The organism is Paraburkholderia nemoris, assembly GCF_905221015.1.
Lineage (GTDB): Bacteria > Pseudomonadota > Gammaproteobacteria > Burkholderiales > Burkholderiaceae > Paraburkholderia > Paraburkholderia nemoris.
Genome location: NZ_CAJNBO010000012.1, coordinates 1 through 56,809 on the forward strand (window position 1 = coordinate 1; position 56,809 = coordinate 56,809).

At 62.2% G+C, this 56,809-nt stretch carries 53 protein-coding genes (1 of these 53 cut by a window edge); 20 read left to right on the forward strand and 33 right to left on the reverse strand.

Features of this window, described 5'->3' with window-relative positions:
- From KHO33_RS19375 to vapB, 3 genes are all read right to left on the reverse strand, one after another.
- Positions 1 to 500: IS5 family transposase (locus KHO33_RS19375; RefSeq protein WP_234480570.1), on the reverse strand; the 500-nt coding region annotated here is incomplete at its 3' end.
- Positions 501 to 673: 173 nt separating this feature from the next.
- A complete protein-coding gene (locus KHO33_RS19380) occupies positions 674 to 1,075 on the reverse strand; it encodes a type II toxin-antitoxin system VapC family toxin (RefSeq protein WP_200565131.1) in 402 nt (133 codons plus the stop codon).
- A complete protein-coding gene (gene vapB / locus KHO33_RS19385) occupies positions 1,075 to 1,308 on the reverse strand; it encodes a type II toxin-antitoxin system VapB family antitoxin (RefSeq protein WP_054034329.1) in 234 nt (77 codons plus the stop codon). The genes KHO33_RS19380 and vapB overlap by 1 nt, the downstream gene beginning before the upstream one ends.
- A 175-nt stretch (positions 1,309 to 1,483) precedes the next feature.
- On the opposite strand from vapB, the gene KHO33_RS19390 reads away from it, so the two are divergent.
- Complete coding sequence (locus KHO33_RS19390; protein ID WP_200565132.1) at positions 1,484 to 2,359, forward strand: pirin family protein; 876 nt, start codon at positions 1,484 to 1,486, stop codon at positions 2,357 to 2,359.
- A gap of 156 nt (positions 2,360 to 2,515) precedes the next feature.
- A complete protein-coding gene (gene trxA, locus KHO33_RS19395) occupies positions 2,516 to 3,364 on the forward strand; it encodes a thioredoxin (protein WP_200565133.1) in 849 nt (282 codons plus the stop codon).
- 12 nt (positions 3,365 to 3,376) lie between these two features.
- Here the strand turns inward: trxA and tcdA are convergent, their stop codons facing one another.
- A complete protein-coding gene (tcdA, locus tag KHO33_RS19400) occupies positions 3,377 to 4,246 on the reverse strand; it encodes a tRNA cyclic N6-threonylcarbamoyladenosine(37) synthase TcdA (RefSeq protein ID WP_200565134.1) in 870 nt (289 codons plus the stop codon).
- A gap of 246 nt (positions 4,247 to 4,492) precedes the next feature.
- Between tcdA and pdxH the strand changes: the two genes are divergently transcribed.
- The 3 genes from pdxH to KHO33_RS19415 all read left to right on the forward strand — a co-directional run bounded on the left by pdxH (position 4,493) and on the right by KHO33_RS19415 (position 7,954).
- Entirely contained in the window at positions 4,493 to 5,134 is a 642-nt protein-coding gene (gene pdxH, locus KHO33_RS19405) for a pyridoxamine 5'-phosphate oxidase (protein ID WP_054034330.1), read from the forward strand.
- A gap of 140 nt (positions 5,135 to 5,274) precedes the next feature.
- A complete protein-coding gene (locus KHO33_RS19410; protein ID WP_054034331.1) occupies positions 5,275 to 6,489 on the forward strand; it encodes an SAM-dependent methyltransferase in 1,215 nt (404 codons plus the stop codon).
- A gap of 103 nt (positions 6,490 to 6,592) precedes the next feature.
- A complete protein-coding gene (locus KHO33_RS19415) occupies positions 6,593 to 7,954 on the forward strand; it encodes a DUF72 domain-containing protein (protein ID WP_234476796.1) in 1,362 nt (453 codons plus the stop codon).
- Between the two features lie 137 nt (positions 7,955 to 8,091).
- Here the strand turns inward: KHO33_RS19415 and msrA are convergent, their stop codons facing one another.
- Positions 8,092 to 8,640: a peptide-methionine (S)-S-oxide reductase MsrA gene (gene msrA, locus KHO33_RS19420; RefSeq protein ID WP_054034332.1), complete on the reverse strand. Its 549-nt coding sequence runs from the start codon at positions 8,638 to 8,640 to the stop codon at positions 8,092 to 8,094.
- Positions 8,641 to 8,896: 256 nt separating this feature from the next.
- On the opposite strand from msrA, the gene KHO33_RS19425 reads away from it, so the two are divergent.
- Positions 8,897 to 9,406: a flavin reductase family protein gene (locus KHO33_RS19425; protein ID WP_054034333.1), complete on the forward strand. Its 510-nt coding sequence runs from the start codon at positions 8,897 to 8,899 to the stop codon at positions 9,404 to 9,406.
- 88 nt (positions 9,407 to 9,494) lie between these two features.
- Here the strand turns inward: KHO33_RS19425 and KHO33_RS19430 are convergent, their stop codons facing one another.
- Positions 9,495 to 10,004, reverse strand: a complete 510-nt coding sequence (locus KHO33_RS19430; RefSeq protein ID WP_054034335.1) for an Lrp/AsnC family transcriptional regulator — start codon at positions 10,002 to 10,004, stop codon at positions 9,495 to 9,497.
- A gap of 130 nt (positions 10,005 to 10,134) precedes the next feature.
- Between KHO33_RS19430 and kynB the strand changes: the two genes are divergently transcribed.
- From kynB to KHO33_RS19450, 4 genes are all read left to right on the forward strand, one after another.
- Entirely contained in the window at positions 10,135 to 10,773 is a 639-nt protein-coding gene (kynB, locus tag KHO33_RS19435; RefSeq protein WP_054034337.1) for an arylformamidase, read from the forward strand.
- Positions 10,774 to 10,849: 76 nt separating this feature from the next.
- Positions 10,850 to 12,100: a kynureninase gene (kynU, locus tag KHO33_RS19440; RefSeq protein WP_054034339.1), complete on the forward strand. Its 1,251-nt coding sequence runs from the start codon at positions 10,850 to 10,852 to the stop codon at positions 12,098 to 12,100.
- Positions 12,101 to 12,110: 10 nt separating this feature from the next.
- Entirely contained in the window at positions 12,111 to 13,055 is a 945-nt protein-coding gene (kynA, locus tag KHO33_RS19445; protein WP_054034341.1) for a tryptophan 2,3-dioxygenase, read from the forward strand.
- Between the two features lie 391 nt (positions 13,056 to 13,446).
- A complete protein-coding gene (locus tag KHO33_RS19450) occupies positions 13,447 to 13,932 on the forward strand; it encodes a hypothetical protein (protein WP_200658689.1) in 486 nt (161 codons plus the stop codon).
- A 103-nt stretch (positions 13,933 to 14,035) separates the two neighbouring features.
- On the opposite strand, the gene KHO33_RS19455 is transcribed toward KHO33_RS19450, so the two are convergent.
- The 7 genes from KHO33_RS19455 to KHO33_RS19485 form a co-directional block, all read right to left on the reverse strand.
- Positions 14,036 to 14,773: an SDR family oxidoreductase gene (locus KHO33_RS19455; RefSeq protein WP_200565135.1), complete on the reverse strand. Its 738-nt coding sequence runs from the start codon at positions 14,771 to 14,773 to the stop codon at positions 14,036 to 14,038.
- Positions 14,770 to 16,314, reverse strand: a complete 1,545-nt coding sequence (locus KHO33_RS19460; protein WP_200565136.1) for an FGGY-family carbohydrate kinase — start codon at positions 16,312 to 16,314, stop codon at positions 14,770 to 14,772. Before KHO33_RS19460 ends, KHO33_RS19455 begins: the two co-directional genes overlap by 4 nt.
- 56 nt (positions 16,315 to 16,370) lie before the next feature.
- Positions 16,371 to 17,465, reverse strand: a complete 1,095-nt coding sequence (locus KHO33_RS19465; protein WP_200565137.1) for an alcohol dehydrogenase catalytic domain-containing protein — start codon at positions 17,463 to 17,465, stop codon at positions 16,371 to 16,373.
- Between the two features lie 34 nt (positions 17,466 to 17,499).
- Positions 17,500 to 18,507, reverse strand: coding sequence for an ABC transporter permease (locus KHO33_RS19470; RefSeq protein ID WP_054034672.1), 1,008 nt, complete (start codon positions 18,505 to 18,507; stop codon positions 17,500 to 17,502).
- Positions 18,494 to 20,014 (reverse strand): sugar ABC transporter ATP-binding protein, encoded by a 1,521-nt coding sequence (locus tag KHO33_RS19475; RefSeq protein WP_200565138.1) that lies wholly within the window; start codon positions 20,012 to 20,014, stop codon positions 18,494 to 18,496. Before KHO33_RS19475 ends, KHO33_RS19470 begins: the two co-directional genes overlap by 14 nt.
- A 70-nt stretch (positions 20,015 to 20,084) precedes the next feature.
- Positions 20,085 to 21,038 (reverse strand): ABC transporter substrate-binding protein, encoded by a 954-nt coding sequence (locus KHO33_RS19480; RefSeq protein ID WP_200565139.1) that lies wholly within the window; start codon positions 21,036 to 21,038, stop codon positions 20,085 to 20,087.
- Positions 21,039 to 21,162: 124 nt separating this feature from the next.
- Entirely contained in the window at positions 21,163 to 22,143 is a 981-nt protein-coding gene (locus KHO33_RS19485; RefSeq protein WP_054034349.1) for an AraC family transcriptional regulator, read from the reverse strand.
- A gap of 387 nt (positions 22,144 to 22,530) precedes the next feature.
- On the opposite strand from KHO33_RS19485, the gene dalD reads away from it, so the two are divergent.
- The 3 genes from dalD (at position 22,531) to KHO33_RS19500 (ending at position 26,570) form a co-directional block, all read left to right on the forward strand.
- Positions 22,531 to 23,943 (forward strand): D-arabinitol 4-dehydrogenase, encoded by a 1,413-nt coding sequence (gene dalD / locus KHO33_RS19490; protein ID WP_200565140.1) that lies wholly within the window; start codon positions 22,531 to 22,533, stop codon positions 23,941 to 23,943.
- A gap of 113 nt (positions 23,944 to 24,056) precedes the next feature.
- Positions 24,057 to 25,538 (forward strand): xylulokinase, encoded by a 1,482-nt coding sequence (gene xylB / locus KHO33_RS19495; RefSeq protein WP_200565141.1) that lies wholly within the window; start codon positions 24,057 to 24,059, stop codon positions 25,536 to 25,538.
- Positions 25,539 to 25,616: 78 nt separating this feature from the next.
- A complete protein-coding gene (locus KHO33_RS19500; RefSeq protein ID WP_054034353.1) occupies positions 25,617 to 26,570 on the forward strand; it encodes a sugar-binding transcriptional regulator in 954 nt (317 codons plus the stop codon).
- A gap of 40 nt (positions 26,571 to 26,610) precedes the next feature.
- On the opposite strand, the gene KHO33_RS19505 is transcribed toward KHO33_RS19500, so the two are convergent.
- The 7 genes from KHO33_RS19505 to KHO33_RS19535 form a co-directional block, all read right to left on the reverse strand.
- Entirely contained in the window at positions 26,611 to 26,907 is a 297-nt protein-coding gene (locus tag KHO33_RS19505; protein WP_054034356.1) for a DUF1330 domain-containing protein, read from the reverse strand.
- Between the two features lie 72 nt (positions 26,908 to 26,979).
- Entirely contained in the window at positions 26,980 to 28,089 is a 1,110-nt protein-coding gene (locus tag KHO33_RS19510) for an ABC transporter ATP-binding protein (protein ID WP_054034358.1), read from the reverse strand.
- A 70-nt stretch (positions 28,090 to 28,159) separates the two neighbouring features.
- Positions 28,160 to 28,861, reverse strand: a complete 702-nt coding sequence (locus KHO33_RS19515; protein ID WP_200565142.1) for an HAD family hydrolase — start codon at positions 28,859 to 28,861, stop codon at positions 28,160 to 28,162.
- Complete coding sequence (locus KHO33_RS19520) at positions 28,858 to 29,691, reverse strand: carbohydrate ABC transporter permease (RefSeq protein ID WP_234475103.1); 834 nt, start codon at positions 29,689 to 29,691, stop codon at positions 28,858 to 28,860. Before KHO33_RS19520 ends, KHO33_RS19515 begins: the two co-directional genes overlap by 4 nt.
- Positions 29,692 to 29,729: 38 nt before the next feature.
- Positions 29,730 to 30,665, reverse strand: a complete 936-nt coding sequence (locus tag KHO33_RS19525) for a carbohydrate ABC transporter permease (RefSeq protein WP_054034364.1) — start codon at positions 30,663 to 30,665, stop codon at positions 29,730 to 29,732.
- A gap of 189 nt (positions 30,666 to 30,854) precedes the next feature.
- Entirely contained in the window at positions 30,855 to 32,177 is a 1,323-nt protein-coding gene (locus tag KHO33_RS19530) for an ABC transporter substrate-binding protein (protein WP_054034366.1), read from the reverse strand.
- A 97-nt stretch (positions 32,178 to 32,274) separates the two neighbouring features.
- Complete coding sequence (locus KHO33_RS19535) at positions 32,275 to 33,057, reverse strand: L-iditol 2-dehydrogenase (protein WP_200565143.1); 783 nt, start codon at positions 33,055 to 33,057, stop codon at positions 32,275 to 32,277.
- Positions 33,058 to 33,367: 310 nt separating this feature from the next.
- On the opposite strand from KHO33_RS19535, the gene KHO33_RS19540 reads away from it, so the two are divergent.
- The 4 genes from KHO33_RS19540 (at position 33,368) to KHO33_RS19555 (ending at position 36,650) form a co-directional block, all read left to right on the forward strand.
- Positions 33,368 to 33,847 carry a Fur family transcriptional regulator gene (locus KHO33_RS19540; RefSeq protein WP_200565144.1) on the forward strand — a complete coding sequence of 160 codons (480 nt, stop codon included), beginning with the start codon at positions 33,368 to 33,370 and terminating at the stop codon, positions 33,845 to 33,847.
- 91 nt (positions 33,848 to 33,938) lie between these two features.
- A complete protein-coding gene (locus KHO33_RS19545; RefSeq protein WP_200565145.1) occupies positions 33,939 to 34,913 on the forward strand; it encodes a metal ABC transporter solute-binding protein in 975 nt (324 codons plus the stop codon).
- Positions 34,910 to 35,875, forward strand: a complete 966-nt coding sequence (locus tag KHO33_RS19550; RefSeq protein ID WP_200565146.1) for an ABC transporter ATP-binding protein — start codon at positions 34,910 to 34,912, stop codon at positions 35,873 to 35,875. Before KHO33_RS19545 ends, KHO33_RS19550 begins: the two co-directional genes overlap by 4 nt.
- Positions 35,868 to 36,650: a metal ABC transporter permease gene (locus KHO33_RS19555; RefSeq protein ID WP_200565147.1), complete on the forward strand. Its 783-nt coding sequence runs from the start codon at positions 35,868 to 35,870 to the stop codon at positions 36,648 to 36,650. Before KHO33_RS19550 ends, KHO33_RS19555 begins: the two co-directional genes overlap by 8 nt.
- Before the next feature lie 63 nt (positions 36,651 to 36,713).
- On the opposite strand, the gene fghA is transcribed toward KHO33_RS19555, so the two are convergent.
- The 3 genes from fghA to KHO33_RS19570 form a co-directional block, all read right to left on the reverse strand.
- Positions 36,714 to 37,565: an S-formylglutathione hydrolase gene (gene fghA / locus KHO33_RS19560; protein WP_054034372.1), complete on the reverse strand. Its 852-nt coding sequence runs from the start codon at positions 37,563 to 37,565 to the stop codon at positions 36,714 to 36,716.
- A 57-nt stretch (positions 37,566 to 37,622) separates the two neighbouring features.
- Positions 37,623 to 38,729 carry an S-(hydroxymethyl)glutathione dehydrogenase/class III alcohol dehydrogenase gene (locus tag KHO33_RS19565; protein WP_074282323.1) on the reverse strand — a complete coding sequence of 369 codons (1,107 nt, stop codon included), beginning with the start codon at positions 38,727 to 38,729 and terminating at the stop codon, positions 37,623 to 37,625.
- A gap of 234 nt (positions 38,730 to 38,963) precedes the next feature.
- Positions 38,964 to 40,517 carry a xylulokinase gene (locus KHO33_RS19570; protein WP_200565148.1) on the reverse strand — a complete coding sequence of 518 codons (1,554 nt, stop codon included), beginning with the start codon at positions 40,515 to 40,517 and terminating at the stop codon, positions 38,964 to 38,966.
- A 425-nt stretch (positions 40,518 to 40,942) separates the two neighbouring features.
- Between KHO33_RS19570 and KHO33_RS19575 the strand changes: the two genes are divergently transcribed.
- The gene (locus KHO33_RS19575; RefSeq protein WP_054034376.1) at positions 40,943 to 42,352 is read left to right on the forward strand and encodes a nucleobase:cation symporter-2 family protein; all 1,410 of its coding nucleotides are present in this window, start codon (positions 40,943 to 40,945) and stop codon (positions 42,350 to 42,352) included.
- Between the two features lie 239 nt (positions 42,353 to 42,591).
- Here the strand turns inward: KHO33_RS19575 and KHO33_RS19580 are convergent, their stop codons facing one another.
- From KHO33_RS19580 to KHO33_RS19590, 3 genes are read right to left on the reverse strand one after another with little or no spacing between them, the layout of a single operon-like run.
- Positions 42,592 to 44,109 (reverse strand): efflux transporter outer membrane subunit, encoded by a 1,518-nt coding sequence (locus tag KHO33_RS19580; protein ID WP_200565149.1) that lies wholly within the window; start codon positions 44,107 to 44,109, stop codon positions 42,592 to 42,594.
- Position 44,110: 1 nt separating this feature from the next.
- The gene (locus KHO33_RS19585) at positions 44,111 to 47,320 is read right to left on the reverse strand and encodes an efflux RND transporter permease subunit (protein WP_054034380.1); all 3,210 of its coding nucleotides are present in this window, start codon (positions 47,318 to 47,320) and stop codon (positions 44,111 to 44,113) included.
- An 18-nt stretch (positions 47,321 to 47,338) separates the two neighbouring features.
- Positions 47,339 to 48,571 carry an efflux RND transporter periplasmic adaptor subunit gene (locus KHO33_RS19590; protein ID WP_054034383.1) on the reverse strand — a complete coding sequence of 411 codons (1,233 nt, stop codon included), beginning with the start codon at positions 48,569 to 48,571 and terminating at the stop codon, positions 47,339 to 47,341.
- A 429-nt stretch (positions 48,572 to 49,000) separates the two neighbouring features.
- Between KHO33_RS19590 and KHO33_RS19595 the strand changes: the two genes are divergently transcribed.
- Positions 49,001 to 49,678: a TetR family transcriptional regulator gene (locus KHO33_RS19595; RefSeq protein ID WP_054034385.1), complete on the forward strand. Its 678-nt coding sequence runs from the start codon at positions 49,001 to 49,003 to the stop codon at positions 49,676 to 49,678.
- A 4-nt stretch (positions 49,679 to 49,682) separates the two neighbouring features.
- On the opposite strand, the gene KHO33_RS19600 is transcribed toward KHO33_RS19595, so the two are convergent.
- Positions 49,683 to 50,315 carry a cysteine hydrolase family protein gene (locus KHO33_RS19600; protein ID WP_200565150.1) on the reverse strand — a complete coding sequence of 211 codons (633 nt, stop codon included), beginning with the start codon at positions 50,313 to 50,315 and terminating at the stop codon, positions 49,683 to 49,685.
- A gap of 185 nt (positions 50,316 to 50,500) precedes the next feature.
- On the opposite strand from KHO33_RS19600, the gene KHO33_RS19605 reads away from it, so the two are divergent.
- Positions 50,501 to 51,499, forward strand: a complete 999-nt coding sequence (locus KHO33_RS19605) for a helix-turn-helix domain-containing protein (protein WP_054034388.1) — start codon at positions 50,501 to 50,503, stop codon at positions 51,497 to 51,499.
- Between the two features lie 133 nt (positions 51,500 to 51,632).
- On the opposite strand, the gene KHO33_RS19610 is transcribed toward KHO33_RS19605, so the two are convergent.
- The 6 genes from KHO33_RS19610 to KHO33_RS19635 form a co-directional block, all read right to left on the reverse strand.
- A complete protein-coding gene (locus tag KHO33_RS19610) occupies positions 51,633 to 52,394 on the reverse strand; it encodes a CoxG family protein (protein ID WP_054034391.1) in 762 nt (253 codons plus the stop codon).
- Between the two features lie 32 nt (positions 52,395 to 52,426).
- Positions 52,427 to 52,825, reverse strand: a complete 399-nt coding sequence (locus KHO33_RS19615) for a DUF427 domain-containing protein (RefSeq protein WP_200565151.1) — start codon at positions 52,823 to 52,825, stop codon at positions 52,427 to 52,429.
- A gap of 188 nt (positions 52,826 to 53,013) precedes the next feature.
- Entirely contained in the window at positions 53,014 to 53,508 is a 495-nt protein-coding gene (locus tag KHO33_RS19620; protein WP_054034395.1) for a hypothetical protein, read from the reverse strand.
- A gap of 265 nt (positions 53,509 to 53,773) precedes the next feature.
- Complete coding sequence (locus tag KHO33_RS19625; RefSeq protein WP_200565152.1) at positions 53,774 to 55,291, reverse strand: DegQ family serine endoprotease; 1,518 nt, start codon at positions 55,289 to 55,291, stop codon at positions 53,774 to 53,776.
- A gap of 178 nt (positions 55,292 to 55,469) precedes the next feature.
- Entirely contained in the window at positions 55,470 to 56,771 is a 1,302-nt protein-coding gene (locus tag KHO33_RS19630; RefSeq protein WP_054034402.1) for an ATP-binding protein, read from the reverse strand.
- Positions 56,772 to 56,775: 4 nt separating this feature from the next.
- Positions 56,776 to 56,809, reverse strand: the 3' portion of a protein-coding gene (locus tag KHO33_RS19635; RefSeq protein WP_054034404.1) for a response regulator. It continues 629 nt past the right edge of the window; 34 of the gene's 663 nt are visible here — the last part of the coding sequence; its start codon lies beyond the right edge, outside the window — the gene reads right to left on this strand; its stop codon occupies positions 56,776 to 56,778.

Here is a 56,809-nt window from a genome sequence, read left to right on the forward strand (position 1 = left end):
TCGTCCGGGCCGTCCTTGCGGCGGAAGCTCTTGTGACTGGCCCACGCCTGAATCAGCGTGCCGTCCACCGAGAAATGGTCTCTCGACAGCAAGCCCCGCTTGTCCGCCAGGCTCATGACTTCAGTGAAGAACGCTTCCACGACTTCATGCTCCAGCAGCCGGTCACGGTTCTTCGAGAACACCGAGTGGTCCCACACGGTGTCCTCAATCGCCAGCCCGACAAACCAGCGGAACAGCAGGTTGTAGCGCATCTGCTCCATGAGCATGCGCTCGCTGCGCACCGAGTAGAACACCTGCAACAGCAGCGCCCGCATCAGCTTCTCGGGCGCAATCGAGGCACGGCCGGTGTCCGCGTAGATGACGTTGAACAGCCCGTTGAGCCGTTTCAACGCATCATTCACCAGCAACCGGATCGGTCGCAACGGGTGATCCGCCGGGACGAAGTCCTCGAGCTTGACTGTCGTGAACAGGGGTTCCTGCATCTCATCCATTCCGCGCATCGCATCCGCTGCCAAAAATCATGAACACGATATCCATAACGCCCGTCCCTCAAACCCCGTTTACACGGGATCCAAATTCAACAGCCTGCTAGGCGACATCCCCGTCTCCATTTCGTTGTTGGATCCGGCAGTTTAGCGGACGCCGCCTCACTCGGCAGTGCGTTAAAACGTAGTTAGCCGTTCAGCCAGTTTTCCACGCGCAACCCCGGATAGGCGGCGAAGTCGCGTTCGTTGTTGGTCACCAGCACCACGTCAAGCCCCACGGCATGTGCCGCGATCAGCTTGTCGAGTTGATCCTTCTTACGCTCGCGCGTCGCTTCGCGAATTGGACCGTACGCGCTTGCTGCAGCGCTGTCGAACGGCATGACCAGAATGTCTTCGGCAAGCGCCGCCAGACTGCGGCGATCGCGCGCGCGGTTCGCCGATACCGCCACGCCGTATTCGAGTTCCGCAAAGGTGATGGCCGACATCACCACGTCGCCAACCAGACATTGTGCAAAGCGCTTCGCGACCTGTTCCGGCTGGATCTTCATCAGGTAGACGCAGATATTGGTGTCGAGCATGTAGCGCGGCATTACAAATCCTCGCGCTCGGCCTGCTCGTGATCACCACGGCCTTCCGCCATGAAGTCGGGCCCAAATTTCGCGAATTTCTTGAGCACGCCGGTCAGCGGACGCCGGGTTGGACGGATCCGCAATTCTTCGCCGACCCGTTCGATTTCAACCTCGACGTCGGCCCGGTCGAAGGCCAATTCGGCTGGAATACGCACCGCTTGCGAATTGCCGTTGCGAAAGACTTTGGTGAGCATGCTGAACTCCTGCTGCGGATGTACGCTGTATGTACGAGCTAATACTATAGTTCTCCGCGCCGCCAATGTAAATACATGTGTGTACATTGGCGGCGCAGAATGCGGCCGCAGCCTCAACCGCAGTAGAATCATCCATTAAACAAAATCCAACCCACCCTTCCAGCCGAGCCTGCCCATGTCTTCCTCGATCAAAGCAGTTCTCAAACCACATCTGCGCGACGTCGGCAGCCTCACCGTGCGGCGTGTGCTGCCGGCCATGGCGGCGCGCCTGATCGGCCCGTTCATCTTTTTCGACCACATGGGCCCCGCCACGCTCGACCCCGGCGTTGGGCTGGACGTGCGCCCGCACCCACATATCGGCCTCGCCACCGTCACGTATCTGTTCGAAGGCGCGATCATGCATCGCGACAGCCTCGGCTCCGAGCAGAAGATCGTCCCGGGCGACGTCAACTGGATGACTGCCGGGCGCGGCATCGTCCATTCCGAGCGCACGCCGGCCGAAGACCGCGCGAGCGGTCTCGCCATGCACGGCATCCAGACCTGGGTCGCGCTGCCGCTCGACGACGAAGACATCGAACCGTCCTTCGCGCATCACGCGGCGGACACGCTGCCGGTGGTCGAGCGCAACGGCGTCACGCTGCGCGTGATCGCGGGCACGGCGTTCGGCGAAACCTCGCCGGTCGCGACCTTTTCCGGCACGCTCTACGTGGCCGCTGAGTTCGCCCCGGGCGGCGCATTCGCGCTTGAACCGGAACACGAGGAACGCGGTGTCTATCTGGTGGACGGCGATCTGGAGATCGACGGCACGCCGCTCGAAGTCGGCCAGATGGCCGTGCTCGCACTCGACGAAACTGTCACGCTGGCCAGCACCCACGGCGCGCGCGTGATGCTGCTCGGCGGCGAGAAACTGGATGGCGAGCGCTTTATCGAATGGAATTTCGTCGCCAGTTCGCGCGAGAAGATCGAAGCCGCGAAGCTGGCATGGACCAATCAGGAGATGGGCAAGGTGCCCGGCGAAACCGAATGGATTCCGCTGCCGACAAGAAAATGAGCGAGCAAGGCGGCGCTCATTCGGTCGCCGCCGGCAAGCTCGCCGCTTGCGCGAGCACGTGCGGCCGCGGCGGCCTGCATCCGCCGCGTTGAACCATTGAATTCGCGGCATACGGCCCCATCTAGCCGACAAACCGTTTTTATCGACGAGGACGCAATGGACACCACTCTGGCCACTTTCGAACAGGACGTCATCACGGCGTCGACACTGGCCCCCGTGCTGGTCGATTTCTGGGCGCCGTGGTGCGGCCCCTGCAAGACGCTCGGCCCGATGCTCGAGAAGCTCGAAGCCGAAGCCGCCGGCAAATGGAAGCTGGTGAAGGTGAACGTCGACGAGAATCAGGAGTTGGCCGCGCACTTCCAGGTGCGCAGCATTCCGCACGTCATGGCGTTTGCCGATGGCCAGCCGGTCGATCAATTCGTCGGCGTGCTGCCGGAAGGCCAGTTGCGCGAGTTTATCGAGCGCCTCGTGCCGCAAGGCGCGGACGCGGCTCGTCTTGAAGCACAAGCCGCGTTGGCCGAAGGCCGTCGTGAGGATGCGTATGACGCGCTGCAAGCTGCCCTCGCCTACGACCCAGGCTTCGACGAAGCGCGCATGGATCGCATCGAAATGCTGCTCGAAGATAACCGCATCGACGAAGCCCGCAATGAAGTCGACCTGCTGTCGCCGAAAACCACGCAAGGGATCGACGCCCGCTTCAACGCGATCAAGACACGGCTCGATGCGGTGGACGCGGCGGCTGATCTGCCGCCTACGGATGCACTCGAAGCCAAAGTCGCAGCAAATCCGGACGATCTCGAAGCACGCTTCGATCTGGCTAGCGCGCTCATCGCCCGCCGCAAATACGAAGGCGCGCTCGAGCACCTGCTAGCCATCGTGCAGCGCGATCGCACGTTCCGCGACGATATCGGCCGCAAGACGATGCTGTCGGTGTTCGATCTCGCCGCGCATCAGCCGGAGCTGGTGTCGCAATGGCGGCGCAAGCTGAGCGCCTTGTTGTATTAACTGGCTGTGTGTTCAGGTGCGGCGAACGAGCCGCGCCTGCTCCGCCAACGCCCGCAACACATGCGCGGCCGCAGCAAAACCGAAGCTCGCCGTCACACACACGCTCGATCCAAATCCCGCACAGTTCAAACCCACCGGCCCCGTATGCCCCGGTGATGTCGTGACGTGCTCCGCTTCCTCGTCGATATCGCAGACAGCGGCTTCCGGGTAGATCAGCGGCTCGTCGGAATACACCGCGCTCACCTTGAACTTCGCCTTCGGGCCACGCGGAAAACCATGTAGTTTGCGTAACTGTCCGCGCACTTTCGACAACAACGGGTCTTGGATGGTCAGCGCGAGATCGTCGATGCGGATACGCGTCGGGTCCAGTTGGCCGCCCGCGCCGCCCACCGTAATCAACGGCTGCTTCTTCTCGACACACCACGCGATCAACGCGGTCTTGGTGCGCACGCTGTCGATCGCATCGATCACGTAGTCGAAACCACCGCCGAGCGTCGCCGCGAAATTGTCCGGCTCGACAAAGTCTTCAATCAGCCGCACGTCGCAGAACGGATTGATTGCCGCGATGCGTTCGGCCATTGCCTCGACCTTCGGTTTTCCGTAGTTGCCGTCCAGCGCATGGATCTGGCGGTTAGTGTTGCTCTCGGCAACATTGTCGAGATCGATCAAGGTCAGCGTGCCGACCGCGCTGCGCGCCAACGCCTCGGCCACCCATGAGCCGACCCCGCCAATGCCGATCACAGCGACATGGGCCCCTTCGAACGCAGCGAGCGCCGGCGCGCCGTACAGGCGGGCAATGCCGCCGAAGCGCCGCGCGCGATCGGCGGTTTCACTCCCGTCGAGGCTGGTAGTAAGATCGGACTGCGCGGTGGGGCTGGACATGGTGGAAGACTCGTTCAAAGCAGGCAAAACATGAAGTGGCAAAAAACGCTCGGGCACGCTCAAGCGTTCGCAGCCCGTATTTTGCCTGATCGCGACGATCCAGATGGCCACGCCAACCTGGAGGCACGAATGGCCGCTAACGTTGTAGCGTGCATATCCACACAGTGCGGCGGGCCTTGATCTGCTCGCGGGCAAAAACTTTAAGCCCTGGCTATACTGGTTAGACTGAAGCGTTCGCATAAGAACATGACCTCACTCGCCGAACTTCGAAAAAACTATTCGCTGGGTTCTTTGGACGTTGCCGATATCAACCGCAACCCGTTTCGTCAATTCGACACGTGGTTTCAGCAAGCGGTAGACGCCCAACTGCCCGAACCGAATACGATGACGCTGGCCACCGTCGACTCGCGCGGCCGGCCGTCGGCGCGCATCGTGCTGATCAAAGGTGTCGACGAACGCGGCTTTGTGTTCTTCACCAACTACGAAAGCCGCAAGGGCCGCGAACTGGCCGCCAATCCCTACGCGAGCCTGCTGTTCTACTGGATCGAACTCGAACGTCAGGTGCGCGTTGAAGGCCGCATCGTCAAAACCAGCCCGGAAGAAAGCGATACGTATTTCGCGTCGCGTCCGCTCGGTTCACGCATCGGCGCGTGGGCATCCAATCAAAGTCAGGTAATTGAAAGCCGTTCGCAGCTCGAAACACGTGAACGCGAAATCAGCCTGCAATACGGCGACCAGCCACCGCGCCCACCCCACTGGGGCGGTTATCGTTTGGTACCCGAAGCAATCGAATTCTGGCAGGGCCGACCGTCGCGTCTGCACGACCGTCTGCTCTTCACGCGTTCAAGCGAAAGCAGCGACTGGCAAATCTCCCGCCTATCGCCTTGAATCGGAATACAACACGTATGCGCGTTGCCAACGCAGCGGCGCGCGACGGCCGGATTGCGCCTCGCGGTATGGGAGTTGCACCGCAGTGAGCTGCGATCCACACAGGCTTTGCTTTAGTTCAACGGACACGGAGAAATCACATGTTCTGGGAGAAAAAGCTGGCGCAGTGGGTGGAAGACGTAAAAACCAAGGCTAACCTGCCAGCACGCCTTGTGTTGTGGGACGGTCAGCAACATGACTTCGGGCAGTTCGCCGCGCCTCAGGTCACGCTACATGTCAAAAGCGCGACGGCGCTGCCCTATCTGCTCGAACCGAGCCTCGACAATCTCGGCGAGGCGTACGTGAAGGGCAAGATCGACATCGAAGGCAAGCTGTCGGACATCATCAACGTCAGCTACCAGCTGGCGCGCAACACCGTCACCAGCGCGAGCAAGCTGGCGCGCGTGCGGCGCTACTTCCAGCACTCGAAGTCGTCGGACAAGAAGGCCATTCAGTATCACTACGACGTCTCGAACGAGTTCTACAAGCTGTGGCTCGACGAGAACATGGTGTACTCGTGTGCGTACTTCGAGAATGGCGACGAAGATCTCGCCACCGCGCAGATCAAGAAGATCGATCACATCCTCACCAAGATCCAGTTGCAACCGGGGCAGCGCCTGCTCGATATCGGCTGCGGCTGGGGTGCGCTCGTGCTGCGCGCGGCGCAGAAGTTCGGCGCGAAGTGCGTGGGTGTGACGCTGTCGCAGAACCAGTTCGATCTCGCTACCGCACGCGTGAAAGCCGCGGGGCTGGAAAACCAGATCGAGATTCGTCTGCAGGATTACCGCGACGTCGAAGGGCAGTTCGATCGCATCACCAGCGTCGGCATGTTCGAGCACGTGGGCCGCAAAAATCTGCCGGGCTACTTCAAGAAGATCCACGATCTGCTCGTCGACGACGGTGTCGCCATGAATCACGGCATTACGTCGAGCGATTCGGACAGCGGCGAAACCGCGCTCGGCGGCGGCGAGTTCATCGACCGCTATGTGTTCCCGGACGGCGAGCTGCCGCATATCGGCCTTGCGCTCGAAGCAATGCAGCGCGGTGGGCTCGAAGCGGTTGACGTCGAAAGCTTGCGCCGTCACTATGCGCACACGCTGGACATCTGGGCGGAAAACTTCGAGGCGCATGCAGCCGAAGCCCGCACGCTGGTCGACGACGAAAAATTCCGTATCTGGCGCGTGTACCTCGCCGGTTGCGCGTACGCGTTTGAAACCGACGACGTCTCGATCTACCAGGTGGTGTGCCGCAAAGCCGGCCGCAGCGCGACAACCCTGCCGTGGTCGCGTCGCTATATGTACGACAAATCACTGTGATACGGTTGCGCCACGGCGACGTGCCGTGGCCGCGTGCCGGGTCTACGTGCATGGCGTAGGCGGCCCGACGCGGCGCAAACCTTAAACAGCAGGTCGAACATCGATGGACCAGAGCGGGACAAGTGAAGTTGAACAGCCGGTGAGCGGCGAGCAGGACGCACAGGCCGATGCACCGCAGTTCGATCTGTTCGGGATGCCGGTCGAGCAAGTACCGGCATCGGCGGCGCCTGCCGGTGCCACCCCGGCAACGGCCGACGAAACGGCGCAACTCGAGCGGCGGCGTCAGCCGCGCGCGAAGAAAAGCGCCACCACCCTCTGGCAGGAAGATGACGTGCCACCGGCGCCCATCGCCGACGCCGACTCCAGCTCAACACCGTCTGCCCCGGATACGCCGAAGAAACGCCGTACCCGCGACGTGCTCGCCGCTCTGCCCTCGGCTGAACTCCTGGCGCTCGCCGCCGAACTGCCGGCGCAGATCCATCTCGGTACGTCGACATGGTCGTTTCCGGGCTGGAACGGCATCGTCTACGGCGACGAGTACAGCAACAGCAAACTCTCGCGCGAAGGTTTGACGGCCTACGGCGCGCATCCGCTGCTAAAGACAGTCAGCATCGACCGGTCGTTTTACCAGGCGCTCACCGTTACCGAATACCTGCGCTACGCGCAGCAAGTGCCGGAGCACTTCCGCTTCATCGTCAAAGCGCCGATGACGATCACCGACGCCACCGTGCGCGCCGAACGCGGCGAGCCGGTTTCGTTAAATCCGTGCTTCCTGAACGCGCAAATGGCAATCGACGAATTCGTCACGCCATGTCTCGAAGGCCTCGGCGCGAAAGCCGGCGCGCTGGTGTTCCAGCTCTCGCCGCTACCCGACCAGATGCTTGCGCAACCGGCGGTGTTCATCGAGCGACTCGCCGAGTTCCTGATGGCGTTGCCGAAGCTGCCCGAAGGCACGTGCTATGCGATCGAAATCCGCGATGGGAGTTTGCTCACGCCGCGCTTTATCCGCACGCTAAAGGCGGCGGGCGTGCGGTACTGCGTGGGGATTCATGCGCGGATGCCGGATCCGCTGCGCCAGGCGGCGGCGCTCGCACTGCTGGACGGCGATCCGGCCGGCCCGCTGATCGTGCGCTGGAGTTTGCACGGCGGCTTCAAATACGAACAGGCGAAAGCCAAGTACGAACCGTTCAACCAGTTGGTCGATCAGGACCCGTCGACCCGCGCTGCGCTCGCCGAGCTGGCCGCGCGCTATGCGCTAGCCGGCCAGCCGGTGGTGATCGCGATCAACAACAAGGCGGAGGGGTCGGCGCCATTGAGTTGCGTGGAACTGGCGCGGGAGATTATTGAAGCGTATGCGCGGCTGGCTCATGAGCACGAATACGGGCATGACCCTGTGCAAACGCGTCCGGAGTCGGAGCCGGATTCGAACGAGAATGGGCAGCAAGAACGCGACGAGGAAGGCTGAGCGGCAGCGTAACGTCCAAGCGTGACGAGCCGTCTGAGGTCACGTGGCTTGCCAAGCTGCCACTTAAGCGGCGGCGGCCCAGGTCGAAACCTGAACCGGCGCCCGTCCCGCCATCAACTCTCCATCACCGCGCCGCCTCAGCTCGCCTTGATCCGATGCGCGAACTTCTGACGAAACTTCGCGACCTTCGGCGCCACGACAAACGAGCAGTACCCCTGATTCGGGTGCTGCGCGAAGTAGTTCTGGTGATACGCCTCGGCCGGCCAGTAGTTGCCGTCGAGCGGTAGCACCTGAGTGACGATCTGGCCGTCGTAGATACCCTGTTCGCCAATCTCGCGAATCGCCTGCAGCGCTGTTTCGCGCTGCGCGTCGGAGTGGGTAAAGATCACCGAGCGGTACTGCGTGCCGACGTCGTTGCCCTGCCGGTTCAACTGGGTCGGATCGTGGATGGCAAAGAAAATATCGAGAACCTCGCGATAACTGATCTTCGCCGGATCGAAGTCGACGTTCACGACTTCCGCGTGGCCCGTCACGCCGTCGCACACCTGTTCATAGGTCGGCCGCTGGGTCTGGCCGCCCGCATAGCCCGACTCCACCGAGTTCACGCCTTCGACGCCCAGATACACCGCTTCGAGGCACCAGAAACACCCGCCACCGAGGGTGGCGACTTCGCCTGTCTGACTCATGCTGCTTGCTCCTTGATACTCATAGTCGGCCGATGCCGGTCCCAGTTAACCGCAACGCTCATGCCACCACCAAGACTTTCCAGCTTAGCGGTTTTTCCATTAACCGGCAGGTGTCGCGGCCAGTCCACCGCGATTGCAGTTAAAATTGGGGCAAATCGACGATTTTCACTATGACTTTTGAATCATTTGTTTCCGGCCGCACGCGCGATGGGTTCAGTCCGGGGTTCGCCCGGTTTGCGCCGAAGGCTTCCGCCCGATGAAGCGCGCCAGCCCGCCCAACTTCGACCAGCCCGCCTTTAAACAGGCGCTCAGCCAATTCGCCACCGGCGTCACCGTCATTACAACGCGCGCGGCGTCCGGCCAATTGATCGGCATCACGGCCAGCTCATTCAATTCGGTGTCGCTCAATCCGCCGCTGGTGCTGTGGAGTCTCGCCACGCGCTCGGCGTCGATGTCGGTGTTCCGGGCCAACAGTCACTACGTGGTCAACGTGCTGGCCGCGTCACAGCTTGATCTGTGCAAGCGCTTTGCCACGGTGAAGGGCGATCGTTTCGAAGGCGTCTCGCACGCCGAAGGCGACACCGGCATGCCGGTGCTCGACGGTGCGCTCGCCTGGTTCGAATGCCATAACCGCAGCCGCTACGAAGAAGGCGACCACGTGATTTTCGTCGGCGAAGTGGAGCGCTGCGGCGTCCACGAGAGTGCCGCGGAGATTGCGCCGCTTGTCTTCCACAGCGGTCAATTCCACGGACTCAAGCCGCTCTGAACGCGGCGCCGCTGTCTTTTAACAGCGGCCCGCAAGCGGGTAAAACCGGCTACACGCCGACCGAAGCAAGCCGACCAGCAACTCGTACTCAGCTGTGCGGCGCGCTATGTCCGGTAGTTTTCGGCACCAGCGACACTGGCACGCCCGAGTCTTCTTTCAGCGTCTGCAACACGATATTCGAACGAATATCCATCACGCCCGGCGCCTTATAGAGGCGTTGCAGCACGAAATCCGAATAGTGTTTGAGATTGTGGGCGAGCACCCGCAGCAGATAATGGGTTTCGCCAGTCACGACAAACGCACCGACCACTTCCGGCCAGTCCCGCACCGCCTCCGCAAAACGCTCGTGCCAGTTCTCCTGGTCGTTGCGCATCGACACCTGCACAAACGCTTCCAGTTCGAAACCCAGCACTTCGCGGTTCAGACACGCACGGTAATGTTCGATGACGCCCTGCTCTTCCAGCAGGCGCAGGCGTCGTAGACAGGCCGATGGCGAAAGCGAAATGCGCTCCGCCAAGTCGAGATTGCTGATCCGTCCTTCTTGCTGAAGCACCGTCAAGATACGGCAATCGGTGGCGTCGAGCGAGATCGCGTTCATATTCGGTCTCCCTTTCCCATTTGACTCAAATTATGTTCCAAGACACGGCTCAGAAGGAGATTTTTTCGCAATCACATTTCGCGCCAAGCCACCTATCATTCCCGGATAGACACAATCCGCAGATGGAGACATGGACACACTCTGGGACATCACCCCCGCCGTCGATACCGCGACGCCCGTCTGGCCCGGCGATACGCCGGTCGGCATCGAACGCGTGTGGCGCATGGAGGCGGGCTCGCCCGTCAACGTCGCGCGGCTGACCTTGTCGCCGCATACCGGCGCCCACACCGACGCCCCGCTCCACTACGACGCCGAAGGCGCGGCGATCGGCCAGGTTGCGCTCGATGCGTACCTTGGACGCTGCCGCGTAATTCATTGCATCGGCGCTTCGCCTGTTGTGACGCCACAACACCTGAGCGGCTCGCTCGACGACCTGCCGCCGCGAGTCTTACTACGCACTTACAAAAACGCGCCGACTACGGTTTGGGATAGCGCGTTCTGCGCGGTTGCGCCGGAGACCATCGACCTGCTGGCAGCGAAAGGGGTGAAGCTGATCGGCATCGATACGCCGTCGCTCGATCCGCAGGAATCGAAGACGATGGACGCGCACCATCGCATTCGCGCGCATCGCATGGCGATTCTCGAAGGCATCGTGCTGGATGCCGTCGCACCCGGCGACTACGAACTGATCGCGCTGCCGCTGAAGCTGACCACGCTCGATGCGAGCCCTGTGCGCGCCGTATTGCGCGCGCTGCCCGAATCTTGCTGATCGTCGACGCTCTGCAACCTGAATCGCCGCACTCATCGCCTCCACCGAATTCCCCGATCTGACTGACTGGACCATCATGAACACTCGTGAAGAAGCATTGGCGCTGGATAGCGCCGACCCGCTCGCAACGCTGCGCGACCAGTTCGCGCTGTCGACGACGACCATCTATCTCGACGGCAACTCGCTCGGCGTGCCGCCGGCCGCCGCCGCGCAACGCGCGCAGACCGTGATTGGCGCCGAATGGGGTGAAGGTCTCATCCGCAGTTGGAACACCGCCGGCTGGTTCGAATTGCCGCGCCGTCTTGGCAACAAACTCGCGCCGCTGATCGGCGCGGCTGACAACGAAGTCGTTGTCACGGATACGATTTCGATCAACCTGTTCAAGCTCTTGTCGGCTGCCCTGCGGGTGGCGAATGCGCGCGATCCGAAGCGTCGCGTGATCGTGTCCGAGCGCTCGAATTTCCCGACCGATCTGTATATCGCGCAAGGGTTGATCGAACAGCTCGACCGCGGTTATGAGCTGCGCCTCGTTGACGATCCGTCCGAGTTGCCCACCGCGATTGGCGACGACACCGCGATCGCGATGATCACTCATGTGAATTACCGCACCGGCTATATGCACGACATGGCCGCGCTGACCAACTTGATCCACGACAAGGGCGCGCTCGCGCTGTGGGACCTCGCGCATTCGGCGGGTGCAGTGCCGGTCGACCTGAATGGCGTTGGGGCTGACTACGCGGTGGGCTGCACGTATAAGTATCTGAATGGTGGCCCGGGTTCGCCGGCGTTCGTGTGGGTGCCGAAGCGGCATCAAAACGATTTCTCGCAGCCGCTTTCCGGCTGGTGGGGTCATCGTGCGCCGTTCAAGATGGACCCGGCGTATCAACCTGACGATGGCATCGGTCGCTTCCTGTGCGGCACGCAACCGATGGTGTCGATGTCGCTGGTCGAATGCGGTCTCGATGTGTTCCTGCAAACGGATATGCAGACGATCCGCGCGAAGTCGCTCGCGCTGACGGATTTGTTTATCGAACTGGTCGAAGCGCGTTGCAGCGAATTTCCTTTAAAGCTAGTAACGCCGCGTGAGCATGCACAGCGCGGTTCGCATGCGAGCTTCGAGCATCCGCATGGTTATGAAGTGATGCAGGCGTTGATCGCACGCGGCGTCATCGGCGACTATCGCGAGCCGCATGTGTTGCGGTTTGGCTTTACGCCGCTGTACACGCGCTTTGTCGATGTGTGGGATGCGGTCGAGACGTTGCGCGAGGTGCTTACGCAAGAGACCTGGCGGGCACCTGAATTTGCCGCTCGCGGCGCTGTGACCTAAGGAGCGCGCGATGACCGATCACATGCAAACGCCGGGATTGCCGGAAGAGAAACCGGCGCAAGGGTGCCCGTTTGGGCATGGTAGTGGGGCTGCTCCTTCGGCTGCTGCTACGGCCACTGCTGCCGCCGATTCCGGCGACGGCTGGCATGACGCGCAGCTCGATTTTTCGGAGTCGATGAGTTACGGCGATTATCTTTCGCTAGGGACGGTGCTGGATGCGCAGCATCCTTTGTCGCCGGATCACAACGAGATGCTGTTCATCATCCAGCATCAGACGAGTGAGTTGTGGATGAAGCTCGCGCTGTATGAATTGCGCGCGGCATTGAAGGCGGTGCATCGCGATGAGTTGCCGCCTGCGTTCAAGATGCTCGCTCGTGTGTCGCGGATCATGGAGCAGCTCGTGCAGGCATGGAGCGTTCTCGCGACGATGACGCCGTCCGAATACACGGCAATGCGGCCTTATCTGGGTAGCTCTTCCGGGTTTCAGTCTTATCAGTATCGGCAGATTGAGTTTTTGCTTGGCAATAAGAATGAGCAGATGCTGAAACCGCATGCGCATCGGGCGGATGTTCTTGCCGAGGTGACGGCTTCGCTGGAAGCGCCTTCGTTTTACGATGAAGTTGTTCGACTGCTGGCGCGACGTGGGTTTGCGATTTCCCCTTCCAGGTTAGAGCGGGATTGGACGCAGCCTACTGTGCATGATGCTTCGGTTGAGGCGGCGTGGTTGGAGGTTTATCGGAATCCTTCGCAGCATTGGGAGTTGTATGAAATGGCGGAGGAGCTTGTCGATCTCGAGGACGCGTTTCGACAGTGGCGGTTCAGGCACGTGACGACGGTTGAGCGGATTATTGGGTTCAAGCAAGGCACGGGTGGTACGAGCGGCGCACCTTATCTCCGGAAGATGCTGGATGTGGTTTTGTTTCCTGAACTTTGGCATGTGAGGACGATGCTTTAGGCATCTTCGTTTCGTTGTCAATGCTCGATGCATTGAGCACGTTCACGCGATGCGTGGTGCAGCGTAGGCGCACAGGTCAAACGTAAAGATTGGTCACAATTCGCGTGTTTAGCCTGCTTGGTTGATCGTCTTAAAAAACGGTTGGGTTAGATTTCCATGTGCCGTTGGACAAGACGGCTGGGTGTGAGAGCCCGAAGCAACGAAACGCACTACTTCTGAAAGTAGGTAGTGTTCAATCACGCACGCCTTTCCTATGGGCGGGCCGTGGTGAGTGGGTCGCAAGGCTCGCCGGTTTCGTTTTGTTGCCCGGTCTCTCAAACTCGCTACGTGCCCGCTCACCCCGTCTGTTAGAGAGTGTCGGGCGTTTCAGGAACACATCGGAAATCGCACCATGACCAAAACCACTAAGAAGACTCAAACGGCATCACGACCGCCCGTTGATGCGCTCCAGTACGAAAAGCTCGCACTGTCGGCTTTTGGAGCATGCGATCGACAAATCCGACAGCTTCGAACACTGATCGATCTCGCGGCGAGCATCGCCCGATGCCCAGCTACGACGGTTGAAGAAAGACGCAGTGAGCGCAACCTGCTGGAACACCTGCTCTATACCGTCGAGCAATACCAGCAGGAAGTTGAATGTGACCGTGACCTGTACCAGGTGATCGCGCTCGATGCGAAGGGAGTTGCTCATAGTCGCATCACGGCCAAGCTTGCGACGAAGCTTCTCTCGGATGCTGCGGAGGTGGGACGGGAAGCAGGGGAAGCCGCGGCCGAAGCTGAAGCTACGACAGACAAAGCAGTGACGCGTAAGCGGGAGCGCGTGAGGACTGCTGCGTGTGCGCGGGCTGATGCGCAGCAGACGACAGTGAAGCACTAGGGTGAAGTCGCGGCCACGATGCCGCTACAAAGAATAAGGCGCGAATTGTTCGCGCCTTATTTATGCAAACGCACTCACCACCAACGCCGCGCAGATAGACCAATCACCTCGCCGTATACCCCCCATCAATCGGCAAACAAACCCCACTAATCATCGAAGCCGCATCGCTCAACAAAAACATAATCGGCGCGGCAACCTCAGCGGACTCCGCGAAGCGGTGCAGAGGAATCGCCTTCAGCGCAGGATCGCGCTTCACAGGATCACTCCACGCCTGCACCGCCATCGGCGTCAACGTCACCGTAGGATTGACGCTATTCACCCGGATACCGTATGGCCCCAACTCGATACACAAAGCCCGCGTCACAGCATCGAGCGCCGCCTTGGAAGCCGAATAACTCAAATGGTCATCCAGCGCCACGAGCGCAGCCTGACTGGAAACGTTCACGATGCTGCCAGCGCGCTTCGCATCGATCATCCCGCGAGCCACGTGTTTGGCAACCAGTACCGCCCCACGCGCATTCACCCCCATCACGCGATCGAAACTCGCGCCGGTCGTATCCACCGCACGCTCAAGCAACGCGATCCCCGCACAGTTCACGAGCCCATCAAACGCATCGAGCGAACCCAATGCGTCATCAATAGCTGACTCATCGCTCACATCGAGTATCATCGGTTCGCAGCCCGTTTCTTCTGCCAGACGAGCAAGCTCATTCACATTCCGCGCCGCCGCGACCACACTCGCGCCAGAAGCACACAACGCTTCCACCGTCGCGCGCCCAATTCCACTCGACGCACCCGTCACAAGAATCGAGCGGCCAGAAAAATCAAAAGTAGCATTCATGATGTCTGCAACCGATGCATGACCGGCTTCAACGCCGGATACAAATCCGTATAAACGCCGAACCGCTGCTCATACAACGCCATCCGTTGCGCGTTCGGCTCTGCACGTTCAATCAGCGTGACCCATCCACTCTGCGCCTCTTCACGCGATACCAGACCGACGCCGACACCCGCCAGCAACGCCGCCCCCATCGCCGCCTCCACGTCCTGCTCGATTGTGTAGACCGGATAGCCGGTAATGTCCGCAATGATCTGCATCCACAAATCCGAATGCGCGGCGCCGCCCACGACGATCAACTTGTCATCCAACGATTGCGCGCCTTTACGTCCCGCTTCGATGTTGTGCTTCAACGCGAACGACACGCCCTCCAGCACAGCGCGATACAGATGTGCCCGCGTGTGAAAAAGGCTCAGGCCAACAAACGCCCCACTCGCCTTCGCATCCCACACGGGGCTTCGTTCTCCCATCAAATACGGCAAGAACATCACACCATCAGAGCCCGCAGGAATCTGCGAGGCACTCTCTTCGAGCAAGCGATGCGGATCTCCATTCGGCATCGCACGCGCCGCCTCGGTCTCCGCATGACAGAACTGCTCGCGATACCACGTCACCGAAGCGCCCGCCGTAATCGCACCACCGAAGACATAAATATCGCGCTGACCGTTGAACACATGCGGCATGCTGATCAACCCATGCCGCGCATCGACGGTCTGATTGATATACCCCCAGCACATACTCGTACCGATCATCGCAACGTGCTGCCCCGCGCGCGTGACGCCCGCGGCAAACGTCGCCACCGCAGCATCCACACCACCCGCAACGATCGCCGTGCCCGCCTCCAATCCAAGCTGCTCGGTCCACTGCGACAACAAGCCGCCCACCACGTCCGATGATTCCACCAACCGCTCCGGCATCATCGTCGCAGGAATGCCAAGCATGTCGAGCGCTTCATCCGACCAGTCGCGTTTCGCAATATCGTAGATGCCGCCGATATTGCCCGCCGAACTATGATCGACGGCGACCTCACCGGACAGCATGTAAATCACGTAAGCATTCGGCGGCAGGAAGTAACGCGTATGCGCCCAGATTTCCGGTTCGTGATCGCGCAACCACAGCATCTTGGTGTAACCGTAGTAGCTGTCCACGCCGTTACCCGTGATCGCATACAAGCGCTCGAGGTCGATGTTCTTACGCACCCACTCGACCTGATCGGTCGCACGCCGGTCCATCCAGATCAGACACGGATAAAGCGGCCGCATATCGCTATCGACGGGAATCCCCGAGCCGCCATACAGACTGCTCACGCACACCGCCTTGATCGACTTCGCCGCAACACCCGCCTCCTTCGCCTTGCGCACGCAAGCCGCGATACACTCCACAACCGCCTTCAACCACACCGCCGGCCATTGCTCGGCCCATAGCGGCTTGGGCGTATCCGGCTGATAGCTCGACGCATGCTGCGCGACGATCGCGCCGTGTTGATCGACCAGCAAAGCCTTGGTGCTCTGCGTGCCGATATCGACGCCGATGACGTAGTCCATACAGTCTCCGTTTATATGCCGCTCGTCCTTGCCTCGCGCCGCGCCAAGCGCTCAGCTCAGGCACGCGGCTTCATCAATACCTTGATCGAATCGAGCGAGTTAGCGACCTTGATCGCTTCGTCCCATTCTTCCAGCGAAAAGCCGTGCGTGACAATACCCTTCGACGTCACAAGCCCACGCGCCAGCAAATCGATCGCAATCGGATAACAGTATGGACCCAGATGCGCGCCGCGCACATCGAGTTCCTTGCGGTCGCCAATCACCGACCAATCCAGCGTCGTATCCGCACCGAACACGGAAAACTCGACGAAGCGCCCAAGCTTGCGGATCATCTCCATGCCCTGATTGACGCCGATCGGCGCGCCGGTCGTTTCGATGTAGACGTCGCAACCATAGCCATCGGTCAGCGAATGAATGATCGCCAGTGCGTCTTCCTTTTTCGGATTGATCGTCACGTCTGCGCCGTATTCACGCGCAAGTGCCAGACGCTCTTCAACCAGATCGATCACGACGAGCTTCTTTGGCGTTTTCAGATGCGCCACCTGCGTCATCATCAAACCAAGCGGACCCGCACCGGCAATCACCACCACATCGTCGAGTTGCAGATCACCGCGGTTCACCGTGTGGATCGCGCAAGCTAGGGGTTCGATAATTGCCGCGTCTTCGAGCGAGATGCCATCGGGAATCTTGTGGACGATTGCGGTCGGCGGAATCCGCATATATTCGGCCATACCGCCGTCCGCGACTTCGCGCTGGAAACCGAAAATGTTGTGCACCTCACACATCCAGTACTGGCCGGATTTGCAATAACGGCACTTGCCACACGGCACGATCTGTTCGGCGATCACGCGGTCACCTATCTTCACGCCGAAGTGATCGGCCGCATCCTCGCCGATTTCCTCGACGAAACCGAAGAACTCGTGGCCCGGAATCACCGGCGCTTTGACCCACGGACTCGGGCCGCCCCAGAACATCTTCGCGCCCGAATGACATTTGCAGTCGCTCGCGCAGATGCCGCACGCGGCGATACGGATCACCAGTTCATGCGCGCGGGCCTTAGGCTTGGACACCTGTTCGACGCGATAGTCTTTCGGTGCGTGGCAGACGATCGCCGTCATTTCCTGCTTATCGGATTGCGTGGATTGAGTCATTGCATGGTCCTGCTAAAAGGAGGTCGTTTAAGAGTTACTTTCTACGGTCGCGGCTGATGTAGATCGCCAGCAAAATAATTCCGCCCTTGATCACGTTCTGCACATAAGGATTCACGCCGACCATGTTCAGGCCGTTGTTCAACACGCCCAGCAACAACGCGCCGATCAGAGTGCCGATGATCGAGCCGCGTCCACCGGAAATCGAGGTACCGCCCATCACCACGGCAGCGATGGCATCGAGTTCGAAACCGACGCCTGCGTTCGGCTGACCGCTCATCAAGCGTGCGGTCAACACGATGGCGGCAAAGGAGGACGTCAAACCGGCAATCGAGTAGACGATCAGCTTCACGCGAGCCACACGTACACCGGACAGACGTGTCGCCTGCTCATTGCCACCGATCGCATACACGTAGCGGCCGAACGGCATGCGTTCGAGCAACACCCAAGCAATCGCGTAGATCACCACCATGATCACAACCGGCGCCTGAATGCCGAGGATCTTGCCGCTGCCGAAGAAACTGACCCACTCAGGCAGGCCGTCGATCGGATAACCACCCGTGTAGATCAGCGCGAGACCACGAGCGATCCCCATCGTCGCGAGCGTGACGATGATCGGCGGCATACCGGCGAACGCGACGAAGAATCCGTTCGCAGCGCCGAAGCCCAAACCGACTGCAATGCCCACCGCCAAAGCAGCGACTGCGTTCATCCCGGCCACCATCAAGCCCGCGGCGAGCGTGCCCGCCAAAGCCATCACGGAGCCAACCGACAGATCGATGCCACCGGTCAAAATCACGCACGTCATCCCCACAGCAATGATGGCGTTGATCGACACCTGGCGCAGCACGTTCTCCAGATTCGCAGCGGAGAGAAAACTGTCGCTCGCGAATACCATTACGATGCACACCACCAGCAGGCCGATGAACGGATAGAACAGCGTCGAGCGTTTCAACGCGGCCCACGTAAAGCGCACCGGTGCGCCCGGCGTGTCACTACTGACAGTCGACGTTTTCGGCGATGAAGAAGGATTAGGCGTGTTCATGAGCTGCTCCACGGGTGCCGGCTGTTGCATAGGTCATCACGGCGTTCGAGTCGATCTCGCCGCCTTCGAGCATCGCTTCGATGCGGCCCTGCCGGAACACGGCGACGCGGTCGCACATGCCGACGATCTCCGGCAGTTCGGACGAGATCATGATGATCGAGTAGCCGCGCGCGGTGAGTTCGCGCATCAGCAGATAGATTTCGGCTTTGGCGCCGACGTCGATGCCGCGCGTCGGTTCGTCGAAGATGAGAATGTTGGTGTGGTGATTCAGCCAGCGCGCGATCACCACCTTTTGCTGATTGCCGCCTGAGAGCGTCGCGACTTCGGTGTGCATCGTCGGGGCTTTGACCCCGACGCGCTTCATGATGTCGGCGGTCGCGCGTGCTTCGCTGCGCTGATCGATGAAGAAACGCAGCGAGCGATATTTGCCGAGGTTGTTGATCGAGATGTTCTGCTTGATCGAGAAATCGGTGATCAGACCTTCGGTCTTGCGGCTCTCAGGCAGAATGCCGACGCCGGCGCGCAGGGCATCGGCGGGATCGGATAGTTTTTCGGCTGTGCCGTTGATGCGGATTTCTTTCACATAAGCCGGGTCAGCGCCGATCACTGCCAGCGCTGTTTCCGTGCGGCCCGAGCCGACCAGTCCCGCAAAGCCGAGAATCTCGCCTTCACGCAAATTGAATCTCAGCACCGGACTATCTTTCAGCAACTGCAGCTTTTCGACGTCGAGCACGATCTTCGCATCGGTACGCAGTGGCGGCTTCGGCGGAAAGCTGTTTTCGATGCGGCGTCCCACCATCATTTCCACCAGACGGCTCACGTCGGATTGCGCGACCTCCGTCATGCCAACGTACTGACCGTCACGTAACACCGTAATGCGATCGCACACCTCAAAGATTTCCTCCAGGTGGTGCGAGATGAAGATCATCGCGACGCCCTGCTGTTTCAGGTCACGCATGATCGCAAACAGGTGTTCCGCTTCGGCAGGTGTGAGCGTCGCGGTCGGCTCATCCAGAATCAGAATGCGCGCTTCCAAGGACAATGCCTTGCCGATTTCAACAAACTGCTGCTGCGCGACCGACAACTCACGAATCGGCACCGACAAGTCGATGGCCACTCCGAGCCGCTGAAAAATCGCCGCAGCCGCGCGCCGCATCTTGCCGCGCTCGAGCAAACCCAAACCGTTCTTCAGTTCACGGCCGAGAAACATGTTCTCAACCGCGTTCAGATACGGAATCAGGCTGAACTCCTGAAACACGATCCCCACGCCCGCGGCGACCGCGTCGTGATAATTCGTGAAGTGCCGCACTTCGCCCGCGATCGTGATCGTGCCTTCATCCGGCTGATAGATGCCGCACAGAATTTTCATCAACGTCGATTTGCCCGCGCCGTTTTCGCCGAGCAACGCGTGAATCTCACCGCGCGCGATTTCCAGGTGAATGCCTTGCAACGCCTTCACACCGGGAAAGCTTTTGGTGATGTTGTCGAGCTTGAGTATCGTGTCCATCGGGTCCTCCTCTGCTGCTCGTCGCCATGTCCGTCGAAGAAGCACATGCACATGGCAACGAGCATTCGGCTTACCAGCTGAAGCCCTTGGCGTTGCTCTTGTCGATCATCTTCACGTCGACCGGGATGGCTTTCGGCACATTGGCGCCCCACTTCTTCGCAAGCGCAATGCCGAGTGCGATACGCACCTGGTCGGCCGGGAACTGCGCGGACGTTTCGATGAACTTCGAATTCGGCTTCTGGATCGCGGCAATCGCTTCCGGCGCGCCGTCAACGCTGGTCAGCTTGATATCCTTGCCTGACGATTCGATCGCCGAGAGCGCGCCCATCGAACCACCGTCGTTCACGCTGAACACGCCCTTCAGATTCGGATGCGCCTGAATCATGTTCTCGGTGACAGACAACGCCGTCGCGCGTTCCTGCTTACCATTCTGCGTATCCACGAGTTTGATGCCCGGCACTTTCGCGAGCGCCGCCTTGCAACCGCGTACACGTTCGAGAATCGGCACCACCGGAATGCCGTCGAGAATCGCCACTTCGCCGCTGCCGCCAATCGACTTCGCCAGATACTCACAGGCCATCTCACCCGCGTCGTAATTCTTCGACCCGACGAACGAATCGACCGGACCGTTCGCGTTCGCATCAACGGCAACCACCACCACGCCCGCCTTCTTCGCCGACGTCACCGCCGATTGAATGCCGGTCGAATCAGTCGGATTCACGAGCAGAATGTCGATCTTCTTTTGCAGCATATCTTCGACATCGCTGACCTGCTTGCTGACGTCATGATGCGCGTCGGTCACGACCACCGTTGCGCCAATCGACGCCGCCGCATCGTTCAGCGCCTTTTGCATCGTCACGAAGTACGGGTTATTCAACTCCTGAAACGTCATGCCGATCTTCAGCGGCGCGGCAAGTGCTGCCGGCGCGGCGATAAACGACAGACCGAATGCAAGCGTCGCCAAGGCGGCCGAGCTGCGCGCGAAGGTTTTCAACGATGTCTGCTTCGAATTGGATTGCGTCATGGTTGTCTCCGTTATTAAAACTGTTCGATGAGATGAGCACGTCCCTCACGCTGTCTATGGACAGCGCGATAGGCGTTAAAACGCGGGTGAAGTAAAACGCTTCGGCTAGAAGCCTGGTGGAGGACTACGTCGGTGGATAAGCAGCCGCGGCGCTGCGCGGCAAACCTGGCGCAAGCACGATTGCGGGCGCATTGTCGATGCCGGCGCCGCGCGCGGCGGCTTCTTCGGAAGCGTCGCGGCTCGCGTCGTTCAGTTGCTGATAGCGACGGAATTTCGAAGGCGCCATGCCTTTGACCGCGAGGAACTGCCGGTTGAAATTCGACAGGTTGTTAAAGCCCGCCTTGAAGCAGATATCGGTGACGCTCAGTTCCTCGTCCGTGAGCAACTGACATGCGAGGTTGATACGCATGCGGTTCACGTACTGCACGAACGGCAGCCCGGTATGACGGCGGAAGTAACGCGAGAACGCACTCACGCTTTGCCCGGCGAGTTGGGCGAGATCCGATTCGCGCAGATCGTTGGACAGGTTCTTGCCGATATACGAGAGCGCGTGATTGATGCGCGTCGACGCGAAACCGGTCGGGTCGGCCTGATAAGCGGGACTTGCAAGCGTCTCGCGGTCCTCGGCGTTCATCAGGATCTCGAGCATCGACATGAACAGCACGAGACGGCGCAGTCCGCGCGCGGCCAGCAATTCGAGGAACAACGGCTGGATCGCCGCACTCGTTTCTGCACCGAAGGACACGCCGCGGCGCGAATCGGCGAGCAAGGCTTCGACCTGGCGCCACTCCGGAAAACTGCCCATGCAACCCGACACGAACTCCTGCCCGAACTGAACGACCAGATTGCGCTGCGCAATCGTCTCGCCTTCCGGCACGTCGCTGACCCAGTTGTGCGGCAGGTTCGGCCCCATCAACACCAGGTTGCCAGGCGTAAAGCTGCTGATGTGATCGCCGACAAACATCTTGCCGGTCGTCGCCACGATCAGATGGATTTCGTATTCCGGGTGAAAGTGCCAGCGCACCGTGCGATACGGATAGCCGTGCGACCACACTTTGAAGGATTCGTCGCGCCGCACGGCGACGACTTCCAGATCGGGTTGCATTCGCGTCTTCCTCCATGAAGCGGCGTGCTGCGGGTGCCGCTGAACTTCATCTTGTATAGCGAAAAGTAGCCCTCTAGCGCCTGATCCACCACTAAAAATCAAACCGCAGACCGATACTTTTTTGCATTCGGGTTAGTCCTGGCGCGGTGAAAGTCAAATTTGATGCAATGCAATACGCACTGCGAGACACGTCCCATAACGCCCGGACGTCGCGCGAGTCGCGCCGGAAGTCCCGCCACGCCGCGCTGCGCCACGAAAAGCCCGCTACGTCGCCTTGACATTCGTTCCGCCGGGTACGATCATTCGCTCACAGACAGAGCAAATGCTCCACCCCAAGAAAAAACGCACGCGCCGAGCCGTGCGATCAAGGACACTCAGGAGACGCACATGAACAGCGGGCAAGGCAGCGGCGCGGCCGCACACGTGATCCTGCACATCGGCGCGGGATCGTTTCATCGCGCGCATCAGGCGTGGTATCTCCATCGGTTGAACGAGGCGAAGGTGGCGGGCGAGCCGCACTGGTCGCTGACGGTGGGCAATATCCGCAGCGACATGAACGCGGTGCTCGACGCGCTCGCCGCGCAAAACGGCGTCTATACGCTCGAGACCGTCACGCCGCAGGGCGAGCGCGCGTACGAGACGATTCGTTCGATCGAGCGCGTGGTGCCGTGGACCGAGAGTCTCGATGCGCTGATTGAAGCGGGCGCCGATCCGGCCTGCAAGATCATTGCGTTCACCGTGACCGAAGGCGGCTATTACCTCGACGAAGACGACGAACTCGACACAGCCAATGCCGATCTCGCGGCTGATCTGAAAGGCGGCCACACCACGATTTACGGCGCACTCGCGGCGATTCTCGACGCTCGCATGAAGCGCGGCGCCGGCCCGGTCACGCTGCAGACCTGCGATAACCTGCGCAGCAACGGCGAACGCTTTCATGCGGGCATGAGCGAGTTTCTCGAACGGCGCGGCGCGGACGACCTGGCGCAATGGTTCGACGACAACACCGCGTGCCCGAGTTCGATGGTCGACCGCATCACGCCACGTCCGACGCCCGACGTGCGCGAACGCGTCAAAGCCGCCACCGGCGTCGACGATGCCTGCCCGGTGATGGGCGAATCCTTCATCCAATGGGTGATCGAAGATCGCTTCATCGCCGGACGCCCAGTGTGGGAGAAGGTCGGCGCGGAACTGGTCGACTCGGTGCTGCCGTACGAGGAAGCGAAGATCCGTATCCTCAACGCGACGCATAGCTGCATTGCGTGGGCAGGCACGCTGGTCGGACTGACCTACATCCACGAAGGCACGCTCGATCCGGACATCAACAAATTCGCCTTCGACTACGTGACCGAAGACGTGATTCCGTGTCTCACGCCGAGCCCGCTCGATCTCGAACGCTATCGCGACGTGGTGCTCGAACGCTTCGGCAATCCCTACATCCAGGACACCAACCAGCGCGTTGCGGCCGACGGCTTTTCGAAGCTGCCCGGCTTTATCGCGCCGACGCTCGCCGAATGCTTCGAACGTGGCGTCACACCTTCGGCGACGGCGATGTTGCCGGCGCTGTTCTTCCGCTTCCTCGAGCGCTGGAACGCCGGCACGCTGCCGTATGCGTATCAGGATGGCGTGATGGACGAAAAAGTTGCGCGCGGTTTCTTTAGTGCGCCCGATCCGTTGCAGGCGTTCGCCGCTGACCGGCTGCTCTGGGGCAGCATGGCGCAGACACCGGAATTGGAATCGGCGTTGGCGGGCGCGTTGGCGCGTGTCGACGTATGGCTGGCCAAACGCGGCGCGGCCTGACCCGCGCTGTATCAAATCACGCGAAACACGCCGGTGCCAGGCTTAATGCGCATGGCACCGCGCGCCATGTGCGGCTAAAGTAGCGCATCCCTAACGACGAAGGTTTCGCGCCCATGTATCTCGGCATCGACCTCGGCACGTCCGAAGTGAAAGTCCTGCTGCTCGCCTCCGATGGACGCGTGATCGGCACCGCAGGCTCGCCCTTTACCGTTTCGCGTCCGCATCAGCGCTGGGCCGAACAGAATCCCGAAGACTGGTGGGCCGGCACGCGCGCGGCGCTGGCCGCGCTGCGCGCCAAACATCCGGACGAGTTCGCGCAGATTCGCGGCATCGGCCTCTCGGGGCAGATGCACGGGGCCGTGCTGCTCGATGCGCAGGACCGCGTATTGCGGCCCGCGATCCTGTGGAACGACATGCGCAGCGACAAGGAGTGCGCGGAACTGACCGAGCGCGCGCCGCAGTTGCACACCGTGGCCGGCAATCTCGCGATGCCCGGATTCACCGCGCCGAAGCTGCTATGGGTGGCGCACCACGAACCGGAAATCTTAGCGCAGACCGCCTGCGTGCTGCTGCCGAAGGACTACCTGCGTCTGCAACTGACCGGCGGCAAGGTGTCCGATCCATCGGATGCAGCCGGCACGCTGTGGCTCGACGTCGCCAAACGCGACTGGTCCGATTCACTGCTCGCCGCCTGCAACATGACGCGCGCGCAGATGCCGGCCTTGTGCGAAGGCAGCGAGCCGTCCGGCACCCTGCTTCCCGCGGTGGCGCGCGAGTTCGGTTTGAGCGACGGCGTGATCGTCGCGGCCGGCGGTGGCGACAATGCCACGAGCGCGATCGGCATCGGCGCGACGCAACCGGGCGACGGCTTCGTCTCGCTCGGCACCTCAGGTGTGTTGTGCGTGGTCGGCGACAGTTTCCGGCCGAATCCCGCTTCCGCGGTGCACGCGTTCTGTCACGCGATTCCGGATCGCTGGCATCAGATGAGCGTGGTGCTGTCGGCGGCAAGCTGTCTGCGCTGGGTCTGCAAGCTCACCTCCACCGACGAGCCGACGCTGCTCGCCGAAATCGAGGCGCTGCCAGCGGAAGCGTTGACCACTGCCCCACTCTTTCTGCCCTATCTGTCCGGTGAACGCACGCCGCACAACGACCCGTACGCGCAGGGCGTGTTCTTCGGCATGAATCACGCGACCGATCGCGCCTTGCTCGGCTACGCCGTGCTCGAAGGCGTGACGCTCGCGCTCACCGACGGCCTCGACGCATTGCGCGCGGCCGGTACCGAAGCGAAGGCGCTGTCCCTGCTCGGCGGCGGTGCGCGCAGCGACTACTGGGCACAACTGCTCGCCGATGCGCTCGACACGGCCACCCGCAAGCACGGCGGCGGCGAAACCGGCGCGGCGCTCGGCGCGGCCCGCCTCGGCTGGCTGGCCGCGGGCGGCGACCCGGCCAAGGTGCTGAGCAAGCCGCCGATCGAAAAGGAGTTCACGCCGAACCCGCGACGGCACGCCGAACTGCGCACCCGGCTCGAAGCGTATCGCGCGCTCTACCGCCACGTGCGGCCGCTGTTCGACCCCGCGCGACAACCGCTCGCCTGACCGGCAAAGCACAGCCGGTTCCCGTTGAGACGCGGGAACCGGCTGCTATCATCGGCGCACTTCAAGCGAACCGTCACCGTGCCCAAGTCCACAGAAAAATTAGACCTTGCTACCCGCGCCGCGTGGCTCTACTACGTCGCAGGCAACACCCAGAACGAGATCGCCGAAAAACTCCAGGTGTCGCGCCCGGTCGCGCAGCGGCTGGTTGCCTTCGCGGTCGAAAAGAACCTGATACGCGTGCGTGTCGATCACAAACTGGCCGATTGCCTCGCGCTCGCCGATCAACTCTCGAAGCGCTACGGCCTGAGCATGTGCGAAGTCGTACCGATCGACAGCGATACCTCGGAAGAAGTCGACCGCAAGCTGGCGGTAGCCGGCGCGCAAGTCATGGAACGCTATCTGGTCGAAGAAAAACCGATGGTGGTCGCCGTGGGCAGCGGCCGTACGCTGAAGGCCGCGGTCGATCAGATCGCGCAGCTGGAGCGTCCGCAGCACCGGTTGGTATCGATGGTCGGGGCGATCGCCCAGGACGGCTCCTCGAACCGCTACGACGTCGCGCTGCACATTTCGGAGAAGACCGGCGGCAAGCATTTTCTGCTGCCCGCGCCGTTGCTCGCCGATAGCGAGGCCGAACGCGCGCAGTGGTGCAATCACCGGCTCTACCGGATCGTCGAATCACTATTGGCCAAGGCGGATGTTGCGTTCGTCGGCGTCGGTAATATCGGGCCGAAATGCCCGTTGCACGAGGACGGCTTCATCACTTCCGCAGAGGTGAAGGAGCTGATGCAGAACCGTGCGGTGGCCGAAATGCTCGGCCTGCCGATCGATGCGGCCGGCGCGCACGTCGAATCGCCGACCGGCCGGCGCGTTACCAGCATCGCGCTCGACTCGCCGCCGCGGCGTCCTACCATCGGCTTTGCCGGCGGTGAACGCAAGCGCGAAGCGCTGATTGCGGTGCTTAAAGGCGGTTGGCTGTCGGGACTGGTGACCGACGAGTTGTGTGCACGGGCGGCGCTCGAAGCAGCGGCTTAACCAGCTTACAGGCAAGGCCTAGAAGCGCCTCACCGCCGCGCTACAACACCGGCAGCCCTTCCGTGATGATGATGCGGTACTCGCCGCCCTGCAGGCGCGTCTCGCTGACCGCCTGATACGCAGGGCTGCGATACCATGCGATCGCTTCATCGTAACTGGGGAACTCGAGGATCAGGATTTCGTCGATCGGCGGCCCCTCCACCACTTCTTTCCGCCCGTGGCTCGCGAGCACCATAACCGCATGCTTCTCGAAGACTGCGGGCGCGTCCTGTTTGTATGCTTCCAGTTTGGCGGGGTCGAGCGTTTTCTCGCGCGTGATGACGACGTAGGCGGGCATGAACGTTTCCTGAGCGTGAATAAACGTGACCGGACGGAAAGCGGCGCGCCCGCCGCTTTCCCAATCACATACTCACGCGGCCAGCACTTCTACGATCTTACGCTGGAAGGCTTTCCCTTCGCTGTCGAATAAATGGCAGTGCTCAGGCGTGGCGCCGAGCTTTTGCACTTCGCCCTTGCTGTGCCGCTCGAGCGGCGGAATGCGCGCGATGATCCCATCCGGAGCGACGCTCGATTCCGCATACAGATACGCTGCATCGCCGAGCGATTCGACCGCCATGGTTTTCGCCGACACGCCGTCGTCGGTCATGCCCACATGCAGATGCTCCGGGCGAATGCCAACGGTCACCTTGTCGCCCTGTTTCACCGCGCCCGGCTCTACCGCGACACGCTGAGTCTCACCGGATTCGTAGCGCACGGTGACGCCGTCATGCGTGACCGACTGCACGACGCCTTCCATGAAATTCATTTTCGGCGACCCGATGAAGCCGGCGACGAAGCGATTGGCCGGCGCGTGATACAGCATGGTCGGGCTGCCGACCTGCTCCACATTGCCCGCCGACAACACGACGATCTTGTCGGCCAGCGTCATGGCCTCGACCTGATCGTGCGTCACGTAGATCATCGTGGTCTTCAGCTCGTCGTGCAGACGCGCGAATTCGAGGCGCATCTTCACGCGCAGCGCGGCGTCGAGATTCGACAACGGTTCGTCGAACAGGAACACTTTCGGCTTGCGCGTAATGGCGCGGCCAATTGCAACACGCTGGCGCTGGCCGCCGGAAAGCTGCTTCGGCTTGCGGTCGAGCAGATGGTCGATGTGCAGGATCTTCGCCGCATTGCGCACAGCGGCGTCGATTTCCGGCTTCTTGGTGCCGGCGAGTTTGAGGCCGAACGCCATGTTGTCGTACAGCGTCATGTGCGGATACAGCGCGTACGACTGGAACACCATCGCGATGCCGCGCTTGGCGGGCGGTACGTCGTTCACGCGCGCGTTGTCGATGGTCAGATCGCCGCTGGTGATGTCTTCGAGGCCGGCGATCATCCGCATCAGCGTCGATTTACCGCAACCGCTCGGACCCACGAAGACGACGAATTCGCCGTCCAGGATGTCGAGGTTGATGTCACGCATCACTTCGTTGTCGTCGTAGGCTTTTCGGATGTTGCGCAGAGTTACGCTTGCCATGATGTGTCTCCGTATGTTGCTCTTGCTACGTCAATTCATTTATCCAGGCGCTGCGCCAACGCGGCCGCGCTTACGGCGTCGCCGCCGTCGCGCTCAGCGTCCATTGCGCGACCAGGTCCGGCAACTGCAGCATGTCGTCGAATACAGTCCGCGCACCCGCCGCATGCAAGGCGTCGATCTGCGCGTCACTCGCATGACCGCCGCCGATAAAGCCCAGCACCGTCATGCCCGCCGCGGTTGCCGCCGTCACGCCCGTCACGCTGTCTTCCACCACGAGGCAGGCCGACGGCGCGAGACCGAGGCCTTGCGCTGCGGCGAGATAGACATCGGGTGCGGGCTTCGGATTCGGCACCGCGTCGGCGCAAAAGAGCCGGTTGCCGAAGAACTTCACGAGGCCCGTGCGCGCCAGCACGTTCTCCACATACGGCCGGAAACTGTTGCTCGCGCATGCCTTGGTGAGCGGCACCTGCGCGAGCGCAACCTCGATGCCAACGACCGCCGGCGCCTGCATCGCCGCTGCTTCCACCGCCCGGCGAATCGCCTCGATATCTTCGACGCCGAGGCTCCTACCCAGTTTCGCCGCCGTGCCCTGCAACACCGTTTCAATGCGCAAGCCGAGCAGCGGCAGCACCACAGGCGCGACATCCGCATCGGGCCAACGCGCCTCGAGTTCGTGCACCAGCATGTGCGCCGCCACGGCTTCGCTGTCGATCAGCACGCCGTCGCAATCGCAGATCAGCGCGAAATGACCTACCGTCGTACCTGCGGTCATTTGACCGCCCCAAAGGTAAGACCGCGCACCAGTTGCTTCTGCGACAGCCAGCCGACAATCAGGATCGGCGCAACGGCAAGCAGTGAAGCAGCGGAGAGCTTGGCCCAGAACAAGCCTTCAGGACTCGAGTACGACGCAATGAACACAGTCAGCGGCGCGGCGTTCGAACTCGACAGGTTGATGCTCCAGAACGCTTCGTTCCACGACAGGATCACCAGCAGCAGCGCGGTGGAGGCGAGCCCCGGCAGCGACATCGGCATCAGCAGATAGACGATTTCCTGCCACGTCGCCGCGCCGTCGATCCGGCCTGCTTCAAGAATGTCACGCGGAATTTCCGCGAAGTACGTGAACGACATCCACACCGCAATCGGCAGATTGATCAGCGTGTAGACGATCACCAGACCGGACACCGAATCGAGCAGGCCACTGTTCTTCCACAACAGATAGATCGGCACCAGCACGCCAACCGACGGCATCATCTTGGTCGACAGCATCCACAGCAGGACTTTCTGCGTGCGGCGCGTCGGAAAGAAGGCCATCGCGTAAGCGGCCGGCACGGCGAGAATCAGGCACAGCACCGTGACGCCCGCCGAGATCAGAATCGAATTCCACGCGAACGAAAAGTAGTTACTGCGCGCGAACACCTCGCGGAAGCTATCGAGCGTCGGGATGAAAAACAGCGACGACGAATAGGCCTGCTGCTCCGTCTTGAACGCGGTGATCGTCATCCAGAAGATCGGGAAGAACAGCAGCAACGCGACGAGCCAGGCAATCACGCCGGGAATGCCGCGGCGAATTGCGGCGAACGGCGACTTGGCCGGCACGGTCATCGGCGCCGTGCCCGACGCAGAGGTAGAGGCAACGTGGCTCATTTTTCGTACTCCCCTTTCAGGTTCTTCGCGAGCATCCGCACAAGGAAGAACGACACGATGTTAGCCAGCACGACAGCCAGAATGCCGCCCGCCGAAGCGAGACCGACGTCGAACTGTTGCAGGCCCAGCGAATAGATCAGGTACGACAGATTGGTGGTCGCGGTGCCCGGACCGCCGCCCGTGGTCGTATAGATTTCGGCGAAGATCGACAGCAGGAAAATCGTCTCCATCATCACCACCACCGCGATCGCCCGTTTCAGGTGAGGCAGCGTGATGTAGAAGAACATCGAGAACGGACCCGCACCGTCGATACGCGCCGCTTCCTTCTGCTCCTGATCGAGCGACTGGATCGCGGTGAACAGAATCAGGAACGCGAACGGCAACCACTGCCACGCGACGATCATGATCACGGCCGTGAGTGGATACTCGGCGAACCAGTCGATCGGCTGCATGCCGATTGCCCGCATGCCCTGTGCGATCAGGCCATACACCGGATGCAGGATCATGTTCTTCCAGATCAGCGCGCTGACCGTCGGCATCACGAAGAATGGAGCGATCGCCAGTAGCCGCGCAATGCCCTGGCCGTAGAACTTACGGTCGAACAGAATCGCCATCAGCACGCCGCCGACCACCGTGATCACCAGCACTGAGATGATCAACTCGAGCGTGTGACCGATCGACGGTCCGAACGACGGATCGCTGGCGAGGTATTTGTAGTTATCGAAACCGGCGAAGCCCTTCAGATCCGGATTCAACAGGTTATAGCGCGAGAACGAAAACCAGATCGTCATCGCCAGCGGAATCGCCATCCACAGTACGAGCACTGCGACTGAGGGCGTCACGAGCCAGCGGGCCGAATTGGCTTTGCGGGTTTCGCGTTCTTTTTCTGTTTGGGGATGGGCATGCATAAGGGGCAGGCGTAAAGGACGCATGATTGACCACCTGTTCGGTAATGCGCGGGCCGGCGCTCTATCCGCCGTGATCGCTTGAACCGCCTGGCTACCGCGACGCAATTTGGAGTCGCGGAGCCCACGCGGCGGGAACGGCCCACTGTGCTACGTGGGCCGGCTGACGGGCGTCAGCCGGCGCGTGCCACATGACTTATGTGGCTGACTTCCGCTTTACTTCTGATACCCGGCCTGTTGCACAGCGCGATTCGCCGTTGCCTGGCCGGCTGCCAGCGCCTGATCGACCGTCATCTGACCGGCAATCGCGCCGGAGATGCTCTGACCGACTACGGTGCCGAACGACTGGAACTCAGGAATGCCGACGAACTGCACACCGGTGTACGGCACCGGCTTCAGAGTCGGATGATCCGGGTCCGCCGTTTCGATTGCCTTCAGCACGAAGTCGCCGAACGGTGCAGCCTGTTTGTATTCAGGACGTGCGTAGGTGGAGTGGCGCGTTCCCGGCGGCACCGAGGCCCAGCCTTCATCCTTCGCGACCAGTTCGATGTATTGCTTCGACGTGGCCCACGCGATGAACTTCTTCGCCGAGTCAGCCTGCTTCGACGACTTCGGAATGGCCAACGCCCAAGCCCACAGCCAATGCGAACCCTTCGGCGTGACAGCGATCGGCGCTGCCGCAAAGCCCACCTTGTCGGCGATCTGCGACTGCTGCTTGTTGTAGAGCATGCCGGCCGCCACCGTTGCATCGATCCACATCGCGCACTTGCCGGAGGACATCAGCGTGAGGTTTTCGTTGAAGCCGTTCGAGCTGGCTCCCGGAGGGCCGTCTTTCTTCAGCAGATCGACATAGAACGTCATCGCCTTCTTCCATTCCGGCGACGTCAACTGCGCCTGCCACTTTTCGTCGAACCAGCGGCCGCCGAAGGTGTTCACCACCGTCGTGCCATACGCCATGTTCTCGCCCCAGCCGGCCTTGCCGCGCAGGCAGATACCGTACATGCCGTTGGCTTTGTCCGTGAGCTTGTCGGCGAACTGCGCGATCTGATCGTAGGTCGGCTGATCGGGCATCTTCAGGCCCTTCGCCGCGAACAGATCCTTGCGGTAATACGTCATCGAGCTTTCGACATAGAACGGCAGCGCGTACAACTGGCCGCCGCTCGAGAGGCCGTCGCGGGCCGTCTTCACGACGTCGTTCAGATCGTAGTCAGCCGGCAGATTGGTGAGCGGCGTAAGCCAGCCGCGCTTGCCCCATTGCGGCGTTTCGTACGCACCGATCGTCATCACGTCGAACTGGCCGCTGCCGGTCGTGATGTCGGTGGTAGCGCGCTGACGCAGCACGTTTTCTTCGAGAATCACCCAGTTGAGCTTGATATCCGGATTCGCCTGCTCGAAGGCGGGCGAGAGCTTCTTCAGCTCGATCATGTCCGGATTGTTCAACGTGGCAATCGTCACCGTGCCCGCCTGAGCGTGCAACGCAAAGCATGCGACAGCGCCGGCACTGACCGCCTTCAGCACGGATTTTGTAGCTGGTTTCATGTGTTGTCTCCTTTCTCGTACGTTATGTGATGCTGCGTTTGTTCTACGAAAATGACGAAGGGTGAAACAGGTTCGGCTCATCCACTCTGCGATTCGCTCAGCTCATCCAGTTGCCACCGTCGACGTTCAGGGTTTGCGCGGTGATGTAGTCAGCATCCGCCGACGCGAGAAACAGGGCGGCGCCGGTCAGATCGTCCGGCACACCCATACGGCCGAGCGGCACCGCTTCACCGACGAGGCGCTTCTTCTCGCCGAGCGGCCGGTTTTCATAGCGGGCGAAGAGCGCGTCGACCTCGTTCCACATCGGCGTATCGACGACGCCCGGCGCAATGCCGTTCACATTGATCTTATGCGGCGCGAGGGCGAGCGCTGCGGATTGCGTGTAGCTGAGTACAGCGGCTTTGGTTGCGCAGTAGTGCGACACCAGCGCCTCGCCGCGCCGCCCGGCTTGCGACGACATATTGATGATCTTGCCGCCGTGGCCCTGCTCGACCATTTTCCGGGCGACGGTTTGCATCAGGAAGAACATGCCCTTCACGTTGACCGCGAAGAGGCGATCGAACACGTCCCAGGATTCATCGAGGATCGGGCGCATATCGAAGAGCGCCGCGTTGTTGAACAGGATATCGACCTGGCCGAAGCGCTCCAACGTACTCGCGAGAATGCGTTCGATATCCTCGCGGCGCGTTACATCGGCGCTGACGGTCAGCACGCGGTCGCCGTAAGCGGCGCGCAGCGCGTCGCCGAAACTGTCGGCCGGCTTCACATCGACCAGCACGCAGCGTGCGCCTTCGTCCAGATAGCGCCGGGCCACGGCTTCACCGATTCCGCTTGCCGCGCCCGTCAGAATGGCCACCTTGTCTTGCAATCGTGCCGCCACTGCCTGTCTCCGGTTCGTTTCGCTTCTTGAGGCGCGGTGAGCGAACGCTCGTTGCGCGAACAATTGCTCTGTTAGTGATCGAATGATCGGATACGGACCGGGTCATGTCAAGGCGCTCGACCAGATTTCGATGGTGCAGCGCGGCAGGACCACCGCGCACCCTCTTCCAGCTTCGACCGGCACAAATACGAGAAATCGAAGACCGCCAAGTCGCTTTCTGCGCAAGCCGCTGACAAAAATTCGAGATACGTTATATCATTGCGGCCTTGCTTCGCTCCGAAGCTTTGCAGGTTCGTCGGGGAGTCCGCTGATGGCTACATCGATTGCAGAACACCAGGCCGTACGGCTCGCCCATGCCGAGGCGCACGCCGCGCTGCATGGGCTCTCGCTCACGCCGTTGCGGCGTCAGGTGTATGCGGCGATCGTCGCCAGCGACCGGCCGATCGGCGCTTACGAGTTGCTGGACGCGCTCGAGCCGCAACGCGGGCGCGTGCCGCCCACCACGATCTACCGGGCGCTGGACTTTCTGCTCGCGCACGGCTTCGTCCATCGGATCGAATCGAAGAACGCGTTTTTTGCCTGCTGCGAGGTCGGCGTGCCGCATCGCAGCCAGTTTCTGATGTGCGACGGCTGCGGAGCGACGGTCGAGATTCCCGGCGGCGATCTTGCCCAACAGTTGTCGCGTAGCGCGCCGGCGCACGGTTTCGAGGTGCATCGCCAGGTGGTCGAGCTAAGCGGTCTGTGCGCGCGCTGCGCCCGCGCGACGCGGCCCGCTGGAGCGGCCCTATGAACGCCGGTATGAAGAGCGCCGGCCTGAACGCCGAAGCGCACCGCTCCTAAGGTTTGTAGTTCATTCAACTCTCACGCAGCAGGAAACAACGATGAAGAAATTCGGCTCGATGTTGAACGGGGCGCGCCATGCGCTGAAGCTGTCGAAGACCGTGGCCATCGGCGCGGCGGCCGCCGCTGCTTTCACGTTCAGCCACGGCGCATTTGCCGCGGATGCGAAAATCCCGGTGGTGGCCGCGGAAAACTTTTACGGTGACGTCGTGCAGCAACTGGGCGGCGATCGCGTCGACGTGACCAGCATCCTCAGCAATCCGGATCAGGACCCGCATCTGTTCGAAGCCAGCCCGAAGACGGCGCGGGCCTTGCAGCATGCGAGCCTTGTGGTCTACAACGGCGCCGACTACGATCCGTGGATGGCGAAGCTACTGGCCGCTTCCAAGGGCTCGAATCGCGCGACGATCGTTGCCGCCGAACTGACAGGCAAGAAGAGCGGCGATAATCCTCACCTCTGGTACGACCCGGCCACCATGCCGAAGGTGGCGCGCGCGGTGAGCGCGGCGCTCGTCGCGGCTGACCCGGCGCACAAGTCGGCGTACGATGCGAACCTCGCGAAGTTTCTCGATTCGCTGAAGCCCATCGACGCCAAAGTCGCCGATCTGCATGGCCGCTACGCCGGCGTGCCGGTGACGGCAACCGAGCCGGTGTTCGGCTATATGTCAGATGCAGTCGGCCTCTCGATGCGCAATCTGCGCTTCCAGCTGGCGACGATGAACGACACTGAAGCAAGCGCGGCCGTTATCGCCGCGTTCGAACGCGATCTGCGCGAAAAGCGCGTACGCGTTCTGATCTATAACAGCCAGGCAACCGAGGCCCTGACCAAACGCATGTTGAAGCTCGCGCAGCAATCGAAGGTGCCGACCATGAGCGTCACCGAAACCGAACCGGCCGGTAAGACCTATCAGACGTGGATGCTGACGCAGCTCGACGCGCTGGGCACGGCGCTGGCTGCGGGCGATGCGAGCGGAGCGAATGCGGCGGCAAGCACCGCCAAAGGAAAAACCCAATGACTGAAACTGGCCGCAGCACGCCGGCTAATGCATCGACGGGCGCACGCAGCAACGTGCCCGTGCTTGAACTCGAGCGCGTCACGCTCGAACTCGGCGGCCGCACGATTCTGCGCGACGCCGGCTTCGTGGTGAATCAGGGCGAATTCATCGGCGTGCTCGGGCCGAACGGCGCGGGCAAGACCACGCTGATGCGCGCCGTGCTCGGTCTCGTACCGGCGGCGAGCGGCGCGATCCGCGTGTTAGGGCAGCCGGTCGAGCGCGGTAACTCGTCGATCGGTTATATGCCGCAGACGCGCAGTGCGTTGGCCGGGCGTCGCGTGCGCGGCCGCGACTTCGTCGCCATGGCCGCCGATGGACACCGCTGGGGCCTGCCCCATGCGGACAGCAAAACCCGCGCCGATGTCGAACGAGTGCTCGATCTGGTGGGCGGCCGCCAGCTGGCCGAGCGGCCCTTATCGGAACTGTCGGGCGGCGAACGTCAGCGTTTGCTGCTCGCGCAATGCCTGCTCGGCAACCCCAAGCTGCTGCTACTCGACGAACCGTTGATCAGCCTCGATCCGCATCATCAGAAGAGCGTGGTCGAGTTGGTGCGGCGCGTGCAGCAGGAGCTCGGCATTGCTGTGCTGTTCTCGGCGCACGAACTGAATCCGCTTCTGCACGCGCTCGACCGCGTGCTGTATCTCGGTAGCGGCGTCGCCGCGCTCGGCACCGTCGATGAAGTCATTACGCGGCCGGTGCTGTCGCGTCTCTATGGCTCACCGATCGACGTGATGCGCGTGAATGGCCGCATCTTCGTGATGTCGGGCGACGTCGAAGTCGAAAAACACGACCACGAACACGAACACGACGAGAACGGCGGCCATAGCCACTCGCACGGCCATTCACATTCGCACGACCACGGTGGCGCACACAGCCACTCACACCAGCACGACTCACGCGACGGACATAAGCACGATGTTTGAATACGATTTCATGGTGAACGCGTTCGCAGCGTCGGGGATCGTCGCGGTGCTGGCAGGCGTGGTGGGCTATTTTCTGGTGATGCGTGGACAGACTTTCGCCGGTCACGCGCTCTCGCACGTCGGCTTCACCGGCGCGACCGGGGCTGTGCTAATCGGCATCTCGCCGATCTGGGGGATGATCGGTTTCACGCTGGCGGCAGGCGTCGGGATGGGCGCGCTCGGCGAGAAACTGGCCGGACGCGATGTGGCGATCGGCGTGATCCTGTCGCTGTCGCTCGGCTTCGGCTTGCTGTTCCTGCACTTCTTCACCGCGTACGCGACCCAGGTCACCGCGCTGCTGTTCGGCAACGTGCTCGGCGTGAATGCGTCGACACTCGGCGTGCTGGCGGCGTTGGGCGTCATCAGTTTGCTGGCGCTCGCCGCGATCATGCGGCCGTTGCTGTTTGCTTCGCTGCAGCCGGAATTGGCCGAGGCCAAGGGCGTATCGTTGCGCAGGGTGTCGGTGCTGTTTCTGTCGATTGCCGCGCTCGCCGTGGCGGCGTGCACGCAGATTGTCGGCGTGTTGCTGGTGTTCACGCTGATGGTCGGGCCGGCCGCCGCCGCGCAAAACGTGACGACGCGGCTCTCGACCGGTCTCGTGCTCGCCGCCGTGTTCGCCCTGGTGCAGGCGTGGCTCGGTCTCACGCTGGCGTTCTATACCGACTGGCCGACGAGCTTCTGGATCACCGTGCTGTCGGCGATGGTGTATGGCGGGAGTTTGCTAAGGCGGCGTTGAAGCGGCATTGAAGCGGCGGCTGGCGGCAACACTTTGCGTGCCGCCGCCATCGCCCTGCGAATTTCAACCGAGCAGCACCTTCGCGTGATGCGCGATGTGATCCTCGATGAACGTCGTGATGAAGTAATACCCGTGGTCGTAGCCAGCATGACGACGCAAGGTCAGCGGCTGACCCGCGGCCTCGCAGGCAGCTTCGAACACATCCGGGTTCAGCTGCTCGGCGAGGAACTGATCCGCCAGCCCCTGATCGATCAGAATCCCCTCAGCGAACTTGCGCTTCGCGTGGGCGACCAGCTCGCTCGAGTCATACTGCCTCCACGCTTCACGGTCTTCGCCCAGATACCCGCTGAACGCCTTCACGCCCCAGGGGCACTGTGAAGGCGCGGCGATCGGCGCGAACGCCGACACCGACCGATAGATCTCCGGATTGCGCAGCGCCAGCATCAACGCGCCATGGCCACCCATCGAATGCCCGAAGATGCCCAGACGTCCACCGTCCACCGGCAGATTCGCGAGCACTGTTTCGCGCAGTTCGTCGCGCACATACGAGTACATCCGATAGTGCTTCGCCCACGGCTGCTGCGTCGCGTTGACGTAAAAGCCCGCGCCCACGCCGAAGTCCCACGCCGCGCTTTCGCCCGGCACGCCCGCACCGCGCGGACTGGTGTCCGGCGCAATCAGCGCGATGCCGTGCTGCGCCGCGAAGCGCTGCGCGCCCGCCTTGACCGGAAAGGTTTCTTCCGTGCAGGTCAGCCCGGCGAGATAGAACAGCGCGGGCACGTTCGCGTTGGCCTGCAAAGCCTGCGGCGGCAGATACACCGAGAAGCGCATCGGCAGACCGACGGTCTGCGAGTCGTGCCGGTAGATCCGCTGCTCGCCGCCATGGCAGGCATGCGACGACAATAGTTCAAGCATCGAGATGCTCCTTTCTGTGCCGGGTCAGTGACGTATTAATGACGTATCAGCGCCGCATTAGTACAGCACGACCGAGCGGATCGACTCACCCTTCTTCATCAGATCGAAGCCTTCGTTGATGCGCTCAAGCGGCAGACGGTGCGTGATCAGGTCGTCGATATTGATCTTGCCTTCCATGTACCAGTCGACGATCTTCGGCACGTCCGTGCGGCCACGTGCGCCGCCGAATGCCGAGCCCTTCCACTCGCGGCCCGTCACCAGCTGGAACGGACGCGTGCTGATCTCTTCGCCCGCCGCCGCTACGCCGATGATGAACGACTGGCCCCAACCCTTGTGCGTGCATTCCAGCGCCTGACGCATCACCTTGGTGTTGCCGATGCATTCGAATGAGTAGTCCGCGCCGCCATCGGTGAGTTGGACGATATGGTCGACCACGTTCTCGACTTCATTCGGGTTGATGAAGTGGGTCATGCCGAATTTCTTTGCCAGTTCAACGCGGCCCGGGTTGATATCGACTCCGATGATCTTGTCCGCGCCGACCATCTTCGCGCCCTGGATCACATTCAGGCCGATGCCGCCGAGACCAAACACCACCACGTTCGCGCCTGCCTCGACCTTCGCCGAATACACGACAGCGCCGACGCCCGTCGTCACACCGCAGCCGATGTAGCAGATCTTGTCGAACGGCGCGTCTTCACGCACCTTCGCGACCGCGATTTCCGGCACGACGATGTAGTTCGAAAACGTGGACGTGCCCATGTAATGAAACAGCGGCTTGCCGTCCAGCGAGAAACGCGACGTGGCATCGGGCATCAGGCCCTTGCCTTGCGTCGAACGGATCGCCTGACAAAGGTTGGTCTTGCGCGACAGACAGAATTTGCACTGACGGCATTCCGGCGTGTACAGCGGAATGACGTGGTCGCCCTTCTTCAATGTGCCGACGCCCGGGCCCACATCGACGATCACGCCCGCGCCTTCGTGGCCGAGAATCGCCGGGAAGATGCCTTCCGGATCGGCGCCGGAGAGCGTGTAGTAGTCGGTGTGGCAGATACCCGTCGCTTTCACTTCAATCAGGACTTCACCGGCACGCGGACCTTCCAGATCCACTTCTTCGATCGTCAACGGGGCGCCGGCTTTCCATGCGATTGCTGCTTTGGTTTTCATCGTGAATGCTCCTGTGAGTCGGTGAATGCCTGGCGCGTCGCGGTGAGATATCGCGCGGCGTGCCGGTGTCGCGGTTCGCGGTTCGCTGTTCCGCGGTTAATTCGTGTGCCGGACCGGGGACGGACAGTGTCGTTGCCGCCCGGCATCGTTCGCCGGCCTATACCTTAGCGTGCGAAAGCCGTCATGGTATTGCAAAGTGCGTCGCGGCATTGTCTGTAGCTGACATCGCGTTGTTCAACGACGCGGCGTTTCGCCGAACCATGATTCGACGCGGCCATACAGATCGAGAAAGCGCGCATAACGTTCGGCGAGTGCTGCATCTCCTTGCGGTCCGGCAACGCGCGTCGCGCCCGGCGCAAGCGCGGCGAGGTCGCTCGCGTGCCAATGCCCGCTGGCCAATCCACCGAGGATTGCCGCGCCACGCGGCGCCGCGTTGGGGCAGTCGACGGCATGGAGTTCGACGTTTAACGCGTCGGCGAGCAGTTGCCTCCAGCGCGCATCGACTGAACCGCCGCCCGCGAGTTTCAAGGTCGTCACCGTCGCACCGCTCGCGCGGATTGCGTCGAGGCCTGCACGCAGCGAGAACGCGACACCCTCGAATGCGGCGCGCATCATCGTGCCGCGCGTGTGGTCGAGCGCGAGGCCAAGCCAGCCGCCACGCGCGGAAGGATTGAGCCACGGGGTGCGCTCGCCGGTGAGATACGGCAGAAAAGTCAGGCCTGCTGCTGCGCTGGAGATAGTGCTCGTTGCGTCACCGAGAGCACTGCCATAGACGTTGCCCACGGCATGCGCGGGCGCATTGCCTTCGGCGCCGCCGGAAGTCTTGCCGAACGCAGCGCTTGGCGCACCGCCGAGCGCATCGCCAAACGCTTCGCGATAAGCATCAACCCATTCATACGACAACCAGCCCCGCACGCGTTCGAGCGCGACGCCGACGTTTTGCATCGCCGCCATCCGATACCAGTGATCGCTCGCGGCCCGATAGCGATGCAGGCCTTTTACCGCTTGCGGTGCGTGCTCGGCGAGCACGACGATTTGTCCACCCGTGCCGGTGGTGAGCAACGCGTCGCCATCGCTCGCGAGACCACTGCCAAGCGCCGCGCATGGCGTATCGGCGGCACCGATCGCGAGCACGATGCCGGCACGCAGACCCAGCTCCTGCGCGGCTTCCGTCGACAGAATGCCACCCGCCGCGTAGGACGGCGCAAGCGGCGCAAACCATTCATGCGGCAATTCGAGCCGCTCGAGCAGCGCCTGATCCCACACACCCGCGGGATCGGCAAGCGCAGTCGCGCAGGCGTCGGAGGGATCGGTTGCAACCGCGCCACCCAACGCGACGCGCAACCAATCCTTCGGTTGCAGCGCCCAGCGCGTCTTGCGCGCGGACTGCGGTTCGTTCTGCACGATCCAGCGCAACAAAGGACCGGCCATGCCTGGCGCAACCGGATTCGGCTGCGGCGCGGGCCACTGATCGAGCAGATCCAGCGCACGCGTGTCGGGCCAGAGCATCGCCGGGCGCACGGCTTCGCCATCGGCGTCGATCAATACGACACCATGCATCTGCCCGGAGAAACCGATTGCTTGCACGTCACGACGCAACCCGGCAGGCAAACGCCCCGCCGCTTCGCATAGCGCGCGCCACCAGGTTTGCACCGAAATTTCGGCCCATCCGGGATGCGGTGTTTCGAGTGCATACGCGACACTCGCCGCGGCCTGCTCGCGACCATTTCGGTCGACGATTGCAACTTTAAGAGAGCCAGTGCCGAGGTCGATGCCAAGAAAACTCATGGGCGATAGGACGTCAATTTGAGCTTAGGGACAAGCACGCGAAAGGTGCCTGGAACGGCGTATTTTCCGTCACCGCTGCGCGGTTGCCGAAGCGCGCCCGAATGCGCGCTGAAAACCCGGAATCGCGGGTTAACCCCGCCACGCCGCGAGCCGCACGAAAACAGCACTATGCGTCGAGCGAGATACACCTCATTGATTTTCACACATATCCCGTAAGCACGGGCGCGCGCGACGTCTGAGCGCCCATCGCCGCTGCAAGGGGCTAACGGCCGATTTGTGCGGCCCACGCATTTCTTTTGCCTTTCAAACAGCCCTCATCCATATCGTCACCGGGAATGCCGGAATAGGCCCCAGTGGTCTTGTTGCAGCTTTTCGTTCCGCATACCTTGGAGTCATCCCAAAACGAGATGGTGGAGAGAGACAAAATGCAATCGAACACGGTTCACCCGTGCGACGAGCGACTGCCCGCGGGCCAGTTGCTGACGCTCGGCATTCAGCACGTTTTGGTGATGTACGCAGGCGCAGTTGCGGTGCCGCTGATCATCGGCGCGGCGCTGAAATTGCCGAAAGACCAGATCGCGTTCCTGATTAGCGCCGACCTGTTTTCCTGCGGCATCGCCACGCTGATTCAGACCCTTGGTCTGTGGATCTTCGGCATCCGTCTGCCGGTCATCATGGGCTGCACGTTCGCGGCTGTCGGTCCGATGGTCGCGATCGGCACCAACCCTTCGCTCGGTATTCTCGACATCTTCGGCTCGACAATCGCGGCCGGTGTCATCGGCATCCTTCTCGCGCCAGCGGTCGGCAAGCTGCTGCGCTTTTTCCCACCGGTGGTGATCGGCGTGGTGATCTCGGTGATCGGCCTCTCGCTGATGGAAGTGGGCATCAACTGGGCGGCCGGTGGTGTAGGCAACCCTGACTACGGCAATCCGGTCTATCTCGGCCTGTCGCTCCTCGTGTTGATGCTGATCCTGCTGATCAACAAATTCGCCAAGGGCTTCCTCGCCAATATCTCGGTGCTGCTCGGCATCGTTGCGGGTTTCATCATCGCGCTGGCGCTCGGCCGCGTGAACATGGACGGCGTCACGCACGCACCGTGGGTTGGCATCGTGATGCCGTTCCACTTCGGCCTGCCGCATTTCGATCCGCTCGCAATCGCGACGATGGTCACCGTGATGTTCGTCACCTTCATCGAGTCGACTGGCATGTTCCTCGCCGTCGGCGACATGGTCGATCGTCCGGTGGATCAGAAGACGCTGGTGCGCGGTCTGCGCGTGGACGGTCTGGGTACGCTGATCGGCGGCATCTTCAACTCGTTCCCGCATACCTCGTTCTCGCAGAACGTCGGCCTGATCGGCGTGACGGGCGTGAAGAGCCGCTTTGTCTGCGCGATGGGCGGCGTGATCCTGGTGCTGCTGGGCCTGTTCCCGAAGATGGCGCAAGTGGTGGCTTCGGTGCCGGCATTCGTTCTCGGCGGTGCGGGCATCGTGATGTTCGGCATGGTCGCGGCGAACGGCATCAAGGTGCTGGCCAAGGTCGACTTCGTGAAGAACCATCACAACCTGTTCATCGTTGCAGTGAGCATCGGCATGGGTCTGGTGCCGGTGGTGTCGCCGCAATTCTTCTCGAAGCTGCCGCCTGCGCTCTCGCCGCTGTTGCATAGCGGGATTTTGCTGGCGTCTGTATCGGCGGTCGTGCTGAACCTGATCTTCAACGGTGTGAAGAGCGAGAAGAAGGCGCAGTGCGAAATTCGCAAGGCCGGACATGATTTCGACGGACGCGGTGGTAATGAACCGCCAGCCGACGACATGCTGCGTGCGGTGGATGCGCACTGAGCAGCTGACTGCAAGCCACGCCGCGCGATAGAGGTCGCGCCGAGCGCGGGTGCTAAGTTGAGTTGAATTGAGTTGGGTTGCTCCGATCAGATCTGATCGGAGCAATAAAAAAGCCACGGTCTGCCGTGGCTTTTTTATTGCCGGCTGCGCAGGACGGCTTCCTTGAAACAGAAACCCTTCGTGCGCGCCGGCTGCTACTGGACTGAAACCGGCCCAACCAGCCGACTCAGTCCTCCGACTCAACCCGCAGTCGCGGCCGAAGCCGCCACCGGCGCACTCGCCGCACCGTAATCGACCGGTGCATCGGCCGGACGCGGCTGCTCGCCGGCCCGTTCGATCCAGCCGCCGCCGAGTGCCTGGTACAGCGTGACCAGGTTCTGCAGACGCTGCATGCGCGCGGTCACCAGCAACTGCTGCGCCGTGTACAAATCGGTCTGCGCGGTCAGCACCGACAGATAGCTGTCGACACCGTTCTTATAACGCAGGTCCGACAGATCCAGCCGGCGCTGTTCGGCAAAGGTATTGCGCTCGAGCGCCTGAATCTGCTGATCGTACGTGCCGCGTGCCGCCAGTGCGTCCGCCACTTCGCGGAAGGCCGTCTGGATCGCCTTCTCATACGTGGCGATCTGGATGTTCTTCTGCACGGTAGCGAGGTCGAGATTGGCCTTGTTCTGGCCGCCTTCGAAAATCGGCAAGGTGATCGACGGCGCGAAGCTCCATGCCGCCGAACCCGGCTTGAACAGACCGCCGAGCGTCGGACTCAGCGTGCCGAAGCTGCCGGTCAGCGAGACCTTCGGGAAGAACGCTGCCCGCGCCGCGCCGATGTTCGCGTTGGCCGCGAGCAGATTCTCCTCGGCCTCCATGATGTCCGGACGACGTGTCAGCAGATCGGACGGCAGGCCCGCCGGAACATCCGTCAGCAGGTTCTGATTGTCCAACGTCATACCCGGTGGCAGATCGTCCGGCAACGGCTCGCCGAGCAGCAGCACGAGCGCGTTATCCGCCTGAGCCCGCAGACGCGCCTGCGACTGCAGGTTGGCGTTCGCCTGCTCGACCACCGTCTGCGACTGCCGCAGATCCAGTTCCGAACCCGTGCCGTTGTCGAACTGCAGCTTGGTGATGCGGTACGACTCCTCCGCGGTCTTCAATGTGTTCTGCGTCACCTTCAGCAGATCGTCGAGCTCGAGCACCGTCATGTACTGATTCGCCACCTGCGAGACCAGCGCGATTTCCGCGGCCTTGCGCGCCTGAGCGGTAGCGAGGTACTGAGCCAACGCCTGATCCTTCAGGCTTTGAATCCGCCCGAAGAAGTCGATTTCCCAGGACGCGTTCAGACCCACCGAGTACGTGTTGCTGATCGTGAGACCCGTAGACGTCAGGTCTTTCGGCGTGCGCTGCTTGCTTTGCGACGCCGCGGCATCCAGCGTCGGGAACAGCGCCGCACGAGCGATCTGGTACTGCGCCTGCGATGCCTGGATATTCAGCACCGACACGCGCAGATCGCGGTTGTTCTTCAGCGCGATTTCGATCAGTCGCTGCAAACGCGCATCGGCGAAGAAATCACGCCAACCGATATCGGCGGCCGCCTGGCCGTTCGCGGTCCGCGAGGCGCCAGCCGCGCCCGGCTGCGTGTCGTACACGCCGCCGGTCGGGAAGGTCGCCGTCACGGGCTCATCCGGGCGATGGTACTTCGGCGCCATCGTGCAACCCGCGGCGAACAGCGCAACCGCCACTGCAATCAAAGAGTGTTTTTGCATCTCAATGTCCGTCCTTGCCCGAGCCATTGCCAGCGGACCCGCCACCTTGCGGATCATGCGGGTGGTGCTGGTTGTAGTGTGCGAGCGCCTCATCCGGGTCTTCCTTCTCGCCGCCGAACTTCGCGCGGATCACGACGAAGAACATCGGGATCATGAAAATCGCGAGGAAGGTCGCCGTCAACATCCCGCCGATCACGCCAGTACCGATTGCGTGCTGGCTGGCCGAGCCCGCGCCGTTGCTGATCGCGAGCGGCATCACGCCGAGAATGAACGCGAGCGAGGTCATCAGAATCGGACGCAACCGCAGACGCGCTGCTTCCAGCGCGGCCTCGATCGGCCCCATTCCTTCACCCTGCTGCAACTCGCGGGCGAATTCCACGATCAGAATCGCGTTCTTCGCCGACAGCCCCACCGTGGTCAACAGACCCACCTGGAAGAACACGTCGTTCTCGAGCCCGCGCAGCGTAGCGGCCAGCAGTGCGCCGATCACGCCAAGCGGCACCACCATGATCACCGAGAACGGGATCGACCAGCTTTCATACAGCGCCGCGAGACACAGGAACACGACCAGGATCGAGATGCCGTACAGAATCGGCGCCTGCGAACCGGACTGGCGTTCCTGCAACGACAAGCCCGTCCATTCGTAGCCGATACCCGCCGGCAGCTTCGCCACGAGTGCTTCCATGGCTGTCATGGCCTGACCGGTCGATTTGCCCGGTGCAGCCGCGCCCTGGATTTCCACCGCCGAAATGCCGTTGTAGCGCTCGAGCTTCGGCGAACCGTAGGACCACGTACCGCTCGCGAACGATGAGAACGGCACCATGCTGCCGGCCGTATTGCGCACGTACCAGGCGTTCAGGTCTTCCGGTTTCATCCGGAACGGTGCGTCGCCTTGCAGATACACCTTCTTGATCCGGCCATCGGTATCGAGGAAGTTGTTCACGTACTGCGACGCCCATGCGATCGAGAACGTCTGGTCGATCACCGACAGCGACACGCCAAGCGCGGAAGCCTTCTCGTGGTCGATGTTCACCGTGAACTGCGGCGTATCGTTCAGGCCGTTCGGACGCACCTGAGCCAGCGTCGGATCTTTCGCGGCCATGCCCAACAGCATGTTGCGAGCCTGCATCAGCTTCTCGTGACCGATACCGGCGCGATCCTGCAACTCGAAGTCGAAGCCGGCAGCCGTGCCGAGTTCGGGAATCGACGGCGGATTCACCGGATACACCAGCGCGTTCTTGTAGCTCGAGAAGTGCATGAAGAGGCGGCCAACCAGCGCCTGCACCTTCTGATCCGAGTGCTGACGCACCGCGTAGTCCTTCATCCGCACGAACACGAGACCCGCGTTCTGACCGCGGCCGGCAAAGCTGAAGCCGTTCACCGTGAAGGTCGATTCGACAATGCCCTTTTCGGTGTTGAGCAGGTAGTCGGACACGTCCTTCAGCGCATGCGCCGTGGTTTCCTGCGTCGAGCCGGACGGCGTTTGCACCAGCACGAACATCGTGCCCTGGTCTTCGTCAGGCAGGAACGACTTCGGCAACTTCACGAACAGCAGGCCGACCGCGAAGATCACCACCATGTAGATGATCAGCCAACGGCCCGAGCGCTTGATCACGTGGTGAACGCCCGAGTGATACTTGTCGCGGCTCTTGTTGAACGTGCGGTTGAACCAGCCGAAGAAGCCGGTGGTTTTTTCCTGATGGCCCTTTTCGATCGGCTTGAGAATCGTCGCGCACAGCGCCGGCGTCAGAATCAACGCGACCAGCACGGACAGCACCATCGCCGCCACGATCGTCAGCGAGAACTGCCGGTAAATGGCCCCGACCGAACCGCCCGAGAACGCCACCGGCACGAACACCGCCGACAGTACGAGCGCCACGCCGACCAGCGCGCCGGTAATCTGGTCCATCGCCTTGCGGGTCGCATCTCGAGGCGATAAACCCTCCTCCTGCATCACCCGCTCGACGTTTTCCACCACCACGATCGCATCGTCCACCAGCAAGCCGATCGCCAGCACGAGCCCGAACATGGACAGCGTGTTGATCGAGAAGCCCACGACACCCATGACCGCGAACGTGCCCAGCAGCACAACCGGCACGGCGATCGTCGGGATCAGCGTGGCGCGCAGGTTCTGCAGGAACAGGTACATGACCAGGAACACCAGCACGATACCTTCGAGCAGCGTCTTGACCACTTCTTCGATCGACAGGCGCACGAACGGCGTGGTGTCGTACGGATACTGCACGACGAGGCCGTGCGGGAAGTACTTCGACAGTTCGGCGACCTTCGCGCGCACTGCCTTGGCCGTAGCCAGCGCATTCGCGCCGGTGGCGAGCTGAATACCGAAGCCTGCTGTCGGCTGACCGTTGTACTTGGTGTCGAAGTTGTAGTTTTCGCCACCGAGTTCGATACGGGCCACGTCCTTGATACGGACTTGCGAACCGTCCGTATTCACCTTCAGCAGCACGTTGCCGAACTGTTCAGGCGTATTGAGCAGCGTGGCTTCCGTGATGGTTGCCTGCAGCACCTGCCCCGGCACCGACGGCGTGCCGCCGAGCGAGCCGCCCGCGACCTGCACGTTCTGCGCCGTCAACGCCGTCTGCACATCTACCGGCGTCAAACCGAAGTTGGTCAGCTTGTTCGCGTCCAGCCAGATCCGCATGGCGTACTGCGAGCCGAACAGCGTCACCGTGCCCACACCGTCGATCCGGCTGACCGGATCCTGAATGTTCGACGCGACGTAGTTCGCCAGGTCGTACTTGTTCATGCTGCCGTCTTCGGACACGAACGCCATCACCAGCAAGAAGCTGCTGCTCGACTTCGTGACCTTGGTGCCCAACTGCTGCACGGCTTGCGGCAACAGCGGCGTGGCGAGCTGCAGCTTGTTCTGCACCTGCACCTGCGCGATGTCAGGATTGGTGCCGGCTGCGAACGTCAGCGTGATGGTTGCCGTACCCGAGTCGTCCGATGTGGACGACAGATACAGCAAGTGGTCGAGGCCACTCATCTGCTGCTCGATCACCTGCGTGACGGTGTTTTCCACCGTCTTCGCCGAAGCACCCGGGTACGTTGCGCTGATCTGCACGGCCGGCGGCGCGATGGTCGGGTATTGCGCGATCGGCAATGTAAACACCGACGCGATACCCGCGAGCATCAGAATAATGGCGATCACCCATGCAAAAATCGGGCGATCGATAAAGAACTTTGCCATGAAGCGGGCTCCCTGTTATTACGCGCCCGATGCAGCAGAAGCGGGTTTAGCCGTCTGCGTCGCACCGCTGGCGGCCGGCGCACCCTGAGCGGATGCGTCGGAAGCGGGTGTGGCGGGAAGTTGCGCGGCAACGGCCTTGACCTGCGCGCCCGGGCGGACCTTGTCGGTACCCTGGACAATCACGCGGTCGCCTGCCTTCAGGCCGCTTTCCACCACCCAGTTCGAACCGTACGTGCCCGCAGTGACGAGCTGACGCAATTCGACCTTGTTCTCGGCGTTCACGACGAGCGCGGTCGGCTGGCCCTTCTGGTCATGCGTGATGCCGACTTGCGGCACGACGAGAGCGTTGTCGTTAATGCCTTCCTCGATCTTCGCGCGCACGAACATACCCGGCAGCAGCACCTTGTCCGTGTTCTTGAAGATCGCGCGCACCGTCACCGAGCCGGTGGTCTGGTCGACCGTCACGTCGGTGAACTGCAGCTTGCCCTTTTCCGAATAGGTGCGGCCGTCTTCGAGAATCAGCGAGACCTTGGCGGCGTCCGGACCGCTCGTCTTCAGGCGCCCTTCCTGCACTTCGCGGCGCAGCTTCAGACCGTCGAGGCTGGATTGCGTCAGATCCACGTAGACCGGGTCGAGTTGCTGGACCGTTGCCAGCAGCGTGGCGGCGCTCGCCTGCACATACGCGCCCGGCGTGACTTGCGACACGCCGATCTGGCCGGTCACCGGCGAGGTCACGTCGGTGTAGCCGAGGTTGATCTGCGCCGTGTCGACCGCTGCCTTGCCGGCTGCCACGTCAGCCGCGGCCTGGCCTGCAGAGGCCACCGCGTTGTCGTAGTCCTGCTTGCTGACCGCATTGGCGGCCACCAGCACCTTGTAGCGGTTGGCTTGCGCGGTAGTCGACGCGAGGTTGGCCTGGGCCTTCGCCAGCGTTGCCTTCGCGTTGTTCAACGTCGCGATGTAGGGCGCCGGGTCGATCTTGTACAGACGCTGACCGGCCTTGACCTCGCCACCTTCCGTGAATTCGCGGCGCAGCACAATGCCGTCGACCCGTGCACGCACTTGCGCGACGAGGAAGGCACTGGTGCGGCCGGGCAATTCGGTGACGACGGGCACAGCCGTCGGCTGGACGGTGACAACGCCGACTTCAGGCGTTTGTTGCGGCGGGGCAGATTGTTTTGGTCCGCACGCTGCCAGCAATACGGCAGCCGTCGCGGCACTGATTAAGCGGAATGGAACCCGTTCGACGCGCATGGAGCGACCTCTGTCAAAGACTGAGAATGAAAAAGTGCGCGCATCCCTACCCCGGGGACGACAGCGCACACATGCGTCTTGCGACGCGTGACCGGAAGCCCGTGGATGCAAACCGCACCTGCAGGGGCATCCTGAGAGAAATGCGCCATACCGGGGAAATGCCGCACGGCGCCGCCCGTCGGGGCACGGCGCAAGAGCGTTTTGAAAGGCAACAGTGACGGATATTAACCGGTCGTCACGGCTTGGGCTATCCGATCGTGGGATGCTATTATATATACATCCACGAATGCATGTAAAAGTGCGTTTAGTTCTTTGCAGGCAGGGGGCCTGCAAGATCGCTTCGTAAATTGCTTAACCGCAGACAGATTGTCATCGAGCGTACTTAAAAGCGCCCGGGAAAACCCCACAATCAGGGCAGGTCACCACAATATGGTCAGAAGAACCAAAGAAGAGGCGCAGGAGACGCGCAACAGCATTCTCGACGCGGCCGAACGGGTTTTCTTCGAGAAGGGTGTATCGCGCACGTCGCTTGCCGACATCGCGCAGGCCGCCGGCGTCACGCGCGGCGCAATCTATTGGCATTTCGCGCACAAAAGCGATCTGTTTACTGAAATGTTCGACCGCGTGCTGCTGCCGCTGGACGAACTCAAGGCCGCCTCGCAAGACCCCAATGAGCCCGACCCGCTCGGGCGCCTGATGGAAATCTGCACGGTCTGCCTGCGTGACACCGCCAACGACCCGCGCCGCCGGCGGGTGTTCGACATCCTGTTTCTGAAGTGCGAGCTGGTAGAAGAGATGGGACCGGTGATGATCCGCTATCAGACCAATATGCGCGAAGGGCTGAAGAAGATCGAAGGCGGTTTGCGCAATGCGATCTCCAAAGGCCAATTGCCCGCCGATCTCGACACGAAGACGGCAGCGGCGATGGTGCACGCGTTCGTTAGTGGCTCGCTGCGCGATATGCTGTTCCTGCCGGATGCGACTGATTTCGGCAAGCATGGGGAGCAGATGGTCGCTGGGATGTTCGATGCGCTGCTGCTGAGTCCGGCGTTACGCACCGGGAATCGGACGGCACCAGCCGCCCGTTTGCCCGGTCAGACTAGCTAGATACTTACGCGGTGACCCGACGCGCCCGCGCCGTCTGATTCGACGTGTAGATATTGCCGCGTTCGAGCGGCGCCCCACCCTGCACCGTAGCGATCCACTGCTCCGTACTCGCTACCGCCGCGAAGTTCGACTGCAGGACCACGCTGAAGACCCGATGAATCTCCTCCGCGCTCGCAAAGCCCGCACTGTTCTCATAGGGCAGCGAGCCGGTTGCGTCGTGCAGAAACTCGACGGCAAATCCCGCGTGGTATGCGTGGTTGATCGTCGACGCGTCGCAGTTGTGCGTCATGTAACCGACGACCGTCAGCGTGTCGACCTGTTGCGCGGCCAGCCAGTCGGCGAGATCAGTACTGGCAAAGGCGCTCGCCCGCGACTTCTCAATGTAGTGATCATGCGCCCGCCCACCCACCACCGGATGCAGTTCGGCGCGTTCGCTGCCGCGCGCGAACACCGGCGAGCCGGCCGGCGCGAGATGTTGCACGACCACCACCGGCACGCCGGCGGCACGGGCCGCATCCATCGCCCGGCCGATGTTGGCGAGCGAGGTTTGCACATCCGGGAATTCGATCGGCAGATCGCCGGTAACGTATTCGTTCTGCACATCGATGACGATCAGCGCGCGGCGGGGTGCGGTCATGGCAAGACTCCTGTCGGTTAAGCAGTTAGGGCTCGCGCTGCGCGGCCCGGATGGGCTTTCTGCAGACAGCGGCGATGACTGAATTGTTCGTCAGCCGCCATTTCGCCGATAGCGACCCGAATGACAATCTTCGCTAGAATCGGGCCATCGTTGGATCATCGTTAAATGTCACGGGGCGATTGCGAATGAAGGCTACATCCACCTCTTCTACCGCCGGACGCGACGACGCGCCCCGCCACATCGTCGCGGTCGTCGCGTTCGACGGCATCAGCCCGTTCCATCTTTCAGTACCGTGCGTAGTGTTCGGCGAAGACCGCAGCAACGGCGGCTTGCCCGATTTCGACTTTCGCGTCTGCGCTAGCGAACCCGGCGCGCTGACCACCACCGCCGGCTTCTCGATCGCGGTCACGCATGGGCTCGAAGCACTCGCCGACGCGGATACGATCATCGTGCCGAGCTGGCGCGATCCGGACGAGACGCCGCCCGCCGCCCTGCTCGACGCACTGCGCGCAGCCCATGCACGCGGTGCCCAGCTGGTCGGGCTGTGCCTAGGCGCCTTCGTGCTGGCCGCCGCAGGCATTCTCGACGAGCGGCCGGCATCGACCCACTGGGCATGGGCGGATGACTTCGCGCGCCGCTATCCGCGCGTGCGGCTCGATCCTGACGTGCTCTATGTCGACGACGGCAACGTGCTGACCTCGGCCGGCACCGCCGCCGGCCTCGACTGCTGCCTGCATGTGCTGCGCAAGATGTGCGGCGCGCAGGCGGCGAACTATGTCGCGCGCCGGCTGGTGGTGCCGCCGCATCGGCAAGGCGGCCAGGCGCAATTCATCCAGCAACCGGTCGCGCCTAACGTGCGCGGCGACCGCCTCTCTTGCCTGCTCGACTGGGTAAGCGGGAATCTGGATGCGCCGCATACGCTCGACACGCTAGCCGAACGCGCGTTGATGAGCCGCCGTACGTTTACGCGGCGCTTCCGGCTCGCCACCGGCACGACCGTCGGCGCATGGCTGCTGGCGCAGCGGCTCGGCCGCGCTCAACAGTTGCTGGAAAGCACGGATGAGTCCGTGGAAGCGATCGCGGGGATTGCGGGATTCGGCTCGACTGCCTCGCTACGGCAGCATTTCGCGGAGGCGTTCCGCACCTCGCCATCCGCGTGGCGGCGGGAGTTCCGCGGCGTGTGAGCGCGGGTGAGACCGGCAAAAGCGGTTCGAGCACTCAAGGACCGCAAGTGCCGTGTGGTCGACGGCGTTTCGTAGTCACCCACCAGGATTTCGTAGTCGCGCTGGTACAACAGCGGTGCGCCAAGCGGCGCCGTCACTGTTCGCTAATCCAGCGCGCCACATACAACAGCAGCGCCACCAGAAAAATCATCACTGCCCACGCCCAGTTCGGCACCACGTGCGGATTGGGCTCGCGATGCGAAACCCCATGCGACACACCGTGGGCCGCCCCATGCGATGCGCTCGCCGCTCGCCCCGTCAGCGCATTGCCGTGATCCACGCGCGTGCGCCGGGCAATCCCGCCGAGGTTAATCGGCCGCAGAAACACGTGCTGCCGACGCGTCGCCGAGCCACGTGCACGGTTCGGTCCTTGCCCATGCTTGGCGCGAACAACGGCGCCGAATTCGTCGAAAAAATCGTCGGCCAGTTGATGCAGTGCGTTTTCGAGCTGGCGCGTGGGCAGTTCGGCGAGCGGCCCGGACGAGGTCGCCCAGATCGTGTAGTCGATCCGCGTGCCGCGCTCCCTGCCGACGCCATGCGAGCCATCGTCCGCGCGCAATCTCACTTCGATCTGCCCGCGTAACGAGCCGATGCCCTCGGCTCGCGCCTTGAAGTTGATGGTGCGGCGCTGCGCGTCCGCCGGTCCGGAATCCTGCCCGGCTACGTGGGCGCGCGCTTCGTAACGCGCGCGCAAGGGTCCGAGCGGCACGGTCATGGTGAGCGCGTATTCACCGTGGCCAAGCCGTGTGAACGACTCGCAGTTGTCGAGGCTGGCACGCAACAAGGCGAGGTCCTGCAACGCGTCCCAAACGTCGGACGGCGCAAGCGGAATCCGTAACGCGTCGTTCAGCTCCATGGCAGCCTCCCCGATGAACGCGCGACAGCCGGTCAGGACGTCTGATCGATGCGGTCGACGCGCGATGCGTAAAACGCGAGATACCCTTTTATTTGTAGCGCCGGTTCAAGCGGCGTCTCATAGCTCCAGACGGCGTTTTCGATCAGACCGTCTTCGGTGCGCAGATGATAGTACGAGGCATCGCCCTTGAACGGGCAGTGCGATGTATGGGTGGAGCGTTCGAGGCGTGCCATGTTGACATCGCTGCGCGGAAAATAGAACACGTCCGGCAGGCCGGTTTCGGTGAGTGTCAGGCCGGCCTGGGTATCGGCCATCGTCACGCCGCCGTGAATCACGCGCACCCGATGGTTGTTGCCGCTGATGGCGATGGCATGCCCGCCGGTGCTCGCGCCGGCGCCGGGGCTTCCGTGAGGTGTCAAGGCATCGCTCATGTCTCGGCTCCGTGATGGGATGTAACCCGGGACGCAACTCGGGGTGCAGCTCGGGTATGCGGTCGTGCAACAAAAAAGCCACGGGGTGCACCCGTGGCTTCATTATCGGCCAAAGTTCAGCCAATTGCGCGGCCTTCCTGAATGCCGCCGGGGTGTGTTCTCCGGCGCCGCTCAGAGAGGCGAGCCGCTTATTGCATATTCCAGTAGAACGCGGCCTTGGCCGTGCCCTTGGCCGGAATTGTCACCGCCTTGGTCTGGTCATTATCCTTGTATTGCGCGTGCACGGTGTAGCGGCCCGGGCGCAGCTTGACCAGCATATACGGCCCACGCGAGGTGGCGGTCAGCACATTGCCGTCGTGCGCGTCAACGATCCGCACGTGGATGTCGGCGAGAAAGTCGGAGCCGGGGCCGGTGAACCGCATCGACAGCGGCCACTGGCTTTGCGCCTGCTGCAGCGCTTTCGATTCGTCGAGGCCGACACCGCCCGACACGAACGAGACATCGCCCTGGTGCTGGATCTGCGGCAGGCCGCCACCGTTGGCGTTGCCCGCGCTGCTTTCGTCGGCGGTCGAGCCGCCCGTTACGTCACTAGCCTGTGCATAAGCGCCGCCCGCCAGACCGAGCGTGAGCGCTGCGCAGACCGCGGCGGCTACGATCCTTCGCTGATTGCGTTGGGTTTTCATCGGTTCGCTCCTTCTTAAGGTCCTTGTCATCCGGAATCCCTCGGAGGGTCCAGATCAAGGCAGACGCAAGCTGCGTGCCCGCCATCAGTTCGCGTCGTATGGAAACGGCCGCTGTGCCACGCCATGCGGCGCAGAGCGACCTGCTTTGCAGCTTTGACTTTGATACAGCTTTGAGTCATCGCTTTGAAACAGGTGAAAAAATGCCGGTCCGTACGCAGTAAGTGCAAGGACCGGCAAGCATTACTTCAATGCGATCAATGACCGTTTAGCCGAGATCGACCGGCACGAAGATCTGCGCGTTATCGCGTTGGATCAGCAACGCGATGCTGTTGCCCGCGCCGGCGATCATCTGCTTCAACTGATCGACGCTCGTGACCGGCCGGCCATTGACTGCCAGAATCACGTCGCCCGGCTGGATCCCGGCGCTTTCAGCCGCGCCGCCCGATTGCTGCACCAGCAAACCGTGCGACACCGACGCGCCGCTCTTCTCTTCCGGCGTCAGCGGCCGCACCGCCACGCCGAGACGGCCTTGCAACTGGGCCGGCTGATCGGCCTTGTCCGACGCCACCTTGGCATCCGACAACGAACCGATCGTCACCTTCAGGTCTTTGGTCGCCTTGTCGCGCCACACCTGCACAGTGGCCGAGCTACCCGGCGCGAGACCCGCGACCTGCGACGGCAGATCCGACGAGTCGCTAACCGGCTCGCCATTCACCGACAGAATCACGTCGCCCGGTTGCAGATCACCCTTGGCGGCGGGGCCGCCCGGATCGACCGAGCTGACGAGCGCGCCCTGCGGCTTCTGCATGCCGAACGAATCGGCCAGCGTCTGGTTCATGCCCTGTACCGCGACGCCGAGACGTCCGCGGCTCACATGGCCGGTCTTGACGATGTCGTCCTTGACCTTGATCGCCTCATTGATCGGGATCGCGAACGAAAGGCCCTGGAAGCCGCCCGTCTGCGAATAGATCATCGAGTTGATGCCGATCACTTCGCCTTGCAGATTGAACAGCGGGCCGCCCGAGTTACCCGGGTTCACCGGCACGTCGGTCTGGATAAACGGCGTGTAGTTCTCGTTCGGCAGCGAGCGCGACTTCGCGCTGATGATGCCCGAGGTCACCGTGTTGTCGAAACCGTAAGGCGAGCCGATCGCGACCACCCACTGGCCGACCTTGCTCTGACGCGGATCGCCGATCTTCACGGTCGGCAGGCTGCTCGCGTCGATCTTCAGCACGGCGACGTCGGACTGCTTGTCGGCGCCGACCACTTTCGCCTTGAATTCACGCTTGTCGGTGAGCTTCACGGTGACGACGTTCGCGCCGTCCACCACGTGGGCGTTGGTCAGGATGTAGCCGTCACTGCTGACGATGAATCCCGAGCCGAGGCTCGCGCTCGGCTGATCGGACGCATCGCCGCCGTCGCCGCCTTGCATGCCCGGCATGCCGCCGAAGAAGTGTTTGTAGAACTGATAGAAGGGATCGCTCGGATCGATCGGCAACTGGTTGCCGCCGTTGGCGCCATTACCGCCGTTACCGCGCAAGGCCGTTTGCTTGACCACGTGCTTCGCGCTGATATTGACCACGGCCGGGCCGTAGGTTTCGACCAGACCCGAGAAGTCGGGAATGCCGGTTTTCGCCGCGGCTTCAGCAGGCATCATCGCGGCCTGCGCCGGCGTGATCACCTGCGGCGCGGGCACGTCGCGATGCCCCGCCACATAGCCGGCGGAGAGCGCCACGGCGACAGCCACTGCAACAGCGCTGCGGGACAAGGTTTTCGCGTTCATCGTGTACTCCTGACTGGGAGAAAGAGGCTTTGGAATGAGATGAAGCGTACGTGGCATCGCTTAAAAGAGTCTTAAGCAGCGCCAGATCGCTTCAAGCCAATTGTTGAGGCTTGTTTAAGCCTCGTTTAAGCCGCGTTCAAACCATGTTCGAGCACTTTACGAACGGAAAGCCTCGCCCTCAGAAACGCACGTCGACCTGCAAACCACCTGTCGCCGATTCGTCGAGTTTCACTGCCGCATGGTGTTGCGTGGCGATGCGGCGCACGATCGCGAGGCCGAGGCCGCTGCCCGCCACATCGGTGCGCACCCGGTTCGCGCTGGCGCCGGCCCGGTAGAAGCGATCGAACACGCGCTCGCGTTCGGCCGGCTCGATGCCCGGTCCGCTATCTGCAATCCGCACCACCGGATGCCCTTCTTCGACGTGCAGACTGACGTCGACACGGCCGCCTCGTGGCGTGTATTTGGTTGCGTTATCAACGAGGTTGTTGAACATGACCCGCAGCGCATCGGCGTCGCCGGTCACCGTGGCGGGCTCGCTCGCCTCGATGCCGAGATCGACACCGCGGTTCTGCGCAAGCGGTGCGTACGCCACCACGCAGTCTTGCAGCAGCGCGCGCAAATCGATCGCGTTCGTCGCGGCGACGCCGTCCGGCTCCGAACGCGCGAGCGCCAGCAATTGCTCGGCAAGACGTGTGGCGCGCGTGACGCCCGCCTGCAAATCGGCCAGCGCTTCGCTGCGCGCGGTGTCGTCTTTCGCGCGAGCCACCAGCTGCGACTGGATCTGCACGGCGGCAAGCGGCGTGCGCAATTCGTGCGCGGCATCGGCGACGAATGCTTTCTGAATATCGAGCGCAGTGGCGAGCCGTTCGAGCAGGCCGTTCAACGCGCGCACGAGCGGTTGCACTTCGAGCGGCAGACGCTGATCGGGCAAGGGATCGAGCGCCTCGGGGTGACGCGCGTCGAGCGCGCTGGTCACGCGCCGCAACGGCCGCAGCCCGCGTCCGACGATCACCCACACCGCCAGCCCCAACAGCGGCAGCAGCACGATCAACGGCCACAAAGTCCGCAACGCCACATTCGCCGCCAGCCGGTTGCGCACCGAAACCGGCTGCGCCAGTTGCACGACGTTATCGCCGACGATCGCGCCGTACACACGCCAATCTCCGCGTTCCGTGTGCTCGGTTGAAAAACCGAGTTCGGCGCGCGGCGCGAGCGGCGCACGCGGGCGCGAGTAGTACATCAGCACGCCGTTGCGATTCCAGATTTGCAGCACGATGCCTTCGTCGCCAGTGTCGCGCGAACCGAGCACCTGGGAGAACGGTTCCGACGGCAGCGCCGCGGCGATCTGCTCCAACTGGTAATCGAACAGTTCGTTGGCTTCAGCAAGCGCTTGCCGGTAAATCAGCCAACCCGCAATGCCGACGCCGAGCAACACCAGCGCCAGCAGCCAGAACAACAATTGACGGCGAATCGAACGCATCGGCTCAGGCGTCCTTGGCGATCATGTAGCCAAGACCG

Bases quoted from the DNA above. Each gene is read 5' to 3' on its own strand.
- KHO33_RS19380 (WP_200565131.1), bottom strand. From the start codon at position 1,075: ATGCCGCGCTACATGCTCGACACCAATATCTGCGTCTACCTGATGAAG.
- vapB (WP_054034329.1), bottom strand. From the start codon at position 1,308: ATGCTCACCAAAGTCTTTCGCAACGGCAATTCGCAAGCGGTGCGTATT.
- KHO33_RS19390 (WP_200565132.1), top strand. From the start codon at position 1,484: ATGTCTTCCTCGATCAAAGCAGTTCTCAAACCACATCTGCGCGACGTC.
- trxA (WP_200565133.1), top strand. From the start codon at position 2,516: ATGGACACCACTCTGGCCACTTTCGAACAGGACGTCATCACGGCGTCG.
- tcdA (WP_200565134.1), bottom strand. From the start codon at position 4,246: ATGTCCAGCCCCACCGCGCAGTCCGATCTTACTACCAGCCTCGACGGG.
- pdxH (WP_054034330.1), top strand. From the start codon at position 4,493: ATGACCTCACTCGCCGAACTTCGAAAAAACTATTCGCTGGGTTCTTTG.
- KHO33_RS19410 (WP_054034331.1), top strand. From the start codon at position 5,275: ATGTTCTGGGAGAAAAAGCTGGCGCAGTGGGTGGAAGACGTAAAAACC.
- KHO33_RS19415 (WP_234476796.1), top strand. From the start codon at position 6,593: ATGGACCAGAGCGGGACAAGTGAAGTTGAACAGCCGGTGAGCGGCGAG.
- msrA (WP_054034332.1), bottom strand. From the start codon at position 8,640: ATGAGTCAGACAGGCGAAGTCGCCACCCTCGGTGGCGGGTGTTTCTGG.
- KHO33_RS19425 (WP_054034333.1), top strand. From the start codon at position 8,897: ATGAAGCGCGCCAGCCCGCCCAACTTCGACCAGCCCGCCTTTAAACAG.
- KHO33_RS19430 (WP_054034335.1), bottom strand. From the start codon at position 10,004: ATGAACGCGATCTCGCTCGACGCCACCGATTGCCGTATCTTGACGGTG.
- kynB (WP_054034337.1), top strand. From the start codon at position 10,135: ATGGACACACTCTGGGACATCACCCCCGCCGTCGATACCGCGACGCCC.
- kynU (WP_054034339.1), top strand. From the start codon at position 10,850: ATGAACACTCGTGAAGAAGCATTGGCGCTGGATAGCGCCGACCCGCTC.
- kynA (WP_054034341.1), top strand. From the start codon at position 12,111: ATGACCGATCACATGCAAACGCCGGGATTGCCGGAAGAGAAACCGGCG.
- KHO33_RS19450 (WP_200658689.1), top strand. From the start codon at position 13,447: ATGACCAAAACCACTAAGAAGACTCAAACGGCATCACGACCGCCCGTT.
- KHO33_RS19455 (WP_200565135.1), bottom strand. From the start codon at position 14,773: ATGAATGCTACTTTTGATTTTTCTGGCCGCTCGATTCTTGTGACGGGT.
- KHO33_RS19460 (WP_200565136.1), bottom strand. From the start codon at position 16,314: ATGGACTACGTCATCGGCGTCGATATCGGCACGCAGAGCACCAAGGCT.
- KHO33_RS19465 (WP_200565137.1), bottom strand. From the start codon at position 17,465: ATGACTCAATCCACGCAATCCGATAAGCAGGAAATGACGGCGATCGTC.
- KHO33_RS19470 (WP_054034672.1), bottom strand. From the start codon at position 18,507: ATGAACACGCCTAATCCTTCTTCATCGCCGAAAACGTCGACTGTCAGT.
- KHO33_RS19475 (WP_200565138.1), bottom strand. From the start codon at position 20,014: ATGGACACGATACTCAAGCTCGACAACATCACCAAAAGCTTTCCCGGT.
- KHO33_RS19480 (WP_200565139.1), bottom strand. From the start codon at position 21,038: ATGACGCAATCCAATTCGAAGCAGACATCGTTGAAAACCTTCGCGCGC.
- KHO33_RS19485 (WP_054034349.1), bottom strand. From the start codon at position 22,143: ATGCAACCCGATCTGGAAGTCGTCGCCGTGCGGCGCGACGAATCCTTC.
- dalD (WP_200565140.1), top strand. From the start codon at position 22,531: ATGAACAGCGGGCAAGGCAGCGGCGCGGCCGCACACGTGATCCTGCAC.
- xylB (WP_200565141.1), top strand. From the start codon at position 24,057: ATGTATCTCGGCATCGACCTCGGCACGTCCGAAGTGAAAGTCCTGCTG.
- KHO33_RS19505 (WP_054034356.1), bottom strand. From the start codon at position 26,907: ATGCCCGCCTACGTCGTCATCACGCGCGAGAAAACGCTCGACCCCGCC.
- KHO33_RS19510 (WP_054034358.1), bottom strand. From the start codon at position 28,089: ATGGCAAGCGTAACTCTGCGCAACATCCGAAAAGCCTACGACGACAAC.
- KHO33_RS19515 (WP_200565142.1), bottom strand. From the start codon at position 28,861: ATGACCGCAGGTACGACGGTAGGTCATTTCGCGCTGATCTGCGATTGC.
- KHO33_RS19520 (WP_234475103.1), bottom strand. From the start codon at position 29,691: ATGACCGTGCCGGCCAAGTCGCCGTTCGCCGCAATTCGCCGCGGCATT.
- KHO33_RS19525 (WP_054034364.1), bottom strand. From the start codon at position 30,665: ATGCGTCCTTTACGCCTGCCCCTTATGCATGCCCATCCCCAAACAGAA.
- KHO33_RS19530 (WP_054034366.1), bottom strand. From the start codon at position 32,177: ATGAAACCAGCTACAAAATCCGTGCTGAAGGCGGTCAGTGCCGGCGCT.
- KHO33_RS19540 (WP_200565144.1), top strand. From the start codon at position 33,368: ATGGCTACATCGATTGCAGAACACCAGGCCGTACGGCTCGCCCATGCC.
- KHO33_RS19545 (WP_200565145.1), top strand. From the start codon at position 33,939: ATGAAGAAATTCGGCTCGATGTTGAACGGGGCGCGCCATGCGCTGAAG.
- KHO33_RS19550 (WP_200565146.1), top strand. From the start codon at position 34,910: ATGACTGAAACTGGCCGCAGCACGCCGGCTAATGCATCGACGGGCGCA.
- KHO33_RS19555 (WP_200565147.1), top strand. From the start codon at position 35,868: ATGTTTGAATACGATTTCATGGTGAACGCGTTCGCAGCGTCGGGGATC.
- fghA (WP_054034372.1), bottom strand. From the start codon at position 37,565: ATGCTTGAACTATTGTCGTCGCATGCCTGCCATGGCGGCGAGCAGCGG.
- KHO33_RS19565 (WP_074282323.1), bottom strand. From the start codon at position 38,729: ATGAAAACCAAAGCAGCAATCGCATGGAAAGCCGGCGCCCCGTTGACG.
- KHO33_RS19570 (WP_200565148.1), bottom strand. From the start codon at position 40,517: ATGAGTTTTCTTGGCATCGACCTCGGCACTGGCTCTCTTAAAGTTGCA.
- KHO33_RS19575 (WP_054034376.1), top strand. From the start codon at position 40,943: ATGCAATCGAACACGGTTCACCCGTGCGACGAGCGACTGCCCGCGGGC.
- KHO33_RS19580 (WP_200565149.1), bottom strand. From the start codon at position 44,109: ATGCAAAAACACTCTTTGATTGCAGTGGCGGTTGCGCTGTTCGCCGCG.
- KHO33_RS19585 (WP_054034380.1), bottom strand. From the start codon at position 47,320: ATGGCAAAGTTCTTTATCGATCGCCCGATTTTTGCATGGGTGATCGCC.
- KHO33_RS19590 (WP_054034383.1), bottom strand. From the start codon at position 48,571: ATGCGCGTCGAACGGGTTCCATTCCGCTTAATCAGTGCCGCGACGGCT.
- KHO33_RS19595 (WP_054034385.1), top strand. From the start codon at position 49,001: ATGGTCAGAAGAACCAAAGAAGAGGCGCAGGAGACGCGCAACAGCATT.
- KHO33_RS19600 (WP_200565150.1), bottom strand. From the start codon at position 50,315: ATGACCGCACCCCGCCGCGCGCTGATCGTCATCGATGTGCAGAACGAA.
- KHO33_RS19605 (WP_054034388.1), top strand. From the start codon at position 50,501: ATGAAGGCTACATCCACCTCTTCTACCGCCGGACGCGACGACGCGCCC.
- KHO33_RS19610 (WP_054034391.1), bottom strand. From the start codon at position 52,394: ATGGAGCTGAACGACGCGTTACGGATTCCGCTTGCGCCGTCCGACGTT.
- KHO33_RS19615 (WP_200565151.1), bottom strand. From the start codon at position 52,825: ATGAGCGATGCCTTGACACCTCACGGAAGCCCCGGCGCCGGCGCGAGC.
- KHO33_RS19620 (WP_054034395.1), bottom strand. From the start codon at position 53,508: ATGAAAACCCAACGCAATCAGCGAAGGATCGTAGCCGCCGCGGTCTGC.
- KHO33_RS19625 (WP_200565152.1), bottom strand. From the start codon at position 55,291: ATGAACGCGAAAACCTTGTCCCGCAGCGCTGTTGCAGTGGCTGTCGCC.
- KHO33_RS19630 (WP_054034402.1), bottom strand. From the start codon at position 56,771: ATGCGTTCGATTCGCCGTCAATTGTTGTTCTGGCTGCTGGCGCTGGTG.